The sequence below is a fragment of the Aeromonas sp. 9A genome (genome assembly GCF_963900955.1).
Lineage (GTDB): Bacteria > Pseudomonadota > Gammaproteobacteria > Enterobacterales > Aeromonadaceae > Aeromonas > Aeromonas salmonicida.
In genome coordinates this window covers 3275797-3330980 of sequence record NZ_CAWRFG010000001.1, presented here as the reverse complement: position 1 = coordinate 3330980, position 55184 = coordinate 3275797, and the positions used below count along the sequence as shown (strand labels likewise).

The following is a 55184-nucleotide window of genomic DNA, read 5'->3' as shown; positions in this document are numbered from 1 at the left end:
TCTCCCGAGCCCCTTTTTGACTGCAAAGCCTTTTTGAGTGCCGTGACGCGCCGGATCGACGTCTGTTGCCGGAGCCATCATGACGACTTCTGAACCTCTCTTTGACAGCAAGGCTTTTTTGAGTGCCGTGACCCACCAGAGCGGCGTTTACCGCATGTATGACAGCGGCGGCACCGTCATCTATGTGGGCAAGGCCAAGGATCTGAAAAAGCGGCTCGCCTCCTATTTTCGTACCAATGTCGACAGCATCAAGACCCGTACCCTGGTGCGCCAGATCGCCGACATTCAGGTCATGGTGACCCACACGGAGACAGAGGCGCTGATCCTCGAGCACAACCTCATCAAGCAGTACCAGCCGCGTTACAACGTGCTGCTGCGGGACGACAAATCCTACCCCTGGATCATCATCACGGCGCACCAGCACCCCCGCATCGGCGTGCATCGCGGTGCCCGCAAGATTAAAGGGGAGTACTTCGGTCCTTATCCTTCCGGCGGCGCCGTGCGCGAGAGCCTGCACCTGATGCAGAAAATCTTTCCTGTGCGCCAGTGCGAAGACGCCGTCTATGCCAACCGCACCCGTCCCTGTCTGCTCTATCAACTCAAACGCTGCGCCGGTCCTTGTGTCGCCGGTCTGGTGAGCGAGGCTGAGTATGCCCAGCAGGTGGGGATGGCCAAGCTGTTTCTGGCGGGCAAGAACCAGCAGGTGATAGGCGAGCTGGTGGGCAAGATGGAGTCCGCCAGCGGCGATCTACGCTTCGAAGAAGCGGCCCGCTATCGGGATCAGATCCAGGCGCTGCGCCGGGTAACAGAGCAGCAATCGGTGAGCGGCAACGTGCTGGACGACCTTGACGTCATTGGTGTGGCGTTCGAGCAGGGCGCAGCCTGTATCCATGTGCTCTTCATTCGCCAGGGCAAGGTACTCGGCTCGCGAAGCTACTTCCCCAAAGTCCCGAGTGACACGCCCCTCGACGAGGTGGTGCAATCTTTCCTGTTGCAGTTCTATTTGTCGGGGCAGGGGGGCAGGCAGATCCCGAGCGAGGTGCTGCTGGACGTTGCCCTCGAGGATGAAACCCTGATCGCCGACACCCTGAGCCAGACTGCTGGCTACAAGGTGCGGGTGGTGAGCCGTACCCGTGCCGAGCGGGCTCGCTTCATCAAGCTCGCCTCCATCAATGCCGAGACTGCGCTGCGCTCGCGCCTCGCCCACAAGAGCACCACCACGGCCCGCTTCAGCCAGCTGGAAGAGCTGCTGGAGCTGGAGCGCCCCATCGCCCGCATGGAGTGTTATGACATCTCACACACCATGGGGGAGCGCACCGTGGCCTCTTGCGTAGTGTTCAACCGCGAAGGGCCGCTCAGCTCCGAGTATCGTCGTTTCAACATTGACGGCATCACAGGGGGTGATGACTACGCTGCCATGGAGCAGGTGCTGGAGCGGCGCTTTGGCAAGCTGCAAGAGCCGGACAAGGTGCCAGATGTGCTCTTTATCGACGGCGGCCTGGGTCAGTTGCGCCGCGCCGAGGAGATCCTGGCGCGTCAGCAGGAGTTTCTCGGCGGCAAATACCCGCTGCTGGTGGGCATTGCCAAGGGAGTAACCCGCAAGGCGGGGCTGGAGACCCTGATCATGGGGGAGAGCCACGAAGAGCTGCACTTGCCGGCAGATATGCCCGCTTTGCACCTGATCCAGCATATTCGCGATGAATCCCACCGTTTTGCCATTACCGGCCACAGAGCACGGCGCGCCAAGGCCCGTACTAGCAGTACCCTGGAGGACATTCCGGGGGTCGGGCCCAAACGTCGTCAAGCCCTGCTCAAGTATCTGGGGGGCTTGCAGGAGGTGAAAAAGGCAGGGGTGGACGATCTCGCCAAGGTGCCGGGTATCAGCCAGGAGCTGGCCCAGTCGATCCACGATGCACTGCGTTCGCTCTGAACATAGCTCTCAACCCCGGATCCTGATGCACAAGAGCCGTGACGCAAGGGGGCTGAAAATGCCATAATGGCCCGCATCCTGAGGTTATTGATGGATTAATAGACCAAGGCGGGCGCCTGTCCGGTTGCATCCGTGATCGGCTTGGGGCTACCATGTAGCGGCATACAAGAAGTGGCTGAAAATAATGACAAATATTCCTAACCTGCTGACGTTTTTTCGGATTTTGCTCATCCCCGTCTTCGTCATCCTGTTTTATGTTCCCTACCAGTGGTCCTATCTGGCGGCGGCTGTCGTCTTCATTCTTGCGGCCGCGACCGACTGGTTTGATGGCTATCTCGCCCGCAAGCTGAACCAGTCAACCGCCTTCGGTGCCTTCCTCGATCCGGTCGCTGACAAGATCATGGTGGCAGCGGCCCTGGTGGTCATAGTCGAACACTACAACACCATCTGGGTCACCATCCCCGCCATGACCATGATTGGTCGCGAGATCATCATCTCCGCCCTGCGTGAATGGATGGCCGAACTTGGCAAGCGTTCCGCGGTTGCAGTCAGCTGGATTGGCAAGTGGAAGACCATGATCCAGATGGTGTCGCTCACCGGCCTTATCTGGCAATACGACATCTGGATGGTGTGGCTCGCTTACGTGTTGCTGTATGTGGCGACCGTGCTCACTTTCTGGTCCATGTTCCAGTACATGAAAGCGGCCTGGGGCGATCTGACCTACCACTCCCGCTTCTAGTTTCTGCCTTGGCAGAAAACGGCGTTTCCTTGTCGTTGGGGCAGGGAAACACTCATGAGTGGTAAAAGTGCAGGAAAAGGGTAAAAAACACCCGAACGATCAGGGTATTAAATATTTTTGGTTGACTGAGCGAGGAACATCGCTAGAATGCGTCCTCGTAGTCAGGCAGTCAGCCAGACCAATGCGGGAATAGCTCAGTTGGTAGAGCACGACCTTGCCAAGGTCGGGGTCGCGAGTTCGAGTCTCGTTTCCCGCTCCAAATTCAGACAACAGAGAGCCAACTCTCTTTTGCATGGCGCGTTAGCAAAGCGGTTATGCAGCGGATTGCAAATCCGTTTAGTCCGGTTCGACTCCGGAACGTGCCTCCATATTGACAAGCCCGCCACGCGGACTTGATACCGATTGCGGTGCCCGAGTGGTGAAATCGGTAGACACAAGGGATTTAAAATCCCTCGACGTTCGCGTCGTGCCGGTTCGATTCCGGCCTCGGGCACCATTAAAATCAAAGACTTACGAAGGCCACTAGCAATAGTGGCCTTTTTGTTTTCGGCCAAGTGGCGACAGAGTGGCGACAGAGAATGTCAGCGGTTGTCGTTATTTTTCTTGAGGTGTACTATGTACACCATTAGATTGATTGGCTAGAGTGAGTGATGGGTGAGTAACGCCATTGAGTTTATTGAGACATCGATCTTTACCAAGCAGATAAAAGCACTCGCAACAGATGATGAGCTCAGAGCACTACAAACAGAATTGATGATTGATTGGCTAGAGTGAGTGATGGGTGAGTAACGCCATTGAGTTTATTGAGACATCGATCTTTACCAAGCAGATAAAAGCACTCGCAACAGATGATGAGCTCAGAGCACTACAAACAGAATTGATTGCCCAGCCGGAAAAGGGCGATTTGATCCAAGGCACGGGGGGTCTGCGAAAAATTCGCATGGCAACTGGCCAGCAGGGGAAGAGTGGCAGCGCGAGAGTTATCTACTTTCTAGCGACAGCTGAGATGATTTACTTAGTGCTTGCCTATGCCAAGAGTGAGAAAGAAAGCCTAACATCGGCAGAAAAGGCCGAGTTAAAGCGCTTGACCACGTTACTAAAAGGCGAGGTTTAACATGAACATGTTTGACGAATTGAAGGCTTCCCTTGAGGAGGCTGTTGAAATTAAGCAGGGCCTTCTTGAGCCTGCCGTGCGGACTCGCTATGAAGTGGCGGACGTAAAGGCTATTCGCCTCGCACTTAATGTTTCTCAGCAAGAGTTTGCCCAGGCTCTTGGGACGAGTGTTGATACGGTCAAAAGTTGGGAGACCCGACGCCGCAACCCGACGGGATTGGCAGCGAAGGTCTTGACGCTTATGCAAGAAAAGCCAGATCTCTACAGTGAGCTAGCTGCTCACTAATGTGGATTGAGACGATAGAGCGAGAAGAGGCCCCATAATGTGGGCCTCTTCTGCTTTTGGGTGCGGAGAACGCCAAGATGAAGCTCATTTGCTATGACTGCTTCGGTTAACCATCACAACTCANGCATTGGCGCAGGGTCAGCGCTATGGTGGCCCTTGGCCGTGGTGAGATCTGGCGGCATTCAATGAGCAGGCGCTGGTACCCACGCAGGCGCGCACTGGCGCCCCGCAGGTCTTCCCACCAAGCACCCATGCTCATTGCCATTTCAGACATCAGGCGGTAGTTCATTTGATGGTTTCTCCCAGGCCATGCATGGGCGATACATCGGCCCACCAGTTCGCGATGGTGGTGGCCAGCGTGGCTTCACCACTGCCCAGCGCCAGCCAGTACAAGGCTCGGATCGCACCCAGTGCCAGCAGCTCCGCCACCTCGCCGTTCTCTGGGGCGATGAGGTATTCCCCCATCGCCGCTTGCCAGTGTTTGGTCAGCTGGCTGACCGGTGCGGGTGGCTGCATATGGGCGGGGCCTGCTTCACCGCAGCCCGCGTCATCAGCAGGGGCCTCCAGTTCAAACAGGTCTGCTGTCATGCCTCGTCCCCCATCACGGAATCGTCATCCAGCAGATCCTCTTGCTTGCTGGTCACGATCAATTGCACCTGGATGTATTGGTCGCCCGAGTAGAGATCCCCCAGTGCGATACGGTTCTCCTGTTCGCCGCTGGCCAACAGCTCGGTCAGCAGCGGTAACACGGCTAGTTCAGCCCGTTGGGCGATATGAATGGCGTCAATGCTCATACCGGGTTCCTCCGGTTCATGATGAAGAACAGCAAATGCCACCGCTGCTGTAGCTTGGCGTGCATGTTTAGATGCTTGCCTTCACTACCACTTTTTTGAATCGCAGCTTTTTCTGCCAGGCGTAGTGGAAGATCAGCGATATCATCCAAAGCCTCTTGCTCGGATATGGGATGGAAGATCTTGGTCATGCCTTCACCTCTGGCGTTGCGGTGCCGGTCAGCAGCCAGTCGAGGTGCTGTTTCAGGTCGGGATGGTTGGCAATGAGCAGGAACAGGCCACCGCCAATTTCGCGATAGCCCAGCTCGTAGTTCTTGAGCGTGGTCGGGGGAATATCCAGCAGCGCGGCAAACTTGGGGCGGCTTAGCTTCAACTGTTCCCGCAACTGGCGCAGGCGCTTGGCGGCATGATGGTTCAACAGATTGATTTGGGTCGGTTGTGCATTCATGGTCAGGCTCCTTGTTGAGCAGTACAGGGGTTGATGCGGTGAAACAGAGAGGCCCAAGCCAGGGCTGTGGAGCGCTCGATAAGTGCCACGCCGTCCGGGTGTTGGCGAAGGCGGGCGCCATACCGGCCCGTCAGCTTGCGTTGCTGGATGCGAAGGTTGCGCAGGGCGCAGGGGATCGCTAAAGTTGTCATGTCGACTTCCTGTGGAGGTTGTTGATAAGGGCCCGCTTGGAGTTACAGCTCCGTAATGCGGGCTTTTTTATTGCCCGATGGGTCGCGGGCCTTGTCTGCACATCTCGATGCCAGCCGCAACGGCGCGCTTTTGGCGTAGCCTGGCTGCTCGCTCTTTCTTCTCTCTCTCGATATCGCTGATAGGTTTGGTTACCAGTGCCGGGTGCCAGACTTTGCGGTCACAGCCGCCGCGAAACGCTTTCTGATACTCCAGCGCGATCACAGCCAGCCTGATCGCCTCACGCTGTGCATGGGGCAGGGCCGATAGGGTAGCGGTCATCAGTTCGTTCCGTGATTGGCGGGCGATGGCGCAAATCGCGGCCTTCTTGGCTGAACTGAGCGCCAGCCAGTCGGTATCCAGACTGGAGCGATACTGGCCGAGAATTTCACGCAGGTTTAAGAAACCAGCAGTGTTAATGGCGGCCTGCTGGTTTGGTGTCAGGCCGGCGAGGTTGCGTTCGTCGTGGTTAATTTGTTGCTGTTGCATGGGTTACCCCTTACATGGTCGCGGCTTGCATCAGGATGTCTGATGCACAGGCCAGGGCTGGTATCGCTTGAAAGCGTTGTTCGACGTCATGGATCAAGATGGCCAGTGAGCCCATGGCCGAGGTGGCCACGCTCACCAGGGTGTTGCGTTCAGAACGGGTGATCCGGCCGCGTTCGGTCAACTCCAGTGCTCGCTGGCCAATGCTGGCGATCTTGGCGTTCAGGTCGATCGCCTGATGGGGCAGGGAAGGGGCGCGTTCTGCCTTGGGGATTGCCACTGCTGTGAGGCCACACTCCATCAGCACGCCGTCGAACAGTGTTTCGTCCCCCTCGGTAGCGTGGTAGATGGCCACCAGATCCCGGGCAGTCAGCTGATGGGGTTGCTCGGGGTTGAGCTTGTTGCGCAGTATCTGCTCACCGAGACCTGCTGCACGGGCAACCTCGGCCAATGAATGGCTGGCGGCAAAACGCGAGCAGGCGGAATTGAAGTGCTGTAGAAAATCCGGCTGTTTGGCGGTGCATTGTTCAAACATGGCCCTAAGCCTCCTGTTTGCGCGACACTCTGGGAGTGCGCACAGGCTTGGCGGCAGGCACAGTGCCCTGCTGATTCATGGCCTGCTGTGTGTAGAGCACTAGGTTGATCAGCACTTTTTCAGCACGCCCCTGTTTGGGCATGATGGGGATACGACCGGCTCGCACGTAGTTCTCCACCGTGCGCTGGGTCAGGCCGGTACGCTCAGAGAAGCTTTCGACTGTACAAACCGGGGTATCGATATGAATGGGGGCTATGATCATGGTATTGCCTCCTGCGGCTAAGTTACGCGCGGCCTTGCGCGGCTTGGGACTGATCGGCTTTCAACTTGCCGCCAGTCAGCACTTCGATCTGGTAGGCACGGCCTTTTGGGATGGTGTCTCCCCAGCGAGATACAGCGGGCTCTGAAATGTTCAGATTTCTGGCCAGCTCTGCAGCGCTTCCGAAGTAACTGATTGCATCTTCTTTTTTCATAACCGTCCTTTTTTTCGACCTTAAGTTAGGATTGTTTGAAGGCTAACTTAACTTCGGTAAAGGATCAACCTTTTGTTCGGATTGCCGAGGTTAAGCTAGAGCGATGACAATTAGTGATCGCATTTTCAGTAGACGAACGGCTCTGAATCTTTCGAAGACGGCACTTGCTAAAGCTATTGGTGTGAGTGATGTTTCGGTGGGGAAATGGGAGTCCGGTTTAAACCAGCCAAAAGGCCGCTATCTCAATGACTTAGCGGCAGCGCTGGGGGTGACGGTTGACTGGCTTTTGGCTGGTAGCGGTGATGGACCAGAGCAGCCTATACCTGGTTATCACAACGTCGAACCGGCAGTAATACCGCAGGGCAAGCGGATCCCCGTGATCAGCTATGTCCAGGCGGGCAACTGGCGCGAGATGTGTGAGCAAGCCACTACCTTTGATGGCAATGTTGAGTATGTGACGGCCAGCGTCGACATTGGGCCCTGTGGTTTTGGCCTCTGGATGCGTGGCGATTCCATGTTGCCGCAGTTCAAAGAAGGGGATTTGATTATCGTTGATCCCGATGAAGTCCCCCAACCAGGGGATTACGTTGTGGCGAGGAACGGCAACAATGAAGCTACCTTCAAGAAGTATCGGCCCCGCGGTGTCGACGAGAACGGGCAAGAGGTGTTTGAACTTGTCCCCCTCAACGATGATTACCCCTCCATGCACTCCGATAGGCAGCACATCCAGATCATCGGCGTGATGGTAGAACACAGATCATATAGAAAAAGACAAACAGGGCGCTAATACGCACTGTTCTCCCTAGTCACGCCTTTGCTGGAGGTACTATTAGAGAGGACGAGCGACAGCTGGAATTTTAATATTACGGTTGTGATCCTATTGAGTCTTTGTGTATGATTACGCTATCCCTAAATGGGTATGAAGTTGCTCTTTAGCAACTCTTACTATCTGTGGTGATACGTAGAAGATTGACTCAAGAAGGAGTATTAAAATGGCTTGTTCGTGTTGTGGTCAGCAGTTGAATGTTGGGATGATTTACAAGCGTGATGCGGCCGGTCAAGAGTACAAATCTTGCCCGCGCTGCTCAGATACGAATGGAAATGAGCATGTGTTTCATCCATATCCCGCTGCGTTTGGTTTTGCTGAGGCTAGAGTGAACCCTAGAAATCCTCATGGTGATCAGAGTTACTGTGTTGACTGCCGAAACTTGGGCAAAGGTAAGCCATCAATTGTACACTTGGCAGGATATGTCTGTAGCAGTCTTAAGTAGGTAAAATGCAATTATTTTGTGATGATGCTGTAAATTGGTTGTCAACGCTCGCACCTGCGAGCGTTGATCTTATTATCACCGACCCCCCGTATGAGTCTCTTGAAAAACACCGAAAAATCGGTACTACAACTCGACTTAAAGTTAGTGATGGTTCGAGTAATCAGTGGTTTGAGATATTTCCGAATGAGCGTTTTGAAAGTCTGTTAACAGAGATACATAGGGTTTTAAAGAAAAATTCACATTTCTATTTATTTTGCGATCAAGAGACAATGTTCTATGTAAAACCAATAGCTGAAAAAATAGGTTTCAAATTTTGGAAACCTATAGTTTGGAATAAAATGGCTATTGGTATGGGATATCATTATCGGGCTAAATATGAGTTTGTTCTTTTTTTCGAAAAAGGGAAAAGAAAGTTAAATAATCTCGGCATTGCTGATGTTCTAGAGTGCAAGCGAGTTTATCGAGGATATCCAACAGAAAAACCGGTTTCTTTATTAGAAACGTTAATAACTCAGAGCTCCAGTGAAGGTGATATGGTCATAGATCCATTTTTTGGATCCGGTTCTACATTAGTAGCTGCTAAGAATCTAAATCGCAAAGCTATGGGGTGTGATATATCTAATGCAGCTCATGATTATTTGAAACAAAGGCTAGTTGCGGCAATCTTACCCGAAGAAAAAATAGAAGACCTATGCGTTTAAATGCGGCAAATATATTGCTGTTTTGACCGCTTACTGTTCCAACTATGTATATATATCCCCATAGTAAATACTCCCAATCATCACAAATGACTGTATACAATAACAGTCATTTGTTGGAGGGACTATGGCAGTAAGAAAACAGGTATCTGGTAAGTGGCTGGCCGAGATTTATCCAGAAGGGCGGCCGAGCAAGGTGAACCCCAACGCGCCGCGTGTGCGGAAGCAGTTTGCTACCAAAGGTGAGGCGCTGGCGTTCGAGCGTTTTGTGCTGGATCCGGACAAGGGCAAGCCCTGGCTGGAAGGGCAGGGGGAACCGACCGACGGCCGGCACCTATCCGATCTGGTCGATCTCTGGTTTGGTCGCCATGGCCAGAGCCTGCGTGATGGTGAGGCACGCAGGTCCAAGCTGCTGACCGTGTGCCATTCCCTAGGAGATCCGCTGGCTGTGAACTTCACCGCTCGCGATTTTGCCGCCTACCGTGAAGCTCGCCTTTCAGGCGATATTACCGACCGGCGCGCCATCAACCAGGAGAAGCAGGGCGTCACACCCAATACGGTGAACCGCGAGCATGCGTACCTGCGAGCGGTATTCAACGAGCTGAAAAGGCTAGGGGAGTGGCAGGGGGAAAACCCCCTCGATGGTCTGCGGGCCTACAAGGTGGCCGAGGCCGAACTCGCCTTTCTCTATCCTGACGAACTCAAACGTCTGCTGGCCGCCTGCGCCGAGAGTCCAAACCCCGATCTGCTGTTGGTGGTAAAACTCTGCCTGGCCACCGGCGCTCGATGGTCTGAGGTGGAAGAATTAACCCAGTCTCAGGTATCCCCCAACCGCATCACCTTCACTCGTACCAAGAGCAAGAAAAGCCGCAGCGTGCCCATCAGCCCCGAGCTCTATGCCCAGTTGCCGAGAAAGCGTGGCCGCCTGTTTGGTGACTGCTACCGGGCCTTCGAGATGGTGGTCGAACGGGCAGGGCTGGAGCTGCCCCCTGGGCAGAATACCCACGTTCTGCGTCACACCTTCGCCAGCCACTTCATGATGAACGGCGGCAACATCCTGGTGTTGCAGAAAATCCTCGGCCACTCCACCATCACTATGACCATGCGATACGCACATTTTGCTCCCGATCATCTGGAAGATGCGGTTAGGTTGAACCCGCTTGCCGTCTGTGGTTTAAATTGAAGCCACCTCGGCCATCGGATGGTTTGAATGGATCAGCCAGTATCAGACATTGACCTGTGCGAAGCGTTGTCCGATCTCTTTGTCGATAACGAGGTCGACTTCGAGTACATCGCTCGGGTGGCGCGGGCCTTTCCCATTACCCATGTGGAGAAAGCTTTGTTCGAATGGGTTGCTCCGGTCTGTTACACCAACACCCTGACCCCGGTGCCACCGATCTGGACCGGCTTTGAACGTGATTCGCTTTGGACGGAAATTCAGGGCTTGCGGTCAAAGGAGGCCAAAGCCGGTTTTGCCAGGAAACTAAGCATCGCACTCAGGCAGTTTTATCTGAGGCGGCAGTTTGCCGATGAGTGGCGCAGGTTGTCGGCGCTGCTGGCCGAGAAGGAATAAAAGTGGCGACAGAGTGGCGACAAAATTTTAAATGGGTGGTCATTTTTGGCCGTTATTGGTTTGCTAACCCATTGATTTTTATGTAAGTGCTTGTTTTTTCATAGGGTTGAATCAGATTTAAAATCCCTCGACGTTCGCGTCGTGCCGGTTCGATTCCGGCCTCGGGCACCATTAAAATCAAAGACTTACGAAGGCCGCTAGCAATAGTGGCCTTTTTGTTTTCGGCCAAGTGGCGACAGAGAATGCCAGCGGTTGTCGTTATTTTTCTTGAGGTGTACTATGTACGCCATTGGATTGATTGGCTAGAGTGAGTGATGGGTGAGTAACGCCATTGAGTTTATTGAGACATCGATCTTTACCAAGCAGATAAAAGCACTCGCAACAGATGATGAGCTCAGAGCACTACAAACAGAATTGATCTAATGTGGATTGAGACGATAGAGCGAGAAGAGGCCCCATAATGTGGGCCTCTTCTGCTTTTGGGTGCGGAGAACGCCAAGATGAAGCTCATTTGCTATGACTGCTTCGGTTAACCATCACAACTCATGGTTTTTCAAAATTTCAGTTATCAGATCAGCCCTCATCACACCTAACCAGTTGAAACAAAACGCCTTCTCGTTATTTCTCCGTAGCAAACGAGATCCTTCCCGATCATTCAAATCCCCACGAAAAGTACGACCCTCCCAATATATTCAATAGGTTACGTTTTCAGCTCGGCTATCCAGAGCCCCTCAAAACTGTAAAAAACCGCAAAAAGGATCCTTCTTTGCAGATCCTAACCTCGCCTCAGATCCTTTATCTGGCGCGGTCTGGGACTATGGTTTTGCGGTAATCCACTTTTGCAAAAATTTTTATTGATGAGGCGCGCAGGCGGGAGCGGAAGAGCGCGGATTCCGTGACGCAGACGCGGCGGTGGGCGTCGCTGCCGTGTGCTGGGAGGCTGTGAGCGTGCGCAGGCTTCACGTATGATGCGATGGCTGCCTTTTCATGCGGCGCTATTCCCTGGCCATGATCAGGCACCGTCAGGCAGATAGAAGAAGGCCCCACATTGTGGGGCCTTCTTGACGTTAAGACGCTTGGGTCGATTACAGAGACTGCAGTGCAATGGTTGCACTCTGGGAGTTCTGCTGGCTGTCTGCATCCATCCAAACCCACTGCGAGCCATCGCCCTGCAGGTTCTCGGTAATGCTTTGGATCTGGGAGGTCGTGATGGTAATTGCCCCGGTCTCACTGGCCGTCGGCCCCATCTTGGTGATCTGACCTTTGAGCAGACCATTGGAGGTCTCGTTGACGACAAACACGGTCGCCTTGTCTTGCCGGAACTGGCATGAAATGAACTGGGTGATGGTACTGGCGATCGTCAGGTTCATCCATTTTGACGGAGGCACTGCATAGTACCGAGTGTATTTGTTGAACGGCACAGGATCACCGTTGGCTTGCAACGGCTGGTTGTTCAGACCGGCAGTATTGGTCGGCATGCTGACACTGCCCAGCCAGAGGTCAACTTGGGCGATGCCGCTGTTGCTGGGCAGTGAGACGGAAATGGTTTGAGTGTCAGTGCCAGACACAAAGCCCATTGATGCCAGGCCTGCGTTGGCCGTCGTACCCGGTACTGTGATTTGGCAGGGAGGTTGGCTGTTACTCCAGACAACGTTAACCGCAGCGTTGTTGTCATTTTGGGCCGAGTTGTAGATGAAGATCCCATACAGCTGGTCGGGACGCAGCACAGTACAGGTTGCAGTGTCGCCGGCTTTGAGGGTGATGCGTTGTCCGCCGTTCCAGTTGAGCTGGGATGCTGCAATAGCGATGCTTTCCATGGTATTTCCTTTTCCTTGATGAAATGTAAGGGATACCGCGTAGCTACATATCTACTTCTGCTCCACGTGAAATGGAGCCTAGCAATGAGATTCGAATGGATCAAGTGACAATAATTCTTTTTTGATTAAATTATCATTACAGGCGGTGCTGGCTTGAGACGGAATGCACATCGTTGTTGGTGGTGGGCTCTAAAAAGAACACAAATTCAATTGGATAAGCTTTCCAAGATAGATACTTGCTCATGAAAATCAGGAAGCTGGGGTGGCAACACAAAAGACTCCCATTGTAAAAGCACTCTAGCGGGAAGGAGCCGGTCCCATACCAGACCGATCCTGTAGAGCTTCGGGAAAAGGGGATCTGGTGCACAGCGAACTACCTTTGCATGCATCAAATAGTCCTGAGGTGATGGAATAATCAGCCTGTCTCCAGGCTTGAGTTGTGCCTTGCCCATCAGCCCCACGCCACGGATATTGACGTCGCGAAGATTCATCCTTAGCGCAGGTCTGAATGCGTCAAACCAGATGTTGTCTAGATGGCACTGGACAACATAACCCCCACCAGAAAGAACAAAACGGACGTAACGTCGAGAGTCATAGCCAAGAGGAATGACATCATCAACTGGCCTTGCTATTTGCCCCCTATCTCTCATTGTTTAATTCCCAAATGACGACATACATATGGTCAATGATAGATGTGACATTTTAAATGCCAATTATATATTTTGGTTATAAGAAAATAGATTCTCACTTAACGCATTGATTGTTAAATCTTATTTTTTGGATCAATATCCCTAAATTGGTAATGCTTTAGTATGAGGTTATCACTCAGTAATGAGGTCTGGCTGCGTTGTCTACCTGCAGCAGGGCAAGCCGAACCGAGCAGGAGATGAAAGAAAAGATTACCAACAGCAAGGGCGGGCTGGATGCCATGATCCGCGCCCTTGCGCTGGAAGCCGGCCCTCATGGCATCCGCATCAATAACGTCAATCCCGGCATCATCAACACGCCGATGGCACAACGGATGGGGGCGAATGAAGAGACGCTCAAGCCTTTTGTGAGACTGACACCGGCCGGGCGTATCGGTGGGGCTGATGATGTTGGCGACGAGGTTGCCTGGCTGTGTAGCGACGAAGCCCGATTCATCACAGGCCAGAGTCTGCTGGTCGATGGCGGTTTCACCATTGCCGGATTGCGTTAAGCCAGGATGCGTGCTGGCCTGATGCGCTCGACCTTGATCCGTTGTGAGCCTGTGTCCGTGCTGTGATCCTGCGCCTGACTGAGCATGATGGCGATGACCCATGCAAAAAGCCCCTCGCGGGGCTTTTTCAGCGGATTGCCATTTCTCGAACGGCTACTTCTTGAGGTGTTTTCGGATGGCCTTGCCCGAGGTGCCGACGGCTTTCACCGCTCTTTTCAGCTGTACTTCGGTGCACTCGAAGGTCTTGATCCACAGCTTCATCTCATAGGGGTCGTTGACGTTGATGCTCTTGGCGTCAAGGGGATGGGCTAGGGTGTTGTTGTCAGGCATACGAACCTCAACTGATGGAAATGGCTGGCGAGAAAGAAGTTTCTGCCTGGTCGCCATCATCCCCCATATACCCATGCCGCATGGTGACGAGCTTCACACAACCCTGTACCCGTTCAAGATAAGGGTGGGGACGGGTCAGCTGCGGATCTTGTTGAACACAAACAGCACTATCAGTGCCCCCATGGTCGCGATGGCGATGCTGGAGAGGTTGAAACCTGTCACTGAGCCCAGGCCCAGCAGGGTACCGACATAGCCGCCCACCATGGCGCCGATGATCCCCAGCAGTACCGTCATGAAAAAGCCGCCGCCATCACGGCCCGGCATGATCCATTTCGCCAGAATACCCACCAACAGCCCCAACACGATCCAGGTGATAAATCCCATGGCCAACTCCTCGTTATCTATGTGAGCTCACATTATAGGGGAGGGGGCGACGGTGCGAAGGGCTGGCGATGGTCGGCTGGTCACAGATTGTCGGACTCATGGGCCCCGGCAGGATTGAGCGATGGCAAGGCGCGCTGCTCCAGCCGCTGCTCGCCCGGGCGGCATACCAGCACGGATCCCTGCTCGAACCAGTCTCCCAGCACGATACGGCGGGCAGGTTGACCGTCGAGCGTGAAGTCGTGAATGGCGGGTCTGTGGGTGTGACCATGGATAAGCAGCTGGCAGCCGTGCTGGCGCAGCAGTGCGTCCACCGCCGCTGGCGTCACATCCATGATGGTCTGGCTCTTCTGCACGTTTTCCATCTGGCTTTGGCCACGCATCTTGCAGGCTATGGCGAGGCGGCGAGTGAGGGGCAGGCGCAAGAAGAGCCAGCGCAGCCATTTGAGCTGGGTGATGCGGCGAAGTTTCTGATAGCCCAGATCCAGGGTGCAGAGCAGATCGCCGTGGCTCAGCAGCACCCGCTCCCCATAGAGGTCGATCACGCAAGGATCAGCCAGCAGTGTCATGCCTGATCGCTTGGCAAACTGCCGGCCCAGCAGAAAGTCGCGGTTGCCGTGGATAAAGTAGATGGGTACGCCGCGCTGGCGCAGAGCCGCAAAGGCATCGGCGATGGCGTGATGGAGCGGATTGGGGTCATCGTCGCCAATCCAGAATTCAAACAGATCCCCCAGCACATAGAGGGCATCGGCACCGGGGGCGTCGCGCTCCAGAAAGCGCACCAGGGCGGCCGTCATGTCGGGCCGATCGCTGCACAGGTGAATGTCACTGATAAAGAGGGTGCTCATGATGGTGTGCAAGGGGCCCTGATAACTGGGTGGCTGGAAAAAGTGGCTGGCTGGGCAGAGGGTGCCTGTGCCTGAGGCCGCCAGTCAAGCTGGTCAAGGTCGCGCCCCTCCAGCGTCAACAGCGCCTGATAAGGGTCACCGGGCAACTTCAGCAGGCGGCAGATGGCCGCTTCCCCTTTCAGCCCTTGTTGCAGGCGCAAGGTACGCAGTGTCTGGTAAAAGTCGTGGCCAAAGTGCTCTATCAAGGCGGCCATCAGGCTGAGGTGGCGCCAGCCGTTGAGGGTATCGACCCGTGCCGGGGTGACATAGAGCTCGATGGGCCAGGGGTTGCCCTCGCCATCGATCAAGGTCTGCTCCAGCAGCCAGATGTCGCTGCCAAGGGCGCGGCTCTGCCACTGACGTTGGGCAAACAGGTCGGCAAGGGCGGCGGGATCGCTGTGCTGGCAGAGGATGTCGAGATCGCTGCCTGGCCGGTCGAGCCCGATGGCCAGGGTGCTCACCAGCGCCACATCCAGACACAGGCTCTGCAACTCACCCCACAGGGGCGTGTCGTTCAGCAGGGCATGGGCCGCGCGCTGGCGAGGATTGCCCAGGGCCAGATAGTCGAGGCGGCGCCAGTTCGGGCCGGCGGTCAAGCGCGCAGATGGAAAAACTGCGGCCGGGGCCGCAGTCAGTTCATCTCGCAGAAGGCAGAGATCAGTCTGCAAGGGTCACCTTGGTGATCACCACGTCTTCTACCGGTACATCCTGATGCATGCGGCCGGAGTTGCCGGTCTTGACGGCTTTGATCTTGTTGACCACGTCCATGCCGGCGGTCACTTCACCAAATACGCAGTAGCCGAAGCCCTGGGTGGTGGCGGATTTGAAATCGAGGAAGTCGTTGTTGCTCACGTTGATGAAGAACTGGGCACTGGCAGAGTGCGGCTCCATGGTACGGGCCATGGCGACGGTGCCGACCTTGTTGGACAGGCCGTTGGCCGCTTCGTTCTTGATGGGGGCGCGAGTCTCTTTCTCTTCAAAACCGGGGGCATAGCCGCCGCCCTGGATCATGAAGCCGTCGATGACGCGGTGGAAAATGGTGTTGTCGTAGTGACCGTCACGGCAGTATTGCAGGAAGTTGGCCACGGTTTCCGGGGCTTTTTCGGCGTTCAGGGTGAGGGTGATGTCGCCGTGGTTGGTGTGCAGAGTAACCATGATATGTCCTTTCAAATGTGGCGCGGGCGCGAAGGTGGCTCGCGGCTATGGCATAAAGTGGTGGCAATTCTAGCCCATCAAGGGGCTGCGGCATAGATGGCACGCAGGATTCGGCCTGTTTTCTGCCTCGTTTTCTCCACCGGATGCGGGTAGAATGGCAGGCCATTTTACTCACAGGCAGTGGTCATAAGATGCTGAAGATATACAACACACTCACTCGTCAAAAAGAAGAATTCAAACCTATCCACCCGGGCAAGGTGGGCATGTATGTGTGTGGCGTCACTATCTACGATCACTGTCATATCGGCCACGGTCGCACCTTCGTCGCCTTCGACGTGGTGGCCCGTTACCTGCGTTACTGCGGTTATCAGCTCAACTATGTGCGCAACGTCACCGACGTGGATGACAAGATCATCAAGCGCGCCGCCGAGACCGGCGTCACCTGCGACGATCTGACCGAGCGCCTGATCGGCGACATGCACCAGGATTTTGATGCCCTCGGCATGGTGCGCCCGGACGTCGAGCCCCGCGCCACCCAGCACATCAGTGAAATCATCGAGCTGGTAGAGAGCCTGATTGCGCAGGATCACGCCTACGTGGCCGACAACGGCGATGTCATGTTCATCGTCGACTCCTACGCCGACTACGGCAAGCTCTCGGGCCAGGATCTGGAGCAGCTGCAAGCCGGTGCCCGGGTCGGCGTGGTGGATGCCAAGCGCAACCCGCTCGACTTCGTGCTGTGGAAGATGTCCAAGCCCGGCGAACCGACCTGGGAAAGCCCCTGGGGCCCGGGCCGTCCTGGCTGGCACATAGAGTGCTCCGCCATGAACTCCAAGCACCTTGGCAACCACTTCGACATCCACGGCGGCGGTTCGGATCTGCAGTTCCCGCACCACGAGAACGAAATTGCCCAGTCCTGCTGCGCCCACGGTGGCGACTACGTCAACACCTGGATGCACAGCGGCATGGTGATGGTGGATAAAGAGAAGATGTCCAAATCCCTTGGCAACTTTTTCACCATCCGCGATGTGCTGGCCCACTACGACGCCGAGAGCGTGCGTTACTTCCTGATGTCCGGTCACTACCGCAGCCAGCTCAACTACTCGGAAGATAACTTGAAGCAAGCCCGCGCCGCCCTGGAGCGCATGTACACCGCCCTGCGCGATCTGCCGGTGGCTGCTGCTGCCGGTGGTGACGAGCAGGTTGCCCGCTTCAAGGAAGCGATGGACGACGACTTCAACACCCCGGAAGCCTACTCCGCCCTGTTCGATCTGGTGCGCGAGATCAACCGCCAGAAAGCGGAAGACATGGCCGTGGCCGCAGGCCTGGGTGCCCGTCTGCGCGAACTGGGCGCCGTGCTCGGTATACTGCAACAGGACCCGGACGCCTTCCTCAAGGGCAATGACGCCGATGACGAAGTGGCCGAGATCGAGCAACTGATCGCCCAGCGCAATCAGGCCCGCGCCGACAAGAACTGGGCCGCCGCCGACGCCGCCCGCAACCGGCTCACCGAGATGGGGATCGTGCTGGAAGACAGCGCCGGCAAGACCAGCTGGCGCCGTGCCTAAGGCCGGTTGCCCTGTTGGTGCCAACAGCTTGACCCAATAAAAAACCGCAGCCCTCTTGGGCTGCGGTTTTTGTTTTGGCGAGGGCTTTGCCCTCGAAGGGGTTTCGCCGCCGCTGTGCGGCTTGGCGAGTGACTTTTGAAAGACCAAAAGTCACCAAAAGTCTTCTCCCCCGGCAAACCGCCCGCTTCGCGGGTTCCCTCGTCTCGTCCAACGGGTTGGACGGAGCGCCGCAGACGGCACATCCCTGTGCCGGCTGCGGCTGCGCCATCATCCATGATGGCGCTCCTGACCCGTTGAACTCGACTCGGCGGTTTGCAGGGGGAACCAATACCGTGTCCGCCCGTGGCTTGAGCTTGCATGTTGACTGCCTTTTCCGCTGAAAGGGGAAGGAGTGCAAGGGGGGGGGAAATAGGGTTTTAGCTGGGGGGAGCATGTGTAACTATTGGCCATTTAAAGCATAGCTGCATGGATGAAATATCTATCGACCCGATTCAAAGATACTATTGAATGATATTTTTCATTAATAGCTTCACTCAGTTCCTCCACTGAAGATTCATTAACATTTATCAATTCCTTTCTTATTTTTTCAAGTGTTTGGTGGGGGATGCCCATTTCATGTATAGCTGCATAACCTGCCGTTAATTTTTGAAATTCCATATCATTAATCAACGGGCCATAATCAAATTTCAAACCGGTTTTTTCTTTAAAGTTCAAGTGAAAAAGAATATCTGAAAAAAGTGATAAAAAATTAGGAAAACTGAAACCATACACATTCGATATAATCTTCAGCTCATCATCGATTACACCTGACATTTGTTCATCTATCTCCTGCTTATCATTCTGGCTCTCAATGAGTTTATTGTATTTCCAATTCATCTGTTGTGTAAGGTAATCATCAACTGATTCAGCAGCTATGTATGCTCTAAATTTACCACAAATAGATAACACAGGATCTTTATCATTCTTGGACGTTACAGAAAAACCATTTCTTGTCAGTACGTTCTTTCTAGCTGCTATGAACTGTACCATTATGAAATAAAGTGCTTCTGTTGTTGGTTTACCAAAAAAGTTTAATTTTTTGTATAAACTGAAATCCATAACGCGTACGCTGTTAATTGCAATAAGTAGCGATTCAATTTTTTCAACTTCAAAGGATGAATTATTTCTAATTATTTCAATGGGTATGATAGTGGTTTTTTTAAAATCTTCCCAAGAGCTTAATGCTCCAGAAGATAAATGGTCTATGTCAATAGATCCCAAAAGGTTCAACGGACAATTGCTCCCATCATCTCCAATGGGAACTACTAACTCATCAGAATCATCCTCTTCAGGTTGAGCTTGCAAGCAATATACTTTGCCGACGAAATGTTTGTACATCCTACCAGCTCTTCCTTTAATGTTATTATGTGTAAACTTGTCAATAGACTCGAGTCCATTGTAGTTCTCATATATGATAACGTTTTTAGCTTTAGTGTTTACGCCTTCAATAATTGTTGATGTACATATAAGTAAATTATGTCGCCTAGAACGATTAAAAATATCAACTGAAAAATGTTGTAAAGCTCTTGGCAGAACTCCATGATGAAGAACAATTCCGTGCTTTAATGATTGGCAATAGTTCCATCTAGGATCATAATTTTTTGACAACCAATCAATAAACTCATCATTATAGCTAGCCTCAAAAGAAGCTCCCGACATTAAGAATTGTGCCAGCTTATTAGCTGCATTAGGCGAACGACAATATACGATTGTTTTTTCGTCTTTACATTCATTCAAGATTTCTAGCAGCACCTCCTTTTTTCTATCAGTATCTGTTGCAGGGATATTATACTCTTTAACATCAACGGAAACGGTGCGAAAATTACTACAAATAAAAGTAAAATCTCCAACAAGACTAAAAAGACCTTTAACGCTGGTGATATTTGGCCCAATAAAAAACCACTGCTTAGACCGTTTAAGTAATTGAGATAAAGAAATATTTAGAGATATTGCTCGTTCGTCATATTTCAACACGCCATCTTTGTCATATTTAAAACCAAGCTTATAAAATTCATCAATAATAAACAGGTCAATCTTTTCTAGATCTTTTCTCTGATTAAATCTTTCCTGAGTTAAAATGAATATTGCCGGCTCATGCTCATCATGAGACTGACTATTATGATGAATGATTCTGTATTGTTCTCCTAGCATGACAACTAACTTTTTCCTAGTTTCATCTATTAGAGCAATTGTAGGTACAATTAGAACGACGGTACGATATCTTTCTGGAGTTAAAATATTAGATATAATCTCACTTTTTCCCATGCTTGTTGGGGCACTCAACACCACATTTTTACCACTAAGCAACTCATTGAAAACTCTTGTTTGAATAGCATGAAATACAATGCCATTATTGAGATTTGGCTTATTTGCCTCAATGGATATAATGTCTTCTAAATCATGGTTTTTAAACTCTGTATTAAGATAGGGATAGAGACCAGCCTTCCGAACCAAGTGCTTTAACAATATTTCGTAATTTTCATATAACTCTCTATTGTCTAATGTCCTAATAATCATATCACGGCCTTCCGCCGCACTAACTGGATTAGATAGAAGTCCAGATGCTTTCTTTAAATATAGTAAAGGACTATGCTCAAATTTCGTGTCAATAGTCATGGGAATACTCTGCTCTTGAACCTGTTTAGTATGGTGTCGTTACATGGAGTAGGGAACAAATAAAAGCCAAGACGAATTTTTTCGAAAATTGGGTTTTTCCTGATCATGTAATCATACATATAAACTGCTTTATCTTTTATTTCCTCAATGAGTGCATCTTCACAGGTTTGGTGGTCATAAGATTGCATCTTATAGGATAGGAAAATCACAAATTTAAACCTATCTAAATGAGATGAGAAACTATTAGATGCATTAACCCCTATCCAAAGCTCATCTTTTATTTTGTCGTTTTTAATGATATGCACAGAATCAAATTTAAGTATTTTATTGTTATTGGCTGCAAACATTATCATAGGAATTGGTTGGGCTTGGCTCTGCTTCCTCAATATGCTGTTAAATATAACCTTAGAGATTACTTTGTTGAGTTCAAGATCTGATATTCTCTTGAGAATTGTCTCTGCTTTAATTAAAGTAGGGTCGTTACCAACCATCTCGGAAGGTTTTAAAAAAACTTCGTCAAGCCATTTGGTTAACATATCGACGATATAATCATATCGGTATACATTGAAGTTGAATTCTTGTTTGAACCCCTTGTTTTTGTGTTTATTTAAAACTTCCTCAAATAGCGGGGTGACAATATCTGCTAACTGCTTATTAGGATATGCCTTGGTAACCAAGGCCTTACTTAAGGTATATGAATGCAAAATAGATATAGATTCTTGCCTGAATAAAGTCTTATCTTCTACGATATTAATTTTTTTTGAAAGTTGGCTTTTTGAATAAATTTTGTTGCATAGAATTTCACCCAGCTGTTTAATTGACTCGGTGCTAAGAGTACAGTTGAGCAATTCTTCGCAAGCAATTCTTAAATTGTGCTCAGTCTTTAGTATTATTAATTCTACATTCGGAAATACGCGCCATAAAGTATTGTCAACCCAGTATTCCCCTCTATGGCCGTTACCAGATTGAAACTTTTTACCTAATGCTGTATTAATCGACTTGATCAGGCCTTCTCGCCCACTCTTTAATGTTCTTTTTTCGTAGGGGATTTCTAAGAAGCACAATGGGCCACTAACAGGCTTGTCTGTTACCAAAACAAATTTACTAAGAATGTTTTGGGTTTTATCAAATTCGAGGCTTTTATGGAGAATAGAAGAGTTAGGCTGAGCTTTGCCACCTTGATTAACATTTCTAGGAGCTTTAAGTTCACTTAAGGTCCAATGATTACTTACTGTTCCTGTTTTTACTTGGACATGCGTTATGCTATTGTCTGAGTGAAATATCTCAATATCGTCACCTACCTCACACCCTATTCCTTTAATATCACGATCAAGTAACATTTCAGTGGCTAAAAATGTTGCAACGTAATCCTGAAAGAAGAATCCTTTTTTTGCAGCTACGCCACCTCTATTATTATCATCCATCAGATACATAGAGCTATTTATCTCCTTGTTTATAGTCTTCTTGTCTGCCCATTAGTATAAATTCCTATTGTTGATTTTTTAGAGAACGTAGATTTGCTTAACGAAGCCTAATTCGAGGTTAGATAAATGGGGTAATTATCACTACGAAGCGTTCACTATCGGGCATTCAATATAAAACAACTTTCCGATAAGGATTTGTACCGCTTGCTGTTGTACTCACCATGATTTTTTCACCTATGCAACCATCTTGATTAAGTCTGTTGCATAGGTGCGAAAATCTGCTCTCGCCATGGGGTGGGCGAGGGGTTGGCTGTGAGATAACAACCCGCCCGATCTTTGCCCCGAATAGGCAGGGGACTGTTGCCGCGGACGATTACGCTTCGCTAATCGACCCTACACGCTTATTGCACCCTACCGTTTTCCCGCAGGGGGAGAGGGGATCGTAACCCCGAGGGGAGGGCGACCCCTCCTGTTGCTTGGTGCCCATCCCCCTGGATGCTAGGATGCCCAACCGTTTTCTTATCCAACCCTTATCAGTTATGGCAAACCGGCTCGTCGACAGTAAAAACAGGATCGCCCAGGCAGGGCGCTGGCTCGCGACCCGCGGGGCCGCGCTCTTTGCCGAACTCTCGGAGTTTCAGCAGCGCATCTGGGTGGTCAGCATAGTGAACGACACCTACACGGATACCTTTATCGTCAATGAAGGCAGCTTCGAGGAGCCCATGCAGTGGATGCGGCGCAAGCAGTACAACGCCGACATGCTGCAGCGGGTCGAGGCCATGCAGCGCTCCCAGGTGATCCAGTTCGAGCTGGGCGATACCCGCCATCGCCTGATGCGGGTCAAATAACCCGGGTCGCGTCCGGTGGCGACGGGCCTTGGGCCAAGTGGCAGCGGCATCCGGTCAGCCTGTGGTCAGGTGATGGGCGTGCGACAAGTACCGTAGGGTGCAATGAACGAAGTGAATTGCACCGCTATTCGACGTGGGTTTGATGGCGGAAACAGGCTTTGCGGATTGCGCCATGCGCCTCACCCGTAAGGGGAGAGGGATGGTTGCCGTGGACGGTTACGCTTCGCTAATCGACCCTGCGCAATAATTGCTACCGCCCCTGGCTGTCGCTACCACAATGCGCTGTTGACCATCAGAGGGAACAAGGGGGCCAACAGGCACCGTCCACCATATTACGGAGCCATCTTGGCCCAATCCACGAGTTGCTGATGCCAGTGTCAGAAATAAGCCATTTTCTTGCGCCAGTTCAAACTTTGATTAATTTTTCTGGCACTTTTTGGGTGGGGTGGGGTGGGGGTGGGGTGGCGGGCCGGGTTGTATCAGGTTGTGACAGCCCGTGCGAGTGGCAAGGCCCCATGAGCGGGGCCCTGTGATGGGGGCAGAGCTCAGCGCACGGGGAAGTATTTGTGCTGGATCTGCTGAAATTCACTGCTGGCGAGTACCTGGGTCAGGCCATTTTGGAACTCCTTGACCAGCTCGTCGCTGACCGGGTGGCTGAAGGCGAAGCAGAACTGCTCCGAGCTCAACATCCAGAATACCTTGAACTGGGCGGGATCCAGCTGCTGGGAGGCAATGAGATCCATCAGTGTGGTCTTGTTGGTGGAGATCAAGTCGACCCTGCCGGAGGTGAGCATCTTGAGCGCCTGGGGCAGGCGGTTGGCGGCCATGATTTTTTGCTCGTCAAAGCCGTTGTTGAGCAGCAGTTGCTCCCCCACATCGGCGCGCACTGCCCCTATGGTGTGTTGCTGGGCATCTTCAAGCTTGGTGAGGGTGAGCGGGTTCTTGGCCAGCCCTATCAGCACGATTTCGGCATATCCGATGGGGCATGCCCATTTGAACAGCGGATCCCGTGCCTCGGTACGGGCGGTGGCGAACAGCACCACATTGGGTTTTTGGGTCAGCAGGTAATAGCCGCGAGCCCAAGGCATGATGGTGATGGTTTGCGGCGGCGTATTGGTCTTTTTCCACACCTGATGCAGCAGCTCGATGGCGAGACCGGTCGGGTTGCCGGCGCTGTCTGTGTAGTTATAGGGTTTGTACTCTTCGCTGAGGTAGTGCAGCTTGCCAAGTTCCTGGCTGGCCTGGGTGATGGCTGCAAACAGCAGCGCGGCAAATCCAATCCATTTTTTCATGCTGGCCATCCTGATGAGGTGCTCTGTCATCCTCAAGTGTTACCACATAGCGATAATTCGCCAATAAAACCGGGCGTTAAATCAAGGGGTCAAGCGGGCTTTCTCTTGCACAGACTCAAGGGGCTGGCAGGTATCTTTGCCGCAGCGCCTGGTATTCCGGCGATGCCAGTGCCTGGGTCATGGCGCGCTGGAACTGTTTGACCAGGTCGTCATCCACCTGGCGGCTGAAGGCGTAGCAGAGCTCTTCGGCATCCAGCACGAAGGCCACAGTGAAATCGTCGGCATTGAACTGCAGCGCCTTGATGGCGTCATAACCCGCCAGCTTGCTGGTCGCCAGCAGGTCGGCGCGGCCCGACACCAGCATCCGCAAGGCCTGGCTCAGCCGGTTGGCCGGTATGATGCGGGTTTCATCCATGCCCCGGTTGAGCAGCAACTGCTCGGCTGCATCGGCTCGTACGGCGCTGATCCGGTAGTCGTTCATCTGCTCGACGGCACCGAGCTGGACAGGTTTGCTTTTATGGGCCAGCAGTATGTATTCGGAATAGCCGATGGGGCAGGCCCATTTGAACAGGTGAGAGCGGGTCTCGGTGCGGGCGGTGGAGAAGAGCACCACATTGGGTTTCTGGGTCAGCAGATAGTAGCCCCGCGCCCAGGGCAGGATGCGAATGGCTTGGGCGGGGGTGCCGCTGCGCTGCCAGATGAGTTGCAACAAGTCGACCGCCAGCCCGGTGGGCTGGCCTGCCTCATTGCTGAAATTGTAGGGAGGATACTCCTCGGTCAGGTACTCCAGTTTGGTCAAGCCAGCATGAGCCGTGCCAAGGCACGACATCAGCAGCAGACAACAGCACAACCTTATCCTCATGGGTACGTCCTTGGCGTGATTTCTGCAATCCTTATTGCGCAAGTGTGGGCAAAAAAGCCTGATATTGCCAGCAGTTACCAGCGGGCTCTGGGGTTGCCAACGGGTTTGAACTGCTCGTCCCTCAGCCCGACCAGCAACGCCTTGCCATTCCCCTGCAGGCGAAACTCCCCATAGCGCGCCACTTCAAACTGTTCACCCGTGCCCTCTTCAAAGAAGAAGGCATCGGGCCCGATCAGCCACTGGTTGTCGCTCTGGCGCACTTGCAGCAGACGCTCATTCGATGCCAGTTGCTCCGGCTTGCCATCGGCGGCCCAGTTGGCCACCTGATGCTCATCGAGCCGGATCACCAGGGTATCGTTGCCATTGGTGTGCTCGCTGTAACGGCTGGCACCCAGCTGGCGGGCGATGTCGTAGTTGAGGCGCATGTAATCCCCCTGCATCAGGGAGCGGGGATCCACCGGCGCCAGCCTGAGCAGTACTACCTCGCCGCTGGTCATGGCGGCTTCGTAACGCCAGACGGTGAAGTTGATGGCCGCCAGTATGGCTAGGCCGGTCAGCAAGAGGGCAAGCTGTCTCATAACGGTCTCCTGGCGTTGATCACATGCAGTAACTGGCGGGCACCGAGCAGCAGGGCACCCGAGCCCAGCAGCAGCCAGGATTTGGTCATCAGGGTCAGCCCCAGATCATAGTAATAGAGGGAGCCAAAGCCGAGCAGCAGCAGGCCCGCCAGCGTCATCAGCCCCATGCTGCCAGCATGGAAACCGAGTACCAGCACCAGGGCGCCCGCCCCCATGCCGGGGATGAAAGCGCTGATCAGCACCAGTGGCAGCCCGTATAGCAGTGGCAGCTTGAGCCGGATCATGACTCCGAGCAGCAGCGCCGCGCAGAGCAGGGGATTGAGCCAGAGAGGCAGGCGAGAGAGGCCAAGCTCGTCGAGCATGCTGGCCCCCTCGCTCCACAGCGGATGGTGCAAGCGCCCCAGCACCAGCAGGGAGAGTGCCAACCCCAGGGTCAGGGATTCATACAACTGATGGTGGGCCGGTTGACGTTCTGCCTGCAGCCAGCAGAAGGCAAGCGTCATCATGACCAGCGGCAGGGCCAGCAGTTGCAGGCCAAGGCAGGCAAGGCCAAGGGTAAGCAGTATGGCGGCGGCGAAGCTGTGAAACAGCCGGATCAGCCAGTGCTCGAACAGGGCGGCAATAAAGAGAGAGAGGGCGGCGAGCCCCAACCAGAGTGGCGCCGAGTGGAGATCAATCTGATCGATGAGGCCATAGAGCAGCCAGGCATCGGCGGCCAGCGCCAGCGCCAGCACGAACTGATCCCACAGATCGCTGCGCTGGGCGAAGCGGTTGAGGCCAAAGGCGATGGCCATCAGCACGGCGCCCATCATGAGGGCGCTGTTGGCATCCCGGGTGAGCTGTGAAAAGGACATGAACAGGAAAAACAGCAGGAAGAGAGCGGCAACCCAGCCCACCATGCCGAGCAGAAAGCGGCTGGACCAGTGAGGTTGGGTATCACGGGGGGCTTCCCCTTCCACCAGATCAGCCTGTTGCAGCCGTTGCCAGGGGGTCAGATCAGCCATGTTGTCTCCTCTTGGCGGGCTTGCCAGATACCTTGCTTATGCATGGGACCTCCGTTGTTGTTGCAGCCAGCGGCTGGCGGCGACCGAGAGGCCGATGGCGATCAGGCTCAGCAGCAGGAAGCCGTCCACGTCGGGATCCATCCACTTGCCAAGGGCTGTCAGGATAACGGCGATGAGGCTCAGGCATCCCATGGCGAGCCCGGCGATAAATTTGTGGTGCCAGAGGGCGTAAGCGGCGGCAAGCCAGCCCAGCCAGGCGGGCCACACCCAGGGGGAGGCGGCATCAAACAGTGCCAGCAGGGTCAGCAGTGTGACCCCCAATCCCGCGGCGAGCCCGGGTAGCCAGGCGGGCATCAGCTTGAAGCGGGTGGGGGCCAGCAAGAGGGCGCCCCATAAGGCGGCGTTGAGCAGGGTCAGACACCAGCCCAGCCCCTCTTCATCGAAGCCAAAAAAGAAGCTGAACAGGCCGAGTCGCCAGTAGAGCATCAGCGCCAGCTGACCGAGCAGCCAGCTCGTGGTCCACAGCAGGGGGCTCTGGCCGAGCGCCGCCAGCGGCAGCAGCATCAGGGCCCAGGTGGCGAACAACTGCCAGGGATCGGCACCCGTCTGGTAGGTCTGACCCACCAGGGCCAGCAGGGCGCCAATATTGAGCGCCATGGCCAGCAGCAGTGCCTGACGGGGTGTGTCTGTCATGGGTTTTCGCCACAGCAGCACCAGCATGGCGAGCAGGGGCAGCTCCAGCAAGGCGAGGCGCGAGACGCGGCCCAGCTCCTGCCAGTTGAAGGCGACGAAGAACACCAGACCGGCACCGAGGCAGAGACTGCCGAGCCAGAGCAGCAGGCGATCAAACAACCATTGCCAGCGGGCACTGGCAGGGGGCAAGTCGCACAGGGCGAGGGCGGCGGGCAGGTGCGTCTGGGCGAGGCGTCCGCGTCTGACCCAGTCGAGCAGCGTCTGTCTTGAGGTAAAGTGCATGGGATGCTCCATGAGGTTTGCCGCATTATGCCACTGTCTTGGCACTGCGGGACACTCCCTGTCTGTGCGTGGGCGACAGCAGGCTGCGTCTCCGTATGATGGCAGGTAATAAATGTCAGGTAACAAAAAGCCCCGCCTGGTTGAATAGAGGCGGGGCTGGCTTGTGATGGCACGACATCGAGGCCGGCATGGGAGCGGGGTAGGCAAGTGCTCACGCTTGCCTCGCCGCCTTGTGGTCATGCCGGCGGTTTGTCAGGCGAAGATGAGAGTACTCACCCCCAGCCCTGCAAACAGGATGGCGCAGGCGATGCGGATCCCCTTGAGCGGCAGCTTGTCGGCGCCCAGCTTGCCGAGCAGTACCACGGGCACGTTGGCCAGCATCATGCCGAGGGTGGTACCGGCGATGACTTGCGTCAGCGAGTCATACTTGGCCGCCAGCAGCACAGTGGCTATCTGTGTCTTGTCACCGATCTCGGCGATGAAGAACAGCACGAAGGTGGCCATGAAGGGGCCGTACTTGTCGAGCGGGCTCTCTTCATCATCCAGCTTGTCAGGTACCAGGATCCAGGCCGCCATGGCAATGAAGGAGCCTGCGACCAGCCAGGTCATCACTTTGGGGTCCAGCCAGCGGCTGATGAACTCGCCAAGCCAGGCGGCGCCGGCGTGATTGAGCAGGGTCGCCGCCAGCATGCCGGCTATGATGGGCCAGGGCTTGCGAAAACGGCAGATGAGCAGCAACGCCAGCAGCTGGGTCTTGTCGCCGATCTCGGCGATAGCCACGCTCAGGGTTGAGGTTAACAAGGCTTCCATAAAAATGACCGGGGGACGGAATTGTTATACCTGAGACAAGCCTGCGCCATCCGTCCCCGGTATTGGCACTGGCCCGTCAAAGGTCTTGTCAAATCCATGGATTAGATGGATCACCCTGACCATGGTGAGTTGGCACCAAGTATGTTGATCAGGGTCGCAAACCGGTTTGGGGTCGGACTGCGAGACTACTCCCCCTCGATGGGAGCGGGCATTCTAGGGAAAAACCATCCGCGAGACAAGGGACTCAACCACCGACCAGCTTGACGCTGAAACCGGCTTTTTCCAGCTCGGTCTTGATCAGGTCCCGTTTATCCCCCTGGATCTCGATGATCCCCTCTTTCAAACCGCCGCCGGTGCCGCATTTCTTCTTGAGCAGGGTGGCGATGGTTTTCTGCTGTTCCGCCGGTACACCGTGGATAGTGATGACGCCGGCGCCCTTGCGCCCCTTGGTCTCGCGCCGGATGCGCACAGTACCATCCTGCGGAAAAGGGGAGGCGGATTGGGGCTGGGTTTGTTCCTTGATCATGCCGCCATCCGTGCTGTAAACCAGATGGCTGTTGTTGTCGTGACTCATGGCAGTTATTTGTGAGTTAGCTAAGCGGAGTTTGATTTTACTCAAATCAGCGCGGGAAACACGGATTATAATGCCCCGAGTAAAAGCGAATTATTATTGTTTAACTTCAGGAGTCAGTCATGGTACTCGCGCAGTTGTCACCGGGACAGAGTGCTCGCATCAAGCACATGAACCATCTTGAACGTACATTGCGGCGCAAATTGATGGTGATGGGCCTGCTGCCACAGACCGAAGTCCTCTTCCTGCGCGCGGCCCCGCTGGGTGATCCGCTTCAGATCCAGTGCCAGGGGATCTGTCTCTCCATGCAAAAAAGCCTTGCCCTGCAAATCGAGGTTGAACTGGTATGAACTACTCCCTCGTAACCGTCGGCAATCCCAATAGCGGCAAGACCTCGCTGTTCAACGCCCTGACCGGTGCCCGCCAGCAGGTGGGCAACTGGAGTGGCGTGACCGTCGACAAGAAGATGGGCGAGTTTTCTGCCCAGGGACATGACTACAAGCTGATGGACCTGCCCGGCATCTATAGCCTGGCCAATCAGGAAGGGAGCCTGGACGAGCAGATCGCCAGCCGCTTCGTGCAGGGTCAGCAGCCGGACCTGCTGCTCAACGTCATTGATGCCGCCAACCTGGAACGCTCTCTCTACCTCACGCTGCAACTGCGCGAGCTGGGGCTGCCCATGGTGGTGGTGCTCAACAAGATGGATATCCTGCAAAAGCGACGGGTGACCATAGATGAAGCCCTGCTCGCCAAGGCGCTCGGTTGCCCTGTGGTGCCCCTGTCGGCCCACAATCGCCAGCAGGTCGCCGCCTTCAAGCACCAGATCCAGCAGTTTATCGGCAAGCCCCAGCCGGCGCTGATGCTCGATTACGGCAGCACTCTTGAGAAAGATTTGGCGGAGCTGGAGACACTGCTCGCCCCCCATCACCTCACCGCCCGTGGCCGCGCCTTGCGCCTGCTGGAAGAGGATGAGGCGATGCAGGAAACCCTGCAGGCGGGGCAACAGGCCGCCGCTACCAATGTGGTTGCCCGTGCGCACCATGCTCAGGACATAGACCTGCAACTGGCGGATATCCGCTATGGCCACATTCATCAGTGGACCAGCCAGGCGTGCCAGCAAAAGGGCAAACTCACCGTTGCCCAGAGTGAATGGCTGGATCGGGTGCTGCTCAATCGCTGGGTGGGCATCCCCTTCTTCCTGCTGATGATGTACCTGATGTTCCTGTTTGCCATCAATGTGGGCAGCGCCTTCATCGACTTCTTCGACATCATGGGCGGCGCCCTGTTTGTGGACGGGGTACATCACCTGCTGGGGCTGGTCAATGCCCCCGAGTGGGTTGGCGCCATACTGGCGGGCGGCTTCGGGGTCGGTTTGCAGACGGTCGCTACCTTTATTCCGGTGATCGGCTGTCTCTACCTGTTCCTGGCTGTGCTGGAGAGCTCAGGCTATCTGGCGCGGGCGGCCTTCGTGGTGGATGCCCTGATGCGCCGCCTCGGCTTGCCGGGCAAGGCGTTCGTGCCCATGCTGATGGGTTTTGGCTGTACGGTTCCCTCCGTGATGGCGACCCGCACCCTCAACTCGGAGCGCGAGCGGCTGATGACCTCGGCCATGGCGCCCTTCATGTCGTGCGGTGCCCGTCTGCCGGTCTATGCTCTGTTCGCGGTGGCCTTCTTCCCCGAATCCGGTCAGAACCTGGTGTTCGGTCTCTATCTCGTCGGCATTCTGGTGGCCGTGCTCACCGGCCTCTTGCTGCGCAGCACTCTGCTGCCGGGCAAGAGTGACTCCATGCTGATGGAGATGCCCGATTACGAGTGGCCGCGCCCCATCAACGTGGGGATCAAGACCTGGCAGAAACTCAAATCCTTCGTGTTCGGTGCCGGTAAAACCATAGTGCTGGTGGTTGCCGTGCTGAGCGTTCTCAACTCGCTGGGGACAGATGGCAGCTTTGGTCACCAGGATCAGGAGAGCTCGGTGCTGAGCAAGGTCAGTCAGGCGGTCACCCCTGTGCTGCACCCCATAGGTGTGCGCGATGACAACTGGCAGGCCACGGTCGGCATAGTGACCGGTATCTTCGCCAAAGAGGCGGTGGTCGGTACTCTCAACAGCCTCTATGCCGGCAGTGCCGGTGATGAGGAGGAGAGTGAATACTCCCTCGTTGCCAGCTTCCATGAGGCCATCGCCGCCGTTGCCGCCAATCTGGCGGAGATCAACCCGAGCGATCCCATGGGGATCTCCGTCGGTGAGCTCGATGACAGACAAGCCGCTGCCGAAGCTCAGGAAGTGGACGTGTCCACCTACGGCAACATGCAGACTCACTTCGACGGCGCGGCCGGTGCCTTTGCCTACCTGTTGTTTGTGCTGCTCTACATGCCTTGCGCCGCCGCCATGGGCGCGCTGGTGCGGGAAACCGGTCGCCAGTGGGCGCTGCTGACCGCCGCCTGGTGCAACTACACCGCCTTCCTGTGTGCCACCGTCTTCTATCAGGCGGCCACCTTTGCCGCTCACCCCGAGCAGAGCCTGTTCTGGATTGGCAGCTATGGCTTCTCCCTGCTACTGCTCTGGTGGCTGGGCCGCCGTCACGGTGACATAGTCGCCCGCAAGGTGGTGGCCTTATGATACTGCGAGAGCTGGGGGATTATCTCGCCGTGCAGCGCAAGGTGAGTCGGCGGGATCTGGCGCGCCACTTCCATACCTCGGAAGATGCGGTGGAGGCCATGCTTGGCGTCTGGATGCGCAAGGGCCGTGTGGCCAAGCGGGAGACTCAGGTATGCGGTGGCAGTTGCTGCGGCAAGAGCCAGGAGGTGATGTTCGAGTGGTGTGAACCCGGCCAGATTGGTTTGGTACAAAAGCGCTAGCGCGCTTGTCGGATCCCTCACTCAATCATGCAATAAACAAGACCCGCCATCGGCGGGTCTTGTTGTTTCTGCGGCTGGCCGTCTAGGCCCGGGCGTTAACGCCCGGGCCAGCGCTGGCCCACATCGGCGTGGCGATACCAGGCCATCAGGGCCTGCTGGCCCTCGATGTCATCCACGGCCGGTGACCAGGGGGCGAAGTCTTCCTCCCTGAACGGTGCGTAGGGGCCGTGCTTCACCTCGAAGATGACGGCGCCGGGATCGAGGGAGAGCACCGCATGCCAGGTGGCGACCGGGGTCTCCAGTACCGAGGTCTCTTCCCCCAGTACGCCACGAGCAACCACAGTGCCTTCATCGTCAAAGTTGAGCACCACGAAGCGCCCGCACAGGGCGGTGAGCAGCTCCCAGGTTTGCAGATGGCGATGGGGGCGAATGTAGGTATCTGGCTCCATGGCAATGGCCAGCCGCTGGATGGGGTCGGCCAGCTGGTCGTGCAGATTGTGATTCATGCGCTGGCGCGGGGAGTGGGCGGCCTCGGTGGCGAGACAGGCAAGGCGGGCGACGTCCAGTTTTTTCATGTGCAGTTCCATCATAAGACAAAGGCAGAAGCGTCGGCAGAGTAGCATGCCAGAGGGGCTGACAGGCAAGGGACGAGCCGTAAGCAAATGTAAACAAGGGAGCCGGTCGGGCTCCCTTGTTCAGTGGCTGCTGTGTACCAACTCGCTTACAGCTTGGCCAGCATCTCTTTGGTGACCAGCACTATGCCCTGCTCGGATCGGTGGAAGCGGCGGGCATCTTCACAGGCGTTTTCCCCCACCACCAGCCCTTCGGGCAGTATGCAGCCCTTGTCGACCACCACACGGCGCAGGCGACAACCGGCACCTATCTCGACCCCGGGGAAGATCACCGCCTGATCCAGGGTGCAGAAGGAGTGCACGCGCACATTGGTGAACAGCACCGAACTCACGATGAAGGAGCCGCTGACGATGGTGCCACCGGAGAACATGGAGTTGATGGTCATGCCGTGCTGGCCGTTTCTGTCCTGCACGAACTTGGCGGGGGGGGTCATGGTCTGGCTGGTCCAGATGGGCCACTCCTGATCATAGATATCGAGCTCGGGAGTGACGGAGGCGAGATCCATGTTCGCTTCCCAGAACGAATCCACAGTCCCCACATCACGCCAGTAGGGGCGTTTTTGCGGGCAGCAGCCGACGCAGGACATGCTGAACGGATGGGCGTAGGCGGATCCCTCCTTGACCACCCGCGGGATCACGTCCATGCCGAAATCGTGGTGGGAATCCTGGTTGGCCAGGTCCTCTTCCAGCAACTGGTAGAGATACTCGGCTTCGAAGATGTAGACCCCCATGGAGGCCAGCGCCATGTCGGCCTTGCCTGGCATTGCGGGCGGATTGGCCGGTTTCTCGACGAAGGCGTTGATCTTGCGATCCCCATCCACCGCCATCACCCCAAAGGCGCTTGCCTCTATGCGCGGCACCTCGATACAGGCCACTGTGACCTTGGCCCCCATGTTGACGTGATCGAGCAGCATGGCGGCGTAATCCATCTTGTAGATGTGATCCCCCGCCAGCACCACCACATATTTGGGGGCGTGATCGCGAATGATATCCAGATTCTGATACACGGCATCGGCGGTGCCGCGATACCAGTTGACCTCGTCCACCCTTTGTTGGGCAGGCAGCAGATCGATGAATTCGTTCATCTGGTAGCGCAGGAATGACCAGCCCGATTGCAGATGGCGCAGCAGGCTGTGGGATTTGTATTGGGTGACCACGCCGACCCGGCGGATCCCCGAGTTGATGCAATTGGAGAGTACGAAGTCGATGATGCGGAATTTACCGCCAAAATGAACTGCCGGTTTCGCCCTGTTGTCCGTCAACTGCTTGAGGCGACTGCCCCGCCCTCCTGCGAGAACCAAGGCCATGGTCTCGTTCAGCAATTGTCTGGATTTTGCTGTATTGGCAGGTTGTAACAACATTGAATACCCCTTTGTTGATAGAATCTCTTGATACTGCCTCCTTTGAGGCCTGTATGAAAGGGCTTTCAACGACATTTTTTGCAAGCAGGGGGCTCACATTGATTTTTTTGTCATTTATGTGAGCAAACGCCATGGCCGGGGACGGGTGTTAACCAAATAGCAACATGGCGAGAAGAGGCAGGGGCTAGGACAATGATGGGTGGCTGGCGTTTTTTTGAACCGTCATCTGCCATGGCGGATGACGGTTCAAGGGGGAGGGGACAGGGGGCAGACTAGAAGGGATCGTTACTTTCGTCCTTGGTGGGCTCCAGACTCCAGCCAGTGGCATCCGCACTGTTGGCGATCTGGCCCTTCTCTTTCCACAGCTTGATCTTGAGGCGCAGGTTGTTGGCCGAGTCGGCGTTTTTCACCGCTTCTTCCTCCTCTATCACCCCTTCCACCACCAGATCGAACAGGGCGCTGTCGAAGGTGACCATGCCGAGTGCTCTGGATTTCTCCATCACCTCTTTCAGGCTGCCAAATTCGCCGCGTTTGATCATGTCGCGGATGGTGTGGGTGCCCAGCATGATCTCCACCGCTGCCCGGCGGCCACCGTCTGTGGTTTTCACCAGTCGCTGGGAGACAAAGGCCTTGAGGTTGTTGCCAAGATCGTTGAGCAACTGTGGCCGGCGCTCTTCCGGGAAGAAGTTGATGATGCGATCCAGCGCCTGGTTGGCGTTGTTGGCGTGCAGGGTGGAGATGGCCAGATGCCCGGTCTCGGAGAAGGCAAGGGCATGTTCCATGGTCTCGCGATCGCGAATTTCACCGATGAGGATCACATCCGGTGCCTGGCGCAGGGTGTTCTTGAGCGCGGCATGGAAGCTGCGGGTATCTACCCCCACCTCCCGCTGGTTGATGATGCTCTTGCGGTGACGATGGACGAACTCCACCGGATCCTCGATGGTGATGATGTGGCCGCCGCTGTTGCGGTTGCGATGGTCGATGAGGGCCGCCAGCGACGTGGATTTGCCCGAGCCTGTTCCGCCCACAAACAGCACCAGGCCCCGTTTTTCCATGATGGTGTCGAGCAGCACGGGCGGCAGTTTGAGATCTTCAAAGCGGGGTATCTCTGTCTTGATGTTGCGGGCCACCAGGGAGACTTCGTTGCGCTGCTTGAAGATGTTGATCCGAAAACGGCCTATCTGGGGCAGGGAGATGGCGAGGTTCATCTCCAGCTCCCGCTCGAACTGCTGCTTCTGCTCGCCATCCATGATGTCGGCGGCTATCTTGGCCACTTCCCCTGGTTCGAGCGACGTCTCGGACAGGGGGCGCAGCCCACCGTTGAACTTGGCACAGGGAGGGGCGCCGGTCGACAGATAGAGGTCTGAGCCGTCCTGCTTGGCCAGGATCTGTAGCATGTCTCGCAATTCCATGGTTTTGCCTCGTCTATCAAGGAGATGCCGTTACTTGGGATGTTATTGAGTGTACAGCCTCAGGCACCGGTGAGTTTCTCGCGAAACACAAAAAACACCGCGCCCATGATGCAAAGGCCAGCCCAGAGGTAATCCCACTTCAGATCCTCTTTCAGATAGAAGACCGAGAAGGGGACAAACACGGTAAGGGTGATCACCTCTTGCAGTATCTTGAGCTGGCCAACGCTCATCACTGTATGGCCGATACGGTTGGCGGGCACTTGCAACAGGTATTCGAACAGGGCTATGCCCCAGCTCACCAGGGCGGCGATGATCCAGGGTTTGTGGTTCATGCTCTTGAGGTGGGCATACCAGGCGAACGTCATGAAGACGTTGCTGCACAAGAGCAGACCGATACTGGCGAAAATCGGGTTCATTGGGTTCTCCTTGAAAGTCCGGCGCATTTTATCCCTGAACCCCGGGTTTCCATAAGTGGCACGGCAGGGTATTTTTAACCCATCAAGGGTGGGTGACACAGGGAGCCGGGGATGGGGAAGAGAGGCTGGGGAGTGTTTGGCCTGCTGCTGGCCTGCCAGGCACAGGGTGCACCAACCCTGACGGTGGCCACCGATGTTTGGCCACCGTTTCGCGTCTTGCAACCGGATGGTCAGTTTCGCGGGTTGGACATGGATATTCTGCAGCGGCTGCAGAGCCGTAGCGGCATACAGTTCGAGGTGAAGCGGGTCCCCTGGGGACGGGCTCTCAAGCAGATGCAGGCCGGTCAGGTTGACCTCATGATGGGGGTGGCGATGACGCCGGAACGGGTACCGTTCATCGATTATCTGCAACCTGCCTACTACCAGTGCCACACGTCTTTTTATGGCAAACCGGCCGTGGTGTCATCCCTTAACACCTATGCCGACCTGCAGGGGCGCAAGGTCGGTCATGTGCTCAACTCCGCCTACTTCGAGCCGTTTGATTCGGACAACCGGCTCGACAAGCACGGCGTACCCACCGAAGATCAACTGCTGCGCATGGTGCAGCGGGGCCATCTATCGCTGATGATAGGCACGGATTGCCAGGTGGATTATGCCCTGAGCCAGCACAATGAGGCCGGGCTCATCAAGGCGGCCTATCTGCCACCCAAGCCTGTCATGCTCTATCTGGGCATGAGCAAGCGCTCCCCTCACCACGCCCTGCGGCAGCCGCTGGCGCTGGCGTTGCAGGAGATGGTGGCGAGCGGCGAGATAGGTGCCCTTGCCAAACCTTACCAGCCTTGACCTCGGGTGGTAACGCACTGTTATCATGCACTTTTCATCCTTGTGCGCCGGGCTGGTCAATACAGCATCGGCGCCGGGCCTTGTACACGTTCGGGGAGCTTCTGTGTATCTCTCTTTGCTCGCCCGCCAGCAACGCTGGCAGCGGGGCTGGTTGTTTTGCCTGACGCTGCTGACCCTGCTGCTCTTTTTCTTCTCCCTTATCTGGGGCGAATTCATGCTGCTGCCCTGGCAGCCCATGGGCGATCTTGAACAACGCATCCTGCTTGAATTGCGGTTGCCCCGCGCCTTGCTGGCCCTGCTGGCGGGGGCGGCGCTTGCCTGCGGCGGCGCGGTGCTGCAGGTGATGCTGCACAACCCGGTGGCCGAACCCGGCCTGCTTGGCGTGTCGAGCGGCGCTGGCCTCGCCGCCATGGTGGCGATGGCCGTGGCCAAGTCCCTCGGTATCTATCTGCCGGGCTGGGGCTTGTCGCTGGCAGCGTTTGGTGGCGCCCTTGCGGTGACCATGCTGCTCATTCGGCTGGCGCGTCGGGCCAGGCTCGGCCATACCCGTCTGCTGCTGTTCGGGGTCGCCATCGGCATCCTCACCAATGCGGCCATGACCTGGTTGATGTACTTTGCCGATGACGGCTCTCTGCGCGAATACATGTTCTGGATGATGGGCAGCCTCTCCTATGGCAGCCAGCAACTGGCCTGGTGGTGGCTGGTGCTGCCGCTGACGCTCGGCTGGCTTTGCTGGCAGGGCAGGGCCTTGCAGCAACTGCTGCTGGGGGAGACCCAGGCCCGTCTGATGGGACTGGACGTGGACAGGATGCGGGTGCGACTGGTGCTGGCGGTCTGTCTGCTCACCGGCATTGCCGTGTCGCTATGCGGTGTCATCGGCTTTGTCGGGCTGGTGGTGCCCCATCTGCTGCGTCTGTGTGGTGGCAGCGATCAACGCTTCCTGTTGCCCGCTTCGGCGCTGGGGGGCGGTGCCCTTCTGCTGGGGGCCGATCTGGTTGCACGCTCTGCATTAAGCGCCGGTGAGCTGCCCATCGGTGTCATCACCGCCTCGGTCGGCGCCCCGCTCTTCATCTATCTGCTGCTGAGGCAAGATGCCAATGCTACCGCATAAATACCGGCCCGAATGCCGACATGCTCAAGTTGTCTACCCGCTGTTGAGGCAAGATGCCGATGCTGCCCGCTGATCCCTCTTTGCTTGAGTCAGCCTCCCTGCTCGAGGCGCGAGCCCTTGCGATCCCGGAACGACTGGCTGCGCTGGATCTCGATTGGCAGGGCGGTCAGCTGGTGGCCCTGCTCGGCCCCAACGGCAGTGGCAAATCCACCCTGCTTGGCGCCCTGGCCGGTATTTTGCCCGCCGCGGGCACAGTGCGGCTTGGCGGGGTGGCGATCCGCGAGCTGAGCTGGCCGGAGTTGGCCCAGCGCCGCGCCATGCTGCCCCAGCGCCAGCGCCAGCTGTTTCATATTCCTGTGTTTCAGGTGCTGGCCATAGGGCTGGATGAGCGGGTGCAGGTCAGGCAACCGGGCGATGTGAAGCAGGCCCAGAGCGATGCCGTCGACGCCCTGTGCGATGCACTTGAGCTGAGCTCGCTATTGGCGCGGGACTTCAGTCGCCTCTCCGGCGGGGAGCAACAGCGGGTGCTGATCGCCCGTACCCTGCTGCAGGTGTGGCCCGGCCTCAATCCGGCGGGGCGAGTCTTGCTGCTCGACGAACCGCTGGCGGGGCTGGATCTGCACCATCAGCTGGCGCTGTTGCGGCTGCTGAAATCGTTGGCACGGCAGGGGCTGCTGGTGGTGCTCGCCATCCACGACATCAATCTGGCCATCGACTGGGCGGATCGGATCCTCTGTCTGCAGCAGGGGCGCGTGGTGAGCGAGGGGGGGGGCGATGTCATCGACGAAGCCTTGCTGGAGCGAGTGTTCCAGATCAAGACCGACCGCATTGAGGCGGCCGGTCGGGTCTGGTTTATGCCGAGCCTCTAGCAGCGCTGGCAGTGATCCGCAGGTAAAGAAAAGGGCCGGATATCAGTGATATCCGGCCCTTTCTGTCTTTCGGGTAACGCAGGGTTAGCGAGCCTGTTTGCTCAGGCGTACCTGGGCGGCCTCTGCCAGCATGGCCAGCAGCGTCTCTGTGTCGCTCCACGACAGGCAGGCATCCGTGATGCTCTGGCCGAAGGTGGCAGCGCAGCCATTCTCCACATCCTGACGACCTTCCACCAGGAAGCTCTCGGCCATGATGCCGGCGATGCCGGTACGGCCGCGGCGCAGCTGATCGCAGATGTCCTGGGCCACCAGCAGCTGACGGCGGTGATCCTTCATGCTGTTGCCGTGGCTGAAATCCACCACCAGGCGCTCCGGCAGGCCCACGTCGGCCAGGGCTTCGCACGCCTCGTCGATGCTGGCGGTATCGTAGTTGGGTCTGTGGCCGCCACGAAGGATCACGTGGCCATAGGGGTTGCCGGCGGTGCGGTAGATGGTCATCTTGCCGTCCTTGTCCGGGGAATAGAAGATGTGGCTGTGGCGGGCGGCGCGCACCGCATCGATGGCGATGCGGGTGTTGCCGTCGGTGCCGTTCTTGAAGCCGACCGGACAGGAGAGGGCGGAGGCCATCTCGCGGTGTACCTGGGATTCGGTGGTACGTGCGCCTATGGCACCCCAGGTGATGAGATCGCTGATGTACTGGCCGGTCACCATATCGAGAAACTCGGTGGCGGTGGGCATGCCGATCTCGTTGATGTCGACCAGCAGCTTGCGGGCCAGTTTCAGCCCTTCGTTGACATCGAAGCTGCCATCGAGGCGCGGATCATTGATGAGCCCCTTCCAGCCGACGATAGTGCGCGGCTTCTCGAAGTAGGTGCGCATTACGATGCAGAGGCTCTCTTTGTACTGCTCGCGCAGGGCGTTGAGGCGACGGGCATACTCATGGGCGGCGGCCGGATCATGGATGGAACAGGGGCCGACGATGACCAGCAGGCGCTGATCCTCACCGGCCAGAATGGCTTCCACTTCGCGGCGGGCATCCAGCAGGTTCTGGGCAACAGTGTCGTTTAACGGGAAGGCGTGCGCGAGCTCGCTTGGAGTGATCAGGGACTCCAGGCGACGGGTGCGCAATTCATCGGTGTGAATGGACATACGACTCAATTCTCGAGTGGGTGGCGTGGGCTGTAGCGTTGACCGCGTGCCGAAAATGCAAGGGGATAAAATAAAGCAAAATGCCCCTGATGGAAACCTCGAGGGGCTCTGATAGGATGTGAACCCCAAAACGACGCCAAATGAGGTAGATAGCGTGGCAAAGCCAGGAGCAACCGGGGTTACCCGCATCATCAACGCAACCGGTTACAGCATGAAGGGGCTCAAGTCAGCCTGGGTCAACGAGGCGGCCTTTAGGCAGGAGCTGATGTTGATCCTGCTGCTGATGCCGTTGGCCTTCTGGCTCGGGGATTCCCTCAACCAGATCCTGCTGCTGGTGGCCATCAGCTGGCTGGTGGTGATCGTCGAGGTACTCAACTCCGCCATCGAGGCAGTGGTAGACAGGGTGGGCTCGGAGTATCACGAGCTGTCGGGCCGCGCCAAGGATCTTGGCTCCGCCGCCGTCTTTATCGCCCTGGCGCTCAATGCCCTAGTGTGGGGTGCTCTGGTAGGGCGCAACCTGCTCGGCTGGTGGTAGTGTTTTCGGTACCAAGAAAAGCCCGGCGGGGCATAACCCAGCTGGGCTGGTGGTAGGTTGCGATAGCAACCTTTCTCGTGGCGAAGAGACAGGGGCGTCCGATTACGCTGTGCCAATCGAACCGATGCTCTCTGGTGAACCACAGTACCCGGCCATAAAGAAACCCGCCATTCGGCGGGTTTCTTGTTTACTGCGTTTTGTCGGTTGGGTTAGTTGCTTGGTGGCATAGCCCGACGGCTCAATGCAGGATCCGCGCACGTATGGTGCCGTTGATCTCCTTGAGCTTGGAGAGCGCCTTCTCGCTGTGCTCTGTCTCCACGTCGATCACCACATAACCGATATGGCTGCTGGTTTGCAGGTACTGACCGGCGATGTTGATCCCCTCTTCGGCGAAGATCTGGTTGATCTTGTTCATGACGCCCGGCTGGTTGCGGTGAATGTGCAGCAGGCGGCTGGAGCCCTTGTGGCCCGGCAGCGAGACTTCCGGGAAGTTGACGGCGGAGAGGGTGGAGCCGTTGTCAGAATACTTGACCAGCTTGTTGGCCACTTCCAGACCAATGTTCTCCTGGGCTTCCTGAGTGGTGCCACCGATATGGGGGGTGAGGATCACGTTGTCCAACCCGCGCAGCGGGCTCAGGAACTCTTCGTCATTGGACTTGGGCTCAACCGGGAAGACGTCGATGGCGGCACCGGAAACATGACCGCTCTTGATGACGTCGGCCAGGGCATCAATATCCACCACGGTACCGCGGGCGGCGTTGATGAAGATGGCGCCCGGTTTCATCATGCGCAGCTGCTCGGCGCCGATCATGTTCTTGGTGGAGGCGGTCTCCGGCACGTGCAGGCTGATGACATCGGACATGTTGAGCAGTTCGACCATGCTCGGCACCTGGATGGCGTTGCCCAGGGAGAGCTTGTTCTCGATGTCGTAGTAGTAGACCTTCATGCCGATGCTCTCGGCTATGATGCCAAGCTGGGTACCGATATGGCCGTAGCCTATGATGCCGAGCTTCTTGCCACGGGCTTCCACCGAGCGATTGGCCAGTTTTTCCCACACGCCGCGATGGCACTTGGCGTTTTTCTCCGGGATGCCGCGCAGCAGCAGCAGTATCTCGCCCAGCACCAGCTCTGCAACGGAACGGGTATTGGAGAAGGGAGCGTTGAAGACGGGGATGCCACGCAGGTGGGCGGCGTCGAGGTCAACCTGGTTGGTCCCGATGCAGAAGCAGCCGATGGCGACCAGCTTGCTTGCGGCATCCAGCACCTTTTCGGTGAGTTGGGTGCGCGAGCGCAGGCCCACGAAATGCACATCACGAATGCGCTCGATCAGATCCTCTTCCGACAGGGAAGTCTTGAGGTACTCCACGCTGGTATAACCTGCGGCACGAAAGGTCTCTACCGTGTTGGGATGCACTCCCTCCAGCAGCAGCACCTTGATCTTATCCTTGTCCAGCGAAAACTTGGCAGTCATGACGATCCCTCTATGTATGCAAAGAATGAGTGCAGATATGGTCTGTGAAGAAAACCGTAAAGTAGCAAAAACGATTGTGAGAGGGAATATTTGTGACGAAAGTCAAATTCTTTGAAGTTTTCAACGATAGTTGTAAACCACAGTTTGCAACTCATTGAGTGATAAATGAAAACGGCGCCATCAGGCGCCGTCGTCGATTTGCAGAGCAATGATGTTGCCGAGGCGGCCTTATTGGGTGATGACCCCGTCAGGTGTGCCGATCAGCACCACGTCCGCGCCACGGTGGGCAAACAGGCCGTTGGTGACCACGCCCACTATGCCATTGAGCTTTACTTCCAGTGCCTTGGCATCCTTGATGGCCATGCCCTTGACGTCCAGTATGATGTTGCCGTTGTCGGTGACCACACCTTGGCGCCACTCGGGGTGACCACCCAGTTTGCGGATCTCGCGGGCCACGTATTCACGGGCCATGGGGATCACCTCTACCGGCAGCGGGAACTGGCCCAGCACGTCCACGGTTTTGGTGTTGTCGATGATGCAGATGAACTTGTCAGCCACGGCTGCCACTATCTTCTCGCGGGTCAGGGCCGCGCCACCGCCCTTGATCATGTCGCGGGTGGCATTGATCTCGTCGGCGCCATCCACGTAGACGGAGAGGGCATCGATGTCGTTGAGGTCATACACATTGATACCCAAGGCTTTGAGGCGCTCGGTGGAGGCGATTGAGCTGGATACCGCCCCTTCAATCTGGTCCTTCATGGTCGCCAGCGCATCGATAAAGTGGTTGACGGTAGAGCCTGTGCCTACCCCGACTATGGTACCGGGCACCACGTATTTGAGCGCAGCCCAACCAGCCGCCTTCTTCATTTCATCTTGAGTCATGATCGATCCTCTGGGAAAAAGCGGGCGCATTATATCCAAGCATCCCCCCCAGAGCGACTACAGAGGTCACGTTCCGGTCCAAAAATCCCCAAGATGTAAATCGTTTGCCTGTTTATTGAGCCTTCTGGATGGCATCTGGCGTGGCGGGCACGAAAAGGAGGCTGTACCGAGAGGGGGGATGGCAAAAAACAGAGACGGCAGCACAGCCAACGGGGGCAGTCACAGGCAGTCGGCATAGACCGACTGCCTGTGCGGTCATGCAAATTGCCAGCAGCGGCTCGGGGTGATGATCTGCGGCAGCGGCACGTCCCACTGCTCCTGTGGCACGGCATCCACCTGTTGGCAGTCATGGGCGAGACCCAGTGGCTTGGGGCCCAGCTTGTGTTCGTGCCAGCAGGCGAGGGTGCGATCGTAATAGCCACCCCCCATACCGAGCCGGTTGCCCTCGGCATCGAATGCCACCAGCGGGGTACAGATAAGGTCCAGGGTGCTATGAGGCACCACCTGGGACATATCCAGCTCAGGCTCGGCGATGCCGTAGCGATTGCGGGTCATGGGGCTGGTGGCTGTGTAGCGCAAGAAGAGCAGGTGACCCGGAGTGAAGGGGTGCAGCACCGGCAGGTAGACCTCTTTTTGCTGGGCCCAGAGCCAGTGGATGGCGGGCAGGGGGTTGAGTTCGCCATCGTTGGCCAGGTAGAGGGCGATGCGTCTGGCGGCCAGGATCTCGCTGTGCTGCTTGAACTGGGCAACCAGCTGCTGGGCTGCCTCCTGTTGCTCGGCCTGGCTCAGGCTTTTTCTGCGCAGACGAATGAGCTGGCGCAGGGTTTGCCGCTCATGGGCTTGCTCGGGTTGGGTATCCGGCATGGGGGCTCCTGTATTGTGCACCTGGGTGAGCAGGGAGTTGGCCGCAAAGGCCTGGTTACCTTAACAAGGCCGGCGAGGGATGAACAGGGTGACAAGCCCGGCGGGGATGGGCTGCCAGGCCGGGGGCAATGCCCGGTCCGGCTGCCGTCCCGGTTATTTGTCCGATGTCTTGCCCATCTGATGCTTGATGAAGACAGCCACTATCGCCGCCAGTGCCAGGGCCATGGGATAGAAGCTCATGCTCACCACCGCCAGTGGCGACAATGCGAAGATGGAGCCCAGCAGCAGCGCCTGTGCGCCCCAGGGGATGAGCCCTTGTACCACGCAGGAGAAGATATCCAGCATGGAGGCGGCGCGGCGCGGGGTGACACCGTGATGTTCCGCCAGCTCCCGCGCTACCTTGCTGGCCACTATGATGGCCACTGTGTTGTTGGCGGTGCAGAGGTTGGTCAAGCTCACCACGCCTGCGATGCCGAGTTCAGCCGCCTTCTCGTTCTGCTCGCCATCGTGCTGGCGGGTAAAGCGGGCAATCAGGGCGCTGATGCGGGCGCTGATCCAGGCCAGCCCGCCCTGGCGTTCCATCAAGGCGCCAAGACCGCCGATCAGCATGGAGAGCAAAAAGATCTCCTGCATGCCGGTAAAGCCCTGATAGATGTCTTTGCTGAACTGGCCCAGCGGGTAACCGCTGATCATGCCAACCGCGCCCGCGGCCACAATGCCAATCCCCAGCACCATGAAGACGTTCATGCCAGCGAGCGCCAGCACCAGGATCAACAGATAAGGCATCACCTTGAACAGGTCCGCGCTGGCGGTGGTGGCGGGAGCTTCTCCCACTGAACCCAGGGTCAGATAGAGCAGGATCACTGCGATGGCGGCAGGGGCCGCAATCTTGACGTTCTCGCGAAACTTGTCCTTCATCTCGCAGCCCTGGCTGCGGGTCGCCGCTATGGTGGTGTCCGAGATGATGGAGAGGTTATCGCCGAACATGGCGCCGGAGAGAATGGTGCCTGCCATCAGTACCGGATCGATACCGGCTGCCTGGGCCACGCCAAGAGCCACAGGGGCCACGGCACCGATCGTGCCCATGGAGGTGCCCATGGCGGTGGCAATGAACGCAGAGATGAGGAACAGGCCCGGCAGCAGGAACCAGCCCGGGATCAGCGACAGACCGAGCGCGACGGTGGCATCGACGCCACCGGTGGCCTTGGCCACGGTGGCGAAGGCGCCAGCCAGCAGATAGATGATGCACATCGCCATTATGCTGCTGTCACCCACCCCCTTGAAGAAGGTTTCAAGGTTCTTGTTGAACCCCTCTTTCCCCAGCGTCAGTGCCAGCATGACGGCAGGCAGTGCAGCCACGGGGGCTGGCAGTTGATAGAAGGCGAATTCGACCCCCTGCAGGGTAAGCCAGGTGCCGGTACCGATAAAGAGAGCAAGAAAGACCAGAAGAGGCAGCAGGGCTCTGGCGCTGGGTTGGGTCTGGATCATGTATTCCTCTGTGGTTGAACATGACCTCCCTGTCGTCACCAGCCCGGGTTGATGGGATGAGCGTGGCGGGCATCCTGCCGCTGTGGGGCGCCTACAGTAGTGAGTCGGGGACATTCGGTCAAGATAGACGTCCAGACGGATAGGGCTTTTTATCGGTCAATTCTGATGAGATTGAAATATCAAAAGTATGTTCGGAAAAATTAATCAATGTCGTCAATTGTTCGGCATCGACTTGGGACATGCAGGGCGCTTTTCACTGACATGTCATTTGGCTGACGGGGCTGACGGGCTGATGGTACTGAGTATCTGGGTTATCTGCTTTTGGGGTAGGCCGCCGACGCCTTGCGCGTGCTGGGCATGGCACCCGCACCTGCAGGCAATGAGGCGGCCTTGATAGTCGGTGAGGGCGGCGCTGTTACTGGGTCATTTTCTCCACGGCCTGAACGGCTGCCGCCAGGGCGCGCTTATCGAGGGTCAGGGCAATGTGACCGATATCCGGCACCAGGGTGACGGGCCATTGAATGCCGAGCGCTCTTAACTCGGGTGCCAGTTGGTCGGTTTTAAATGCCTCGTCATCGGTGCCCGCAATCACGGCGCAGGGACGTTTTACATTGCGCAAATTCTGCCGGTAGTCGCGCTCTGGCTGGAAATTCGAGGCGAGGTTGAAGGAGTAGGAGGGGGTCAGGAGAGCTTTCGCTTCATCATTGAGCGCAAAGTTCAGCACGGTCAGATGGTTGAGTGCTGAAATATGGAAACCGTTGAGGATGCTCAATGCGATCAGGCGAGGAATGCCGACACGCACCCAGCCGCCGCTGTTTGGTCGGTAGTTGGCGGCAGTGGGGCCCAGATACGGAGAGAGGAGCAGGTAGTTGTCAAACAGGGTTTGCCGTGAGCCACCGGCGACGCGCAGCACAAAGCCACCCCCTGACGAGAAGCCTGCGAGGGTGGCGGGTTTGCTCGGAGCCACTGCTGCGGCGAAATCTTCCAGATCGTCTTCCAGTTGCCCTATGTAGGCTATCGTGCCTCTCTGGCCCGACTCGCCATGGCCGCGGATATCGAGGGTGTAGGCACCATAACCGGCTTGCGAGAAGGCGCTCGCCAGTATGTGCATGCTCTGGCTGCTGGCCGAGGAGCCATGAACCAGCACAACGCTACCCCTGACATCCTTGCCTGCGGGGGCATAGTGTCGGTAGCCCAACTGCGCGCCGTCACGGGCCGGGTATCTTGAGAGCGGCGGCAGGCCGCTCCAGTCAAGGGTTTTGAAGGGGTTGCTGATACTGGCCATCTCCGGCGCCGGGCCTGGCCCGCCAAACAGCAGCGCCCCCACAAGGGTGACAAGGCCGAGGGACAGCAGGCCCAGTACGCACAGCAATTCCGTATTCATATGTTTACTTCCTAGTTGCGGGTGTCAATTGCGGCTTTATATCGGCGTAAACCTATCAGATGGCGCCGTCTCTGCCAAACCCCAAACCGCCAGTCTGCGGGGTTAGAATGGCAAGGGGTGGATCAGCCATTTTGAGCGGTTCACCGTCGCGCCCGAACCGAAGAGGGTGTCTCACGGCTTTTCAAAGCCGGCGCAGGCTGGTAAAACGGTCTCTTTCCATAAAACAGATGAGAGGGTGGAGATGGACAATCCGATCCGTGTGGCCGTGATGGGCTGTAATGGTCGTATGGGCAAGGTGCTGCTGGAAGCCATCACCAACGCCGAGGGCGTGGTGATAGGGGCAGCGCTGGAGCGACCTGGCTCTGCCGTGATCGGGCTGGATGCCGGTGAGCTCAACGGTCTGGGCAAGCTGGGTGTGATGATCAGCGACAGTCTGGACAAGGTTCGGGATGAGTTTGATCTCATCATCGACTTCACCCGTCCTGAGGTGACCCTGGCCAATCTGGCCTTTGCCCTGGCCCACAACAAGCAGATGGTGATCGGCACCACAGGTTTTGATGACGCAGGCAAGGCGGCGCTGAAAGAGGCGGGCAAGCAGATCGGCATCGTCTTCGCCTCCAACTACTCGGTCGGCGTCAACCTGGTGTTCAAGCTGCTGGAACAGGCCGCCAAGGTGATGGGGGATTACACCGACATCGAGATCATCGAAGGACATCACAGACACAAGGTGGATGCACCGTCCGGCACTGCGCTTTCCATGGGGGAAGTGGTGGCCAAAACCCTGGGCCGCGATCTCAAGGAGTGCGCCGTCTATGGCCGTGAAGGGATCACCGGCGAGCGGGATCGCAACACCATCGGCTTTGCCACTATTCGCGCCGGCGATCTGGTGGGGGAGCACACCGTCATGTTTGCCGACATCGGCGAGCGGGTGGAGATCAGTCACAAGGCCTCCAGCCGCCTCACTTTCGCCAATGGCGCCGTGCGCGCGGGCAAGTGGCTTGGCCAGCAGGGTGCCGGTCTTTACGACATGCAGGATGTACTCAGTCTGAAATAAGCTGCCTGACGTTCTGGGTGTCATCGCTCCCCCTGGGAGGGGCACCCACTGCCTTGCCAAACCCCGGTTCGCCGGGGTTTTTCGTATTTTCTTGTATAAATGGTGATTACGCCGCGTTTTTTCACCCAAACCATCCAAACTACCTCTTTCTAGAACGGTGGCCTGGCCCCCTTCTGTCAAATGTCATCAAAGCGTAACGAGATTGGGCCTCTACACTCCCTGCGGTCGCATTTTTTCACATGTCACAAAAAAGACTAAAAATTCAAAACAAGAAAAACGTTTTCTATTTTTTCAAGTCACTTATCTGTCATTAAATGACTCTTTTTATGGCTGGTTAGGTTTTTTTATAAATCACAGTCACTTGTTTTTAAAGGATTAAATGTTGGTTTTTGTACTTTGAGTGGCACAAGGTGCCACTTTTGTCGCGGGTTCTGGCTTTTCTTTTGCTGGAGGGGGTTGCAAAGCGATTGAGTGCATAGATAATGGGTAATGTTGCTTGTTTATTGAATTTAGATGCATTTAAAACGAGAAAAGACGTTGAAATGCGATCATTTTTAAGTAGAATGCGCCCAATTTGCCAGAAATCTGCCGGGTTTGAGCCCTGTTTCAAACAGCGTCCGGACCCGCAACACCCAGGTAAATTGCTGAATTTAAAGCTAAATAACTGGAGGTTGTCTTGAATCACACTGCATTGCTAGTGCTGGAAGATGGAACTGTGTTCAAAGGCGTGTCGATAGGCGCCGAGGGATGTTCCGTTGGTGAAGTGGTTTTCAATACGTCGATGACGGGCTATCAGGAAATCCTTACCGATCCCTCTTATTCCCGTCAGATAGTCACCCTCACTTACCCCCATATAGGCAACACCGGCACCAACAGCGAAGATGAAGAGTCCAGTCAAATCCATGCACAGGGATTGATCATCCGGGACCTTCCGATACTTGCCTCCAATTTCCGCAATCAGCAATCCCTCTCCGATTACCTCAAGTCTCACAACATAGTTGGCATCGCCGACATCGACACCCGCAAACTGACCCGCATCCTGCGCGAGAAAGGCGCCCAGGCTGGCTGTATTTATGCCGGCAAAGAGGTGGCGGGCAAACAGGTCGATGAGGCATATGCCCTCGAACAGGCCCGCGCCTTCCCCGGTTTGAAGGGGATGGACTTGGCCAAAGAGGTCACGGTTGGCGAGGCGTACAACTGGACTGAAGGTAGCTGGCAGCTTGGCAAGGGGCATGTCACCCCGGCGGCCGATGAACTCAAATACCACGTGGTAGCCTACGACTTTGGCGTCAAGCGCAACATTTTGCGGATGCTGGTGGATCGTGGCTGCCGTCTGACGGTAGTACCGGCCAAGACACCGGCCGCCGAAGTGTTGGCGATGAACCCCGATGGCATCTTCCTCTCCAACGGCCCCGGTGACCCCGAGCCGTGTGACTATGCCATCGAGGCCATCAAGGCTTTCCTCAACACCAACACGCCGGTATTTGGCATCTGCCTGGGTCACCAGCTGCTGGGTCTGGCCTCCGGTGCCAAGACGGTGAAGATGAAGTTCGGCCATCACGGCGCCAACCATCCGGTGAAGAGCCTGGATGACAACACCGTCATGATCACCGCCCAGAACCACGGCTTTGCAGTGGACGAGAGCTCACTGCCGGATTGCCTGCGCCCCACCCACGTCTCTCTGTTTGACGGGTCTTTGCAAGGCATCCACCGCACCGACCGTCCGGCCTTCAGCTTCCAGGGTCACCCCGAAGCGAGCCCGGGCCCGCACGACTGTGCCGGTCTGTTCGACCACTTTATTGAATTGATCAAGCAGTATCGCGCTTAAGAGGAAAAGAGAAGCCATGCCAAAACGTAACGACCTACAGAGCATCCTGATCCTCGGCGCCGGCCCCATCGTCATCGGTCAGGCCTGCGAATTTGACTACTCCGGCGCCCAGGCCTGCAAGGCCCTGCGCGAGGAGGGATACCGCGTCATCCTGGTGAACTCCAACCCGGCCACCATCATGACCGACCCCGAGATGGCCGATGCCACCTACATAGAGCCCATCACCTGGGAAGTGGTACGCGAGATCATCAAGAAAGAGCGCCCGGATGCCGTGCTGCCCACCATGGGTGGCCAGACTGCATTGAACTGCGCGCTGGATCTGGAAAAGCATGGCGTGCTGGCCGAGTTCGGTGTCGAGATGATAGGTGCCACCGCCGACGCCATCGACAAGGCCGAAGATCGCCGTCGCTTTGACATCGCCATGAAGAGCATTGGTCTGGAATGCCCGCGCGCCGGCATCGCCCACAACATGGAAGAGGCGTGGGGCGTGCAGCAGATGGTCGGCTTCCCCTGCATCATCCGCCCCTCCTTTACCATGGGTGGCTCGGGCGGCGGCATTGCCTACAACACCGAAGAGTTCGTCGAGATCTGCGAGCGCGGTCTGGACTTGTCGCCGACCAAGGAGCTGCTGATCGATGAGTCGCTCATCGGCTGGAAAGAGTACGAGATGGAAGTGGTGCGGGATCGCAACGACAACTGCATCATCGTCTGCACCATCGAAAACTTCGACCCCATGGGCATCCACACCGGTGACTCCATCACGGTCGCGCCAGCCCAGACGCTGACCGACAAGGAGTTCCAGATCATGCGCAACGCCTCCATGGCGATACTGCGCGAGATCGGCGTCGAGACCGGCGGCTCCAACGTCCAGTTCGGTATCAACCCGAAAGATGGCCGCATGGTCATCATCGAGATGAACCCGCGGGTGTCCCGCTCCTCTGCGCTGGCTTCCAAGGCGACCGGCTTCCCCATCGCCAAGATCGCCGCCAAGCTCGCCATCGGTTACACCCTCGACGAGCTGATGAACGACATCACCGGCGGTCGCACTCCGGCCTCCTTCGAGCCGGCCATCGACTACGTGGTCACCAAGGTGCCGCGCTTCAACTTCGAAAAATTTGCCGGTGCCAACGACCGTCTCACCACACAGATGAAGTCGGTTGGTGAAGTGATGGCCATAGGCCGCAACTTCCAGGAGTCCCTGCACAAGGCGCTGCGCAGTCTCGAGACCGGCAAGACCGGCTTCGACCCCATGGTTGACCTCAATGCCCCTGACTCCCTGACCCGCATCCGCCACGAGCTGCAGGACGCTGGCTGCGACCGCATCTGGTACATCGCCGATGCGTTTCGCGCCGGTCTCTCCATGGACGGCATCTTCAAGCTGACCAAGATTGATCCCTGGTTCCTGGTACAGATAGAAGATCTCATCAAGCTGGAAGAGCAGGTGAAAGAGCGCGGCATGGCCGGTCTTGACGCCGACTTCTTGCGCGCCCTCAAGCGCAAGGGCTTCGCCGACGCGCGCCTGGCCAAGATCCTCGGCGTGGCCGAGGGCGAGGTGCGCAAGTTGCGTGCCCGCCACAACATCTTCCCGATCTACAAGCGGGTCGATACCTGCGCGGCCGAGTTCGCCACCAACACCGCCTACATGTATTCGAGCTATGACGAAGAGTGCGAGGCCAACCCGACCAATCGTGACAAGATCATGATCATCGGCGGCGGCCCGAACCGTATCGGTCAGGGCATCGAGTTTGACTACTGCTGCGTGCACGCGGCACTGGCCCTGCGCGAAGACGGTTACGAGACCATCATGGTCAATTGCAACCCGGAAACCGTCTCCACCGATTACGACACCTCGGATCGCCTCTACTTCGAGCCGGTGACCCTGGAAGATGTGCTGGAAATCGTGCGTATCGAAAAACCCAAGGGCGTTATCGTGCAGTACGGCGGCCAGACCCCGCTCAAACTTGCACGGGCATTGGAAGCGAACGGCGTGCCGATCATCGGTACCAGCCCGGATGCCATCGACCGCGCCGAAGACCGCGAGCGCTTCCAGTCCGCCGTTGAGCGCCTCGGCCTCAAGCAGCCGGAAAACGGCACAGTCACCGCGTTGGAGCAGGCAGTGCTGACCGCCGAGCGGATCACTTACCCGCTGGTGGTGCGCCCCTCCTACGTGCTGGGTGGCCGCGCCATGGAGATCGTCTATGACGAGACCGACCTGCGTCGCTACTTCGCCGAGGCGGTGAGCGTTTCCAACGAATCGCCGGTACTGCTGGACCGCTTCCTGGACGATGCCACCGAGCTGGACGTGGATGCCATCTGCGACGGCACCGATGTGGTCATCGGCGGCATCATGGAGCATATCGAGCAGGCCGGTATCCACTCCGGTGACTCCGGCTGCTCCCTGCCGCCCTACACCTTGTCCAAGAAAATTCAGGACGAGATCCGCGAGCAGGTGCGCAAGCTGGCACTGGAACTCGGTGTGGTCGGCCTGATGAACGTGCAGTTTGCGGTCAAGGGCGATGACATCTACCTCATCGAAGTGAACCCGCGTGCCGCCCGTACCGTGCCCTTCGTCTCCAAGGCGACCGGTGCCCCGCTGGCCAAGATTGCCGCCCGCGTCATGGCCGGCCAGAGCCTGAAAGATCAGGGCTTTACCACCGAGATAATCCCGCCTTACTACTCGGTGAAAGAGGTGGTACTGCCGTTCGCCAAGTTCCCTGGGGTTGACCCGCTGCTGGGGCCAGAGATGCGCTCTACCGGTGAAGTAATGGGGGTGGGCAGCAGCTTTGCCGAGGCCTATGCCAAGGCCCAGCTGGGTGCCAGCCATGCGGTGCCGAAAGAGGGTCGTGCCCTCTTGTCGGTGCGTCACAGCGACAAGGCGCTGGTGGTCGATTTGGCTGCCAAGCTGCTGGAGCTGGGCTACGAGCTGGATGCCACTCACGGCACCGCAGTGGCCCTGGGTGAAGCGAGCATCAACCCGCGCTTGGTCAACAAGGTGCACGAAGGGCGTCCGCACATTCTCGACCGCATCAAGAATGGCGAGTACACCTACATCGTCAACACCGCCGAAGGGCGAGTGGCGATCCAGGACTCCAAGCAGTTGCGCCGCGCCGCTTTGCAGCACAAGGTGGCTTATACCACCACCATGAATGAGGCGTTTGCCACCTGCATGGCCATCAGCATGGATGCCACCGCTAACGTGAACTCGGTGCAGGAGCTGCATCAGAAGGTGAAAAACCGCTAAGCATTGCGTAACAAAAGGGCAGGGGAGTCTTTCTCTCGTTCTTTGCACAACACTTGCGAACCCTGAAAAACCCCGCCAGCAATGGCGGGGTTTCTATTTTTTGGCGCCAGCACTGAGTAAAGAGTATTGGCCTGATTTCACATCGATAGGGATAGATAATCCCTTAAAGTGAACTAAACATGACAATGATTGCACAATGTTCGATTTATACCGCAATCTTTGCAATCACTCACCCGACCCGCCTCTCTATACTGGTTTCTCATCAAACGTCTTATCAAACAAGGTCGTCTGCACCGGCAAGCGCCAACAGCAAGAGGCAAGTGCGAGAGGATCAGGGCCAGCTGCTTATCCGATAGCCGAGGCCGGCCCCTTTATCCATAGGGGCCACAGGAAACCGGTTGTGGGGTTACCGCCGCACCAGCCGTCAGGATCAGCGTTACCGCGCCAGTCCGCTCCCCCTCCTTGTTCCTCTGCTTGCCTGCCCAGTCGCGTCGTTGCTCACCTTCATTGCCCGCAACGGCGCCGCGCCTCAAGGACATCAGCCAAGGGAATCTGAAAATGAGCTTCGATCATCGCAAATACCGCCCAGCCCCCGTTATTGCACTGGCGGACCGTCAATGGCCCAACCGGGTGCTCGAGCGCGCGCCGCTCTGGTGCGCCGTAGACTTGCGCGACGGCAACCAGGCGCTGGTCGAACCCATGACGGTGGCCCAGAAGCTGCAAATGTGGGCGTTGATGGTCCATGTTGGTTTCAAACATATTGAGGTGGGCTTCCCGGCCGCCTCCCAGCCTGATTTCGACTTCGTGCGCGAACTTATCGAGCGCAATCTCATTCCGGACGATGTCACCATACAGGTGTTGGTGCAGGCCCGCGAAGAGCTGATCGCCCGCACCTTTGAATCGCTCAAGGGGGCCAAACGCGCCATCGTCCACGTCTACAACTCGGTCAACCCGACCCAGCGCAACTATGTGTTCAACACAGGGCGCGAGGGGGTCAAGGCCATCGCCGTACAGGGCGCTCGCTGGGTGCGAGACCATGCGGCGCGCAATCCTGGCACAGAGTGGAGCTTCCAGTATTCGCCGGAGAGCTTCAGCAGCACAGAGGTGGAGTTCGCGGTAGAGGTGTGCGACGCCGTCATCGACGAGTGGCGCCCTGCTGGCCGCCCCATGATCCTCAACCTCCCTGCCACGGTCGAGGTGAGCACTCCCAATGTGTTCGCGGATCAAGTGGAGTGGTTTTGCCGCCACCTCAAGGCGCGCCCCGAGGTGAGCATCTCCATCCATACCCACAATGACAGGGGCTGCGGCGTGGCCGCCGCCGAGCTGGCTGTGCTGGCGGGGGCCGATCGCATCGAGGGAACCCTGCTTGGCAACGGCGAGCGCACCGGCAACATGGACATAGTCACCATGGCCATGAACCTCTACAGCCAGGGGATTGATCCCGAGCTGGATCTCTCAGACATGGACGCCATAGTCGCGACCGTGGGGGCCTGCACCCAGATAGCCCTGCACCCGCGCCACCCCTACGCGGGCGAGCTGGTCTACACGGCGTTTTCCGGCAGCCATCAGGATGCGATTCGCAAATCTCTGGCGGCTGAGAAACCCGATGCCTACTGGGACGTGGCCTATCTGCCCATCGATCCCGCAGACCTTGGCCGCAGCTACGAGGCGGTGATCCGCATCAACAGCCAGTCCGGCAAGGGCGGTGTCACCTATCTGCTGGAGCGCGACCTTGGCCTGCAACTGCCGCGCTGGCTGCAAATCGACTTCAGCCGTCGGGTCCAGGCACAGGCCGAGGCAAGCAGCAGCGAAATCAGCCCGGAACAGATCCGTGCCCTGTTTGAGCAGCATTACCTCGAGCCGGTACACGGCTATCGCATTGGTCGCTTCCAGCTTGGTCACGACAGTCAGGAGAGTCTGCGCCTCGAGTTGCAGACCCCGAACGGCACCTTGCACCTGAGCGGCGAAGGGGAGGGGGCCATCACTGCGCTGGTCAACGGCTGGGAGCGCCAGACCGGGATGCACATCGACGTGCTCGATTATTCGGAACATGCCCTCACCGCCGGCACAGAATCTCGCGCCGCCGCCTATGTGCTGCTGAGCGTCGATGGCCAGCGCATGTGCGGGGTCGCCATCGGCCGCGACGTGGTCAATGCCTCCTTGCAGGCGGTGATCAATGGTGCGGCGCAAATTGAGGCCCTGCGCCAAACGGCTTGAGTGCATGTCGCCAAAGAGCCCATCCGCTTGCAGCAGCCCCGCCCATCCGACGGGGCTGCTCGATTGCGCCAGCGGGTGCTGCGTCAAGGCATCTGCGCCTTCAGATCCGCCTGTCAATCCTCTACAATGAGCGCCTGTTTGCGTTCGGAGCCGCTCCGTTCGCGTGACTCTCGTGTGCCGGGCGCCCAGCGCCTTGCCCCTGCATCGGAAGCCTTGATGATATTTTCCTCACCCCTTGTTCCCACTCGGCTCGCCATCCTGCCTCTCTTTGCAATCCTGTTGCTTGCCGGGTGTGCCAGCGACCCGACGGCGCCCAAGCAAGATGTCGCCATGAGCGCCCAGCAGGCCAAACAACCTATCGCCATGCAGCCACGCAAACCGGCAGACATGAAGAGCCGCATAGTGCGGTTCTTGCCGCGTCAGGTGCCAGACAAGCAGGGCTGGGCCAATGATGTGGTGACGGCGCTCTCGACGCAGGGAGTGACGGTAAGCGATCACAATGTCTGCACTGTGCTGGCGGTGGCCGAGCAGGAGGCCACCTATCAGGCTGACCCCGTGGTGCCGGGCCTTGGCAAGATTGCCTGGAAGGAGATAAATGCCCGCGCCGCCAAGCTGTTGATCCCGGAATTCGTGGTGCGCACGGC

The 55184-nt window shown here is 56.8% G+C and carries 58 protein-coding genes and 3 tRNA genes (1 of these 61 running past the window's edge); 26 read left to right on the top strand and 35 right to left on the bottom strand.

Annotated features, from left to right (window positions below; all coding sequences use genetic code 11):
• Window positions 1–79 precede the first annotated feature (79 nt).
• From uvrC to nadS, 7 genes are all read left to right on the top strand, one after another.
• Window positions 80–1930, top strand: coding sequence for an excinuclease ABC subunit UvrC (uvrC, locus tag AACX78_RS15410; protein WP_159166730.1), 1851 nt, complete (start codon window positions 80–82; stop codon window positions 1928–1930).
• A 184-nt stretch (window positions 1931–2114) separates the two neighbouring features.
• The gene (gene pgsA / locus AACX78_RS15405) at window positions 2115–2669 is read left to right on the top strand and encodes a CDP-diacylglycerol--glycerol-3-phosphate 3-phosphatidyltransferase (protein ID WP_059113890.1); all 555 of its coding nucleotides are present in this window, start codon (window positions 2115–2117) and stop codon (window positions 2667–2669) included.
• A 183-nt stretch (window positions 2670–2852) separates the two neighbouring features.
• Window positions 2853–2928, top strand: a tRNA-Gly gene (locus tag AACX78_RS15400).
• Between the two features lie 35 nt (window positions 2929–2963).
• Window positions 2964–3037 (top strand) — tRNA-Cys (locus tag AACX78_RS15395).
• Between the two features lie 41 nt (window positions 3038–3078).
• Window positions 3079–3165: transfer RNA gene (locus AACX78_RS15390), tRNA-Leu, on the top strand.
• Between the two features lie 285 nt (window positions 3166–3450).
• Window positions 3451–3783: a type II toxin-antitoxin system RelE/ParE family toxin gene (locus tag AACX78_RS15380; RefSeq protein ID WP_005320072.1), complete on the top strand. Its 333-nt coding sequence runs from the start codon at window positions 3451–3453 to the stop codon at window positions 3781–3783.
• A 1-nt stretch (window position 3784) separates the two neighbouring features.
• Window positions 3785–4069, top strand: coding sequence for a NadS family protein (gene nadS, locus AACX78_RS15375; RefSeq protein WP_029303943.1), 285 nt, complete (start codon window positions 3785–3787; stop codon window positions 4067–4069).
• A gap of 285 nt (window positions 4070–4354) precedes the next feature.
• Here nadS and AACX78_RS15370 read toward each other — a convergent pair whose 3' ends face one another.
• The 9 genes from AACX78_RS15370 to AACX78_RS15330 form a co-directional block, all read right to left on the bottom strand.
• Complete coding sequence (locus tag AACX78_RS15370) at window positions 4355–4657, bottom strand: hypothetical protein (RefSeq protein ID WP_159166729.1); 303 nt, start codon at window positions 4655–4657, stop codon at window positions 4355–4357.
• Window positions 4654–4863: a hypothetical protein gene (locus AACX78_RS15365; RefSeq protein ID WP_103472448.1), complete on the bottom strand. Its 210-nt coding sequence runs from the start codon at window positions 4861–4863 to the stop codon at window positions 4654–4656. Before AACX78_RS15365 ends, AACX78_RS15370 begins: the two co-directional genes overlap by 4 nt.
• Window positions 4860–5051, bottom strand: coding sequence for a hypothetical protein (locus tag AACX78_RS15360; protein WP_159166728.1), 192 nt, complete (start codon window positions 5049–5051; stop codon window positions 4860–4862). The genes AACX78_RS15365 and AACX78_RS15360 overlap by 4 nt, the downstream gene beginning before the upstream one ends.
• Complete coding sequence (locus tag AACX78_RS15355; protein WP_159166727.1) at window positions 5048–5308, bottom strand: helix-turn-helix domain-containing protein; 261 nt, start codon at window positions 5306–5308, stop codon at window positions 5048–5050. The genes AACX78_RS15360 and AACX78_RS15355 overlap by 4 nt, the downstream gene beginning before the upstream one ends.
• 2 nt (window positions 5309–5310) lie before the next feature.
• The gene (locus AACX78_RS15350; RefSeq protein ID WP_159166726.1) at window positions 5311–5499 is read right to left on the bottom strand and encodes a hypothetical protein; all 189 of its coding nucleotides are present in this window, start codon (window positions 5497–5499) and stop codon (window positions 5311–5313) included.
• 67 nt (window positions 5500–5566) lie between these two features.
• Complete coding sequence (locus AACX78_RS15345) at window positions 5567–6025, bottom strand: hypothetical protein (RefSeq protein WP_159166725.1); 459 nt, start codon at window positions 6023–6025, stop codon at window positions 5567–5569.
• Window positions 6026–6035: 10 nt separating this feature from the next.
• Window positions 6036–6557 carry a phage regulatory CII family protein gene (locus AACX78_RS15340; protein WP_159166724.1) on the bottom strand — a complete coding sequence of 174 codons (522 nt, stop codon included), beginning with the start codon at window positions 6555–6557 and terminating at the stop codon, window positions 6036–6038.
• A 4-nt stretch (window positions 6558–6561) separates the two neighbouring features.
• Entirely contained in the window at window positions 6562–6819 is a 258-nt protein-coding gene (locus tag AACX78_RS15335) for a regulator (RefSeq protein ID WP_159166723.1), read from the bottom strand.
• Window positions 6820–6841: 22 nt separating this feature from the next.
• Window positions 6842–7030, bottom strand: a complete 189-nt coding sequence (locus tag AACX78_RS15330) for a Cro/CI family transcriptional regulator (protein WP_159166722.1) — start codon at window positions 7028–7030, stop codon at window positions 6842–6844.
• 103 nt (window positions 7031–7133) lie between these two features.
• Between AACX78_RS15330 and AACX78_RS15325 the strand changes: the two genes are divergently transcribed.
• The 4 genes from AACX78_RS15325 (at window position 7134) to AACX78_RS15310 (ending at window position 10572) form a co-directional block, all read left to right on the top strand.
• Complete coding sequence (locus AACX78_RS15325) at window positions 7134–7817, top strand: LexA family protein (RefSeq protein WP_159166721.1); 684 nt, start codon at window positions 7134–7136, stop codon at window positions 7815–7817.
• A gap of 489 nt (window positions 7818–8306) precedes the next feature.
• Window positions 8307–9002 (top strand): DNA-methyltransferase, encoded by a 696-nt coding sequence (locus AACX78_RS15320; RefSeq protein WP_159166720.1) that lies wholly within the window; start codon window positions 8307–8309, stop codon window positions 9000–9002.
• 124 nt (window positions 9003–9126) lie between these two features.
• On the top strand, window positions 9127–10182 hold the full coding sequence (locus AACX78_RS15315; protein WP_159166719.1) for a site-specific integrase: 1056 nt from the start codon (window positions 9127–9129) through the stop codon (window positions 10180–10182).
• Between the two features lie 27 nt (window positions 10183–10209).
• Complete coding sequence (locus AACX78_RS15310; RefSeq protein ID WP_159166718.1) at window positions 10210–10572, top strand: DUF7079 family protein; 363 nt, start codon at window positions 10210–10212, stop codon at window positions 10570–10572.
• A 1085-nt stretch (window positions 10573–11657) separates the two neighbouring features.
• Here AACX78_RS15310 and AACX78_RS15300 read toward each other — a convergent pair.
• Both AACX78_RS15300 and AACX78_RS15295 read right to left on the bottom strand, forming a co-directional pair.
• Window positions 11658–12389, bottom strand: a complete 732-nt coding sequence (locus AACX78_RS15300; RefSeq protein ID WP_021141035.1) for a hypothetical protein — start codon at window positions 12387–12389, stop codon at window positions 11658–11660.
• A gap of 206 nt (window positions 12390–12595) precedes the next feature.
• Window positions 12596–12880, bottom strand: coding sequence for a hypothetical protein (locus tag AACX78_RS15295; protein ID WP_125729364.1), 285 nt, complete (start codon window positions 12878–12880; stop codon window positions 12596–12598).
• 356 nt (window positions 12881–13236) lie between these two features.
• Between AACX78_RS15295 and AACX78_RS15290 the strand changes: the two genes are divergently transcribed.
• On the top strand, window positions 13237–13587 hold the full coding sequence (locus AACX78_RS15290; RefSeq protein ID WP_265342329.1) for an SDR family NAD(P)-dependent oxidoreductase: 351 nt from the start codon (window positions 13237–13239) through the stop codon (window positions 13585–13587).
• 153 nt (window positions 13588–13740) lie between these two features.
• Here AACX78_RS15290 and AACX78_RS15285 read toward each other — a convergent pair whose 3' ends face one another.
• The 5 genes from AACX78_RS15285 to AACX78_RS15265 all read right to left on the bottom strand — a co-directional run bounded on the left by AACX78_RS15285 (window position 13741) and on the right by AACX78_RS15265 (window position 16340).
• On the bottom strand, window positions 13741–13917 hold the full coding sequence (locus AACX78_RS15285; RefSeq protein ID WP_005314534.1) for a DUF3606 domain-containing protein: 177 nt from the start codon (window positions 13915–13917) through the stop codon (window positions 13741–13743).
• Between the two features lie 135 nt (window positions 13918–14052).
• Window positions 14053–14301, bottom strand: a complete 249-nt coding sequence (locus AACX78_RS15280; RefSeq protein WP_017413027.1) for a GlsB/YeaQ/YmgE family stress response membrane protein — start codon at window positions 14299–14301, stop codon at window positions 14053–14055.
• Between the two features lie 80 nt (window positions 14302–14381).
• On the bottom strand, window positions 14382–15146 hold the full coding sequence (locus AACX78_RS15275; protein ID WP_096118253.1) for a UDP-2,3-diacylglucosamine diphosphatase: 765 nt from the start codon (window positions 15144–15146) through the stop codon (window positions 14382–14384).
• The gene (locus AACX78_RS15270) at window positions 15143–15853 is read right to left on the bottom strand and encodes a DUF4269 domain-containing protein (protein WP_159166717.1); all 711 of its coding nucleotides are present in this window, start codon (window positions 15851–15853) and stop codon (window positions 15143–15145) included. The genes AACX78_RS15275 and AACX78_RS15270 overlap by 4 nt, the downstream gene beginning before the upstream one ends.
• The gene (locus AACX78_RS15265) at window positions 15843–16340 is read right to left on the bottom strand and encodes a peptidylprolyl isomerase (RefSeq protein ID WP_059113897.1); all 498 of its coding nucleotides are present in this window, start codon (window positions 16338–16340) and stop codon (window positions 15843–15845) included. Before AACX78_RS15265 ends, AACX78_RS15270 begins: the two co-directional genes overlap by 11 nt.
• 191 nt (window positions 16341–16531) lie before the next feature.
• Between AACX78_RS15265 and cysS the strand changes: the two genes are divergently transcribed.
• Entirely contained in the window at window positions 16532–17908 is a 1377-nt protein-coding gene (gene cysS, locus AACX78_RS15260) for a cysteine--tRNA ligase (RefSeq protein WP_159166716.1), read from the top strand.
• Between the two features lie 450 nt (window positions 17909–18358).
• Here cysS and AACX78_RS15255 read toward each other — a convergent pair whose 3' ends face one another.
• Both AACX78_RS15255 and AACX78_RS15250 read right to left on the bottom strand, forming a co-directional pair.
• Window positions 18359–20563, bottom strand: a complete 2205-nt coding sequence (locus tag AACX78_RS15255) for a DEAD/DEAH box helicase (RefSeq protein WP_159166715.1) — start codon at window positions 20561–20563, stop codon at window positions 18359–18361.
• Window positions 20560–21996: a dsDNA nuclease domain-containing protein gene (locus AACX78_RS15250; RefSeq protein WP_159166714.1), complete on the bottom strand. Its 1437-nt coding sequence runs from the start codon at window positions 21994–21996 to the stop codon at window positions 20560–20562. The genes AACX78_RS15255 and AACX78_RS15250 overlap by 4 nt, the downstream gene beginning before the upstream one ends.
• Before the next feature lie 494 nt (window positions 21997–22490).
• Between AACX78_RS15250 and AACX78_RS15245 the strand changes: the two genes are divergently transcribed.
• Entirely contained in the window at window positions 22491–22835 is a 345-nt protein-coding gene (locus tag AACX78_RS15245) for a hypothetical protein (protein WP_236556341.1), read from the top strand.
• 545 nt (window positions 22836–23380) lie between these two features.
• Here AACX78_RS15245 and AACX78_RS15240 read toward each other — a convergent pair.
• From AACX78_RS15240 to AACX78_RS15210, 7 genes are all read right to left on the bottom strand, one after another.
• Window positions 23381–24127 (bottom strand): substrate-binding periplasmic protein, encoded by a 747-nt coding sequence (locus tag AACX78_RS15240; RefSeq protein WP_034524069.1) that lies wholly within the window; start codon window positions 24125–24127, stop codon window positions 23381–23383.
• A 115-nt stretch (window positions 24128–24242) separates the two neighbouring features.
• Window positions 24243–24989: a substrate-binding periplasmic protein gene (locus AACX78_RS15235; RefSeq protein ID WP_159166713.1), complete on the bottom strand. Its 747-nt coding sequence runs from the start codon at window positions 24987–24989 to the stop codon at window positions 24243–24245.
• Window positions 24990–25063: 74 nt separating this feature from the next.
• The gene (locus AACX78_RS15230) at window positions 25064–25567 is read right to left on the bottom strand and encodes a GDYXXLXY domain-containing protein (protein WP_159166712.1); all 504 of its coding nucleotides are present in this window, start codon (window positions 25565–25567) and stop codon (window positions 25064–25066) included.
• Window positions 25564–26571 (bottom strand): DUF4401 domain-containing protein, encoded by a 1008-nt coding sequence (locus AACX78_RS15225; protein WP_159166711.1) that lies wholly within the window; start codon window positions 26569–26571, stop codon window positions 25564–25566. Before AACX78_RS15225 ends, AACX78_RS15230 begins: the two co-directional genes overlap by 4 nt.
• Before the next feature lie 36 nt (window positions 26572–26607).
• Complete coding sequence (locus AACX78_RS15220) at window positions 26608–27546, bottom strand: DUF2157 domain-containing protein (RefSeq protein WP_159166710.1); 939 nt, start codon at window positions 27544–27546, stop codon at window positions 26608–26610.
• 252 nt (window positions 27547–27798) lie between these two features.
• A complete protein-coding gene (locus AACX78_RS15215) occupies window positions 27799–28356 on the bottom strand; it encodes a TMEM165/GDT1 family protein (protein WP_099992653.1) in 558 nt (185 codons plus the stop codon).
• Window positions 28357–28600: 244 nt separating this feature from the next.
• Window positions 28601–28930, bottom strand: coding sequence for a translation initiation factor (locus AACX78_RS15210; RefSeq protein ID WP_005314581.1), 330 nt, complete (start codon window positions 28928–28930; stop codon window positions 28601–28603).
• 119 nt (window positions 28931–29049) lie between these two features.
• On the opposite strand from AACX78_RS15210, the gene AACX78_RS15205 reads away from it, so the two are divergent.
• Genes AACX78_RS15205 through AACX78_RS15195 form a run of 3 tightly spaced genes read left to right on the top strand, consistent with a single transcriptional unit; the run spans window position 29050 to window position 31783 of the window.
• The gene (locus tag AACX78_RS15205; RefSeq protein WP_005314583.1) at window positions 29050–29277 is read left to right on the top strand and encodes a FeoA family protein; all 228 of its coding nucleotides are present in this window, start codon (window positions 29050–29052) and stop codon (window positions 29275–29277) included.
• Complete coding sequence (gene feoB, locus AACX78_RS15200; RefSeq protein ID WP_159166709.1) at window positions 29274–31544, top strand: Fe(2+) transporter permease subunit FeoB; 2271 nt, start codon at window positions 29274–29276, stop codon at window positions 31542–31544. Before AACX78_RS15205 ends, feoB begins: the two co-directional genes overlap by 4 nt.
• A complete protein-coding gene (locus AACX78_RS15195; protein ID WP_021140137.1) occupies window positions 31541–31783 on the top strand; it encodes a FeoC-like transcriptional regulator in 243 nt (80 codons plus the stop codon). The genes feoB and AACX78_RS15195 overlap by 4 nt, the downstream gene beginning before the upstream one ends.
• A 95-nt stretch (window positions 31784–31878) precedes the next feature.
• Here AACX78_RS15195 and AACX78_RS15190 read toward each other — a convergent pair whose 3' ends face one another.
• The 4 genes from AACX78_RS15190 to AACX78_RS15175 form a co-directional block, all read right to left on the bottom strand.
• The gene (locus AACX78_RS15190; protein WP_201302869.1) at window positions 31879–32358 is read right to left on the bottom strand and encodes a WbuC family cupin fold metalloprotein; all 480 of its coding nucleotides are present in this window, start codon (window positions 32356–32358) and stop codon (window positions 31879–31881) included.
• 146 nt (window positions 32359–32504) lie between these two features.
• The gene (gene glgC, locus AACX78_RS15185; RefSeq protein WP_017412109.1) at window positions 32505–33776 is read right to left on the bottom strand and encodes a glucose-1-phosphate adenylyltransferase; all 1272 of its coding nucleotides are present in this window, start codon (window positions 33774–33776) and stop codon (window positions 32505–32507) included.
• Between the two features lie 272 nt (window positions 33777–34048).
• Entirely contained in the window at window positions 34049–35188 is a 1140-nt protein-coding gene (gene tapW, locus AACX78_RS15180; RefSeq protein ID WP_011898593.1) for a type IVa pilus ATPase TapW, read from the bottom strand.
• 59 nt (window positions 35189–35247) lie between these two features.
• Window positions 35248–35604 (bottom strand): DMT family protein, encoded by a 357-nt coding sequence (locus AACX78_RS15175; RefSeq protein WP_005314602.1) that lies wholly within the window; start codon window positions 35602–35604, stop codon window positions 35248–35250.
• Between the two features lie 111 nt (window positions 35605–35715).
• On the opposite strand from AACX78_RS15175, the gene AACX78_RS15170 reads away from it, so the two are divergent.
• From AACX78_RS15170 to AACX78_RS15160, 3 genes are all read left to right on the top strand, one after another.
• The gene (locus AACX78_RS15170) at window positions 35716–36447 is read left to right on the top strand and encodes a substrate-binding periplasmic protein (protein WP_159166707.1); all 732 of its coding nucleotides are present in this window, start codon (window positions 35716–35718) and stop codon (window positions 36445–36447) included.
• Window positions 36448–36550: 103 nt separating this feature from the next.
• Window positions 36551–37558: a vitamin B12 ABC transporter permease BtuC gene (gene btuC / locus AACX78_RS15165; protein ID WP_058394150.1), complete on the top strand. Its 1008-nt coding sequence runs from the start codon at window positions 36551–36553 to the stop codon at window positions 37556–37558.
• Between the two features lie 59 nt (window positions 37559–37617).
• Window positions 37618–38427, top strand: coding sequence for an ATP-binding cassette domain-containing protein (locus AACX78_RS15160; RefSeq protein WP_201302955.1), 810 nt, complete (start codon window positions 37618–37620; stop codon window positions 38425–38427).
• 84 nt (window positions 38428–38511) lie between these two features.
• Here the strand turns inward: AACX78_RS15160 and AACX78_RS15155 are convergent, their stop codons facing one another.
• A complete protein-coding gene (locus tag AACX78_RS15155) occupies window positions 38512–39576 on the bottom strand; it encodes a 3-deoxy-7-phosphoheptulonate synthase (protein ID WP_159166706.1) in 1065 nt (354 codons plus the stop codon).
• A 154-nt stretch (window positions 39577–39730) separates the two neighbouring features.
• Between AACX78_RS15155 and AACX78_RS15150 the strand changes: the two genes are divergently transcribed.
• Window positions 39731–40111: a diacylglycerol kinase gene (locus AACX78_RS15150; protein ID WP_159166705.1), complete on the top strand. Its 381-nt coding sequence runs from the start codon at window positions 39731–39733 to the stop codon at window positions 40109–40111.
• Between the two features lie 238 nt (window positions 40112–40349).
• On the opposite strand, the gene serA is transcribed toward AACX78_RS15150, so the two are convergent.
• The 5 genes from serA to AACX78_RS15125 all read right to left on the bottom strand — a co-directional run bounded on the left by serA (window position 40350) and on the right by AACX78_RS15125 (window position 46200).
• The gene (gene serA, locus AACX78_RS15145) at window positions 40350–41582 is read right to left on the bottom strand and encodes a phosphoglycerate dehydrogenase (protein WP_099992663.1); all 1233 of its coding nucleotides are present in this window, start codon (window positions 41580–41582) and stop codon (window positions 40350–40352) included.
• Window positions 41583–41810: 228 nt separating this feature from the next.
• On the bottom strand, window positions 41811–42464 hold the full coding sequence (gene rpiA, locus AACX78_RS15140; protein ID WP_099992665.1) for a ribose-5-phosphate isomerase RpiA: 654 nt from the start codon (window positions 42462–42464) through the stop codon (window positions 41811–41813).
• Window positions 42465–42719: 255 nt separating this feature from the next.
• Window positions 42720–43328: a 5-formyltetrahydrofolate cyclo-ligase gene (locus tag AACX78_RS15135; protein WP_005314624.1), complete on the bottom strand. Its 609-nt coding sequence runs from the start codon at window positions 43326–43328 to the stop codon at window positions 42720–42722.
• A gap of 153 nt (window positions 43329–43481) precedes the next feature.
• Entirely contained in the window at window positions 43482–44816 is a 1335-nt protein-coding gene (locus AACX78_RS15130; protein ID WP_159166704.1) for a Na+/H+ antiporter NhaC family protein, read from the bottom strand.
• Between the two features lie 415 nt (window positions 44817–45231).
• Window positions 45232–46200 (bottom strand): alpha/beta hydrolase, encoded by a 969-nt coding sequence (locus tag AACX78_RS15125; protein ID WP_159166703.1) that lies wholly within the window; start codon window positions 46198–46200, stop codon window positions 45232–45234.
• 241 nt (window positions 46201–46441) lie between these two features.
• Here AACX78_RS15125 and dapB point away from each other — a divergent pair, with 241 nt between their 5' ends.
• The 5 genes from dapB to AACX78_RS15100 form a co-directional block, all read left to right on the top strand.
• The gene (gene dapB / locus AACX78_RS15120) at window positions 46442–47254 is read left to right on the top strand and encodes a 4-hydroxy-tetrahydrodipicolinate reductase (RefSeq protein WP_099992671.1); all 813 of its coding nucleotides are present in this window, start codon (window positions 46442–46444) and stop codon (window positions 47252–47254) included.
• Between the two features lie 676 nt (window positions 47255–47930).
• The gene (gene carA / locus AACX78_RS15115) at window positions 47931–49082 is read left to right on the top strand and encodes a glutamine-hydrolyzing carbamoyl-phosphate synthase small subunit (protein ID WP_159166702.1); all 1152 of its coding nucleotides are present in this window, start codon (window positions 47931–47933) and stop codon (window positions 49080–49082) included.
• A gap of 16 nt (window positions 49083–49098) precedes the next feature.
• A complete protein-coding gene (gene carB / locus AACX78_RS15110) occupies window positions 49099–52323 on the top strand; it encodes a carbamoyl-phosphate synthase large subunit (protein ID WP_042866219.1) in 3225 nt (1074 codons plus the stop codon).
• Window positions 52324–52881: 558 nt separating this feature from the next.
• Window positions 52882–54540, top strand: coding sequence for a 2-isopropylmalate synthase (gene leuA, locus AACX78_RS15105; protein ID WP_159166701.1), 1659 nt, complete (start codon window positions 52882–52884; stop codon window positions 54538–54540).
• Between the two features lie 216 nt (window positions 54541–54756).
• A protein-coding gene (locus AACX78_RS15100) for a DUF1615 domain-containing protein (protein ID WP_059113220.1) crosses the window boundary here: on the top strand, window positions 54757–55184 show its 5' end (the start). It continues 739 nt past the right edge of the window; only the first 428 of its 1167 coding nucleotides appear in the window; it begins with the start codon at window positions 54757–54759; its stop codon lies off the right edge, out of view.

Excerpts from the sequence above, each read along its gene's own strand:
- uvrC (WP_159166730.1), top strand. The coding sequence starts at position 80 with ATGACGACTTCTGAACCTCTCTTTGACAGCAAGGCTTTTTTGAGTGCC.
- pgsA (WP_059113890.1), top strand. The coding sequence starts at position 2,115 with ATGACAAATATTCCTAACCTGCTGACGTTTTTTCGGATTTTGCTCATC.
- nadS (WP_029303943.1), top strand. The coding sequence starts at position 3,785 with ATGAACATGTTTGACGAATTGAAGGCTTCCCTTGAGGAGGCTGTTGAA.
- AACX78_RS15370 (WP_159166729.1), bottom strand. The coding sequence starts at position 4,657 with ATGACAGCAGACCTGTTTGAACTGGAGGCCCCTGCTGATGACGCGGGC.
- AACX78_RS15365 (WP_103472448.1), bottom strand. The coding sequence starts at position 4,863 with ATGAGCATTGACGCCATTCATATCGCCCAACGGGCTGAACTAGCCGTG.
- AACX78_RS15360 (WP_159166728.1), bottom strand. The coding sequence starts at position 5,051 with ATGACCAAGATCTTCCATCCCATATCCGAGCAAGAGGCTTTGGATGAT.
- AACX78_RS15355 (WP_159166727.1), bottom strand. The coding sequence starts at position 5,308 with ATGAATGCACAACCGACCCAAATCAATCTGTTGAACCATCATGCCGCC.
- AACX78_RS15350 (WP_159166726.1), bottom strand. The coding sequence starts at position 5,499 with ATGACAACTTTAGCGATCCCCTGCGCCCTGCGCAACCTTCGCATCCAG.
- AACX78_RS15345 (WP_159166725.1), bottom strand. The coding sequence starts at position 6,025 with ATGCAACAGCAACAAATTAACCACGACGAACGCAACCTCGCCGGCCTG.
- AACX78_RS15340 (WP_159166724.1), bottom strand. The coding sequence starts at position 6,557 with ATGTTTGAACAATGCACCGCCAAACAGCCGGATTTTCTACAGCACTTC.
- AACX78_RS15335 (WP_159166723.1), bottom strand. The coding sequence starts at position 6,819 with ATGATCATAGCCCCCATTCATATCGATACCCCGGTTTGTACAGTCGAA.
- AACX78_RS15330 (WP_159166722.1), bottom strand. The coding sequence starts at position 7,030 with ATGAAAAAAGAAGATGCAATCAGTTACTTCGGAAGCGCTGCAGAGCTG.
- AACX78_RS15325 (WP_159166721.1), top strand. The coding sequence starts at position 7,134 with ATGACAATTAGTGATCGCATTTTCAGTAGACGAACGGCTCTGAATCTT.
- AACX78_RS15320 (WP_159166720.1), top strand. The coding sequence starts at position 8,307 with ATGCAATTATTTTGTGATGATGCTGTAAATTGGTTGTCAACGCTCGCA.
- AACX78_RS15315 (WP_159166719.1), top strand. The coding sequence starts at position 9,127 with ATGGCAGTAAGAAAACAGGTATCTGGTAAGTGGCTGGCCGAGATTTAT.
- AACX78_RS15310 (WP_159166718.1), top strand. The coding sequence starts at position 10,210 with ATGGATCAGCCAGTATCAGACATTGACCTGTGCGAAGCGTTGTCCGAT.
- AACX78_RS15300 (WP_021141035.1), bottom strand. The coding sequence starts at position 12,389 with ATGGAAAGCATCGCTATTGCAGCATCCCAGCTCAACTGGAACGGCGGA.
- AACX78_RS15295 (WP_125729364.1), bottom strand. The coding sequence starts at position 12,880 with ATGAATCTTCGCGACGTCAATATCCGTGGCGTGGGGCTGATGGGCAAG.
- AACX78_RS15285 (WP_005314534.1), bottom strand. The coding sequence starts at position 13,917 with ATGCCTGACAACAACACCCTAGCCCATCCCCTTGACGCCAAGAGCATC.
- AACX78_RS15280 (WP_017413027.1), bottom strand. The coding sequence starts at position 14,301 with ATGGGATTTATCACCTGGATCGTGTTGGGGCTGTTGGTGGGTATTCTG.
- AACX78_RS15275 (WP_096118253.1), bottom strand. The coding sequence starts at position 15,146 with ATGAGCACCCTCTTTATCAGTGACATTCACCTGTGCAGCGATCGGCCC.
- AACX78_RS15265 (WP_059113897.1), bottom strand. The coding sequence starts at position 16,340 with ATGGTTACTCTGCACACCAACCACGGCGACATCACCCTCACCCTGAAC.
- cysS (WP_159166716.1), top strand. The coding sequence starts at position 16,532 with ATGCTGAAGATATACAACACACTCACTCGTCAAAAAGAAGAATTCAAA.
- AACX78_RS15255 (WP_159166715.1), bottom strand. The coding sequence starts at position 20,563 with ATGACTATTGACACGAAATTTGAGCATAGTCCTTTACTATATTTAAAG.
- AACX78_RS15250 (WP_159166714.1), bottom strand. The coding sequence starts at position 21,996 with ATGTATCTGATGGATGATAATAATAGAGGTGGCGTAGCTGCAAAAAAA.
- AACX78_RS15245 (WP_236556341.1), top strand. The coding sequence starts at position 22,491 with ATGCCCAACCGTTTTCTTATCCAACCCTTATCAGTTATGGCAAACCGG.
- AACX78_RS15240 (WP_034524069.1), bottom strand. The coding sequence starts at position 24,127 with ATGAAAAAATGGATTGGATTTGCCGCGCTGCTGTTTGCAGCCATCACC.
- AACX78_RS15235 (WP_159166713.1), bottom strand. The coding sequence starts at position 24,989 with ATGAGGATAAGGTTGTGCTGTTGTCTGCTGCTGATGTCGTGCCTTGGC.
- AACX78_RS15230 (WP_159166712.1), bottom strand. The coding sequence starts at position 25,567 with ATGAGACAGCTTGCCCTCTTGCTGACCGGCCTAGCCATACTGGCGGCC.
- AACX78_RS15225 (WP_159166711.1), bottom strand. The coding sequence starts at position 26,571 with ATGGCTGATCTGACCCCCTGGCAACGGCTGCAACAGGCTGATCTGGTG.
- AACX78_RS15220 (WP_159166710.1), bottom strand. The coding sequence starts at position 27,546 with ATGCACTTTACCTCAAGACAGACGCTGCTCGACTGGGTCAGACGCGGA.
- AACX78_RS15215 (WP_099992653.1), bottom strand. The coding sequence starts at position 28,356 with ATGGAAGCCTTGTTAACCTCAACCCTGAGCGTGGCTATCGCCGAGATC.
- AACX78_RS15210 (WP_005314581.1), bottom strand. The coding sequence starts at position 28,930 with ATGAGTCACGACAACAACAGCCATCTGGTTTACAGCACGGATGGCGGC.
- AACX78_RS15205 (WP_005314583.1), top strand. The coding sequence starts at position 29,050 with ATGGTACTCGCGCAGTTGTCACCGGGACAGAGTGCTCGCATCAAGCAC.
- feoB (WP_159166709.1), top strand. The coding sequence starts at position 29,274 with ATGAACTACTCCCTCGTAACCGTCGGCAATCCCAATAGCGGCAAGACC.
- AACX78_RS15195 (WP_021140137.1), top strand. The coding sequence starts at position 31,541 with ATGATACTGCGAGAGCTGGGGGATTATCTCGCCGTGCAGCGCAAGGTG.
- AACX78_RS15190 (WP_201302869.1), bottom strand. The coding sequence starts at position 32,358 with ATGAAAAAACTGGACGTCGCCCGCCTTGCCTGTCTCGCCACCGAGGCC.
- glgC (WP_017412109.1), bottom strand. The coding sequence starts at position 33,776 with ATGTTGTTACAACCTGCCAATACAGCAAAATCCAGACAATTGCTGAAC.
- tapW (WP_011898593.1), bottom strand. The coding sequence starts at position 35,188 with ATGGAATTGCGAGACATGCTACAGATCCTGGCCAAGCAGGACGGCTCA.
- AACX78_RS15175 (WP_005314602.1), bottom strand. The coding sequence starts at position 35,604 with ATGAACCCGATTTTCGCCAGTATCGGTCTGCTCTTGTGCAGCAACGTC.
- AACX78_RS15170 (WP_159166707.1), top strand. The coding sequence starts at position 35,716 with ATGGGGAAGAGAGGCTGGGGAGTGTTTGGCCTGCTGCTGGCCTGCCAG.
- AACX78_RS15160 (WP_201302955.1), top strand. The coding sequence starts at position 37,618 with ATGCTGCCCGCTGATCCCTCTTTGCTTGAGTCAGCCTCCCTGCTCGAG.
- AACX78_RS15155 (WP_159166706.1), bottom strand. The coding sequence starts at position 39,576 with ATGTCCATTCACACCGATGAATTGCGCACCCGTCGCCTGGAGTCCCTG.
- serA (WP_099992663.1), bottom strand. The coding sequence starts at position 41,582 with ATGACTGCCAAGTTTTCGCTGGACAAGGATAAGATCAAGGTGCTGCTG.
- rpiA (WP_099992665.1), bottom strand. The coding sequence starts at position 42,464 with ATGACTCAAGATGAAATGAAGAAGGCGGCTGGTTGGGCTGCGCTCAAA.
- AACX78_RS15135 (WP_005314624.1), bottom strand. The coding sequence starts at position 43,328 with ATGCCGGATACCCAACCCGAGCAAGCCCATGAGCGGCAAACCCTGCGC.
- AACX78_RS15130 (WP_159166704.1), bottom strand. The coding sequence starts at position 44,816 with ATGATCCAGACCCAACCCAGCGCCAGAGCCCTGCTGCCTCTTCTGGTC.
- AACX78_RS15125 (WP_159166703.1), bottom strand. The coding sequence starts at position 46,200 with ATGAATACGGAATTGCTGTGCGTACTGGGCCTGCTGTCCCTCGGCCTT.
- dapB (WP_099992671.1), top strand. The coding sequence starts at position 46,442 with ATGGACAATCCGATCCGTGTGGCCGTGATGGGCTGTAATGGTCGTATG.
- carB (WP_042866219.1), top strand. The coding sequence starts at position 49,099 with ATGCCAAAACGTAACGACCTACAGAGCATCCTGATCCTCGGCGCCGGC.
- leuA (WP_159166701.1), top strand. The coding sequence starts at position 52,882 with ATGAGCTTCGATCATCGCAAATACCGCCCAGCCCCCGTTATTGCACTG.